Consider the following 57,671-nt stretch of genomic DNA (forward strand, 5'->3'; position numbering starts at 1 on the left):
ACCGTGGGTGAAGGTGCGCAGGAATGACCCGATCGTTGACGGGGCGTACACGCTGGTGAACAGCGACGGCATCCCGCCGTGCCGGGCGATGTCGAGGTCGTCGATGCTGTCCGCGCCGGCCAGCATCCCGGCCACGATCGTGGCCACCTTGCCTGCCGGGTTCGCGCCCTTGTCGGTCGGCAGCCGAACCCGGTCGGTGACCGCGTCGTGCAGACCCACCTGCTGGGCCAGGCGCATCACCGGCACCAGCCCGGCACACGACACCAGATTCGGATCATCAAAGGTTGCGCGGACCACCGGCGCGTCATGGCGTAATCTCACCTGCGAGGTGCCCTCTCGAGCGGCGGAATAGAAGCCTGAAGAACTCCTATCCTTCCAGCTCAGAGGGCATCTTCTATCTCCGGCTCGCCACCCATCCGACATTCATCGGTGGATCCAGGCTCAGAGGCGATCCGTGCTGGGGCGAGCTGGCCATGGTGCTGCAGCCGCTCATACTCACGTCACTCACCGTCGCACTGGCCTGGCTGACCTGGCCGCTCAGGCCAGATCTGATTTCCGCCGGAGCGAGCTCGAAGAACCAGTAGGCGGAGGTGCGACTCGCAGCTCCGGCGACAACCGGCCGCCGCGTGCACCGCGCCGGCCGGCCGCCTCGTCCTGCTGCGGCCGGCCGGCCTGGTCTATCTGGAGGTCCGCTGGTCGCTAGGGGTGCCACCGCCAGGCTTGCTCATTCGGGACGTTGTTGTCGACGTTGGCGGCGACGTGTAGGGACGTGGGGGTGGGGTATCTGGGGTCGCACCAGTCCACGACGAGGGGGTAGGCCGAACGTCCCGGCACCCAGGTTTCGTCAGGCCGCAGGCACATGTAGGTGGTGTCAGCGAGACCGACGAATTTCACCCAGCCGTTCTTGCCGTTCGCATACCAGCTGGTCCCCGCCTCGCCGCAGCGACCCAGGATGACATTCCTCGTCGACAGGACCCTGAGGCATTTGCCGGAGACCTTGTGTTTCACAAACATCCAGCCCGAGTCCCCGACGGTCCACAACTGGAAGTCAGTTTGTCCATGACCGCACTGGTGGAGGTAGGCCTCGGTATTGCTCCCGATCCCGTCGCCGTCCAGGCACCAGCCCGGATTCCCCACGTTCTCGTAGTGCACGTCTCCGGCAGCTGACGCCGGCGTGGCGCCCAGCATGAGACTGGCGACCGCGACGATCATCGCGATGCCGAGTGTGCCGAATCGTCTGAGTGCCTTCATGAAAACTCCTGTCCCCTGGAGACCTGCGCCAGTGCTCGTTGTCGAGATTTCTGTGTAGCGGGGCGAGAGTTGTCTGGCCCCTGCTCGGGTGGTCAGACAAACAACTCTGGACAACGCCGCGACAATGGATCAGCACCGGATCGAAGCGCCGTCGCGCGGCGCCGCACGAACGGGCGGTGGAGATCTGACGTAGATCGGGAACGGAGCCGCCGCTGTCGCTCGCCCTCTCAGTTCGGCGGCGTGCCGATGCTCTCGATCAGCGCGGCCGGCACCAGCAGGTCGGCGCGGTCCCGGGTGGCCGCGATGATCGCGGCGTTGCTCTCGTCGGTGCCGGTGGCCCACGCCACCGCGGCCCGCTCGTCCTTGCCGAAGCGCACGTGCCGGTCGATCAGCCGGCGCAGCCGGGACCCCTGGTCCAGGTCGGCGTACCAGACCTCGTCGACCAGCGGCCGGATCCGTTGCCAGCCGCCGGCGGACAGCAGCAGGTAGTTGCCCTCCGAGACGATCAGCCGGGCCGCGCGGGGCACCCCGATGGCGCCGGCGATCGGTTGCTCGATGACCCGCTCGAAGCCCGGCGCGTAGATCATGTCGTCGGTGTCCTCGCGCAGCCGGCGCAGCAGCGCCGCGTAACCCAGCGGGTCGAAGGTGTCCGGTGCGCCCTTGCGGTCGCGGCTGCCCAGCCGTTCGAGCTCCACGTCGGCGAGGTGGAAGCCGTCCATCGGCACGTGCGCGACCCAGTCCGCGGGGCCGGACTTCGCCAGCGCCGCCACCAGCTCCTCGGCCAGCGTGGTCTTGCCCGCCGCGGGCGCGCCGGCGATGCCCAGGATCGCCCGCCCGCCGACCGGCACCAGCGCCCGGGCCCGGGCGACGAGCCCTTCGAAAGTGACGGTCATGACCCGTACGGTACGTGCCCACCGCCGTCCACCGGCCGCCGCCGGGCCGCTGGTGAGCCCGGTCGCTGCCGCGGACCGGCGCCGGCATCGGTCCACGGGGGACCCCCGGGACGGGCACGGGATCGATAGGGTGCAGTGACCGCCTGTCGATGTTCGTGCCGGCGTCCCAGGGAGGTGTTCGGCGATTCTCGAGGTGCTTGATCTGGTGGTGGCGGTGCCCGGCGAGGCCCGGGCCGCGGTCTCCTTCTCCGCCGGCGAGGCCGGTCCCACGGTGGTGATCGCCGGTGCCGGCCCCGCGACGGCACTGGCCAGAGTGGTGGCCGGGCTGGCGCCGCCGGTCTCGGGACGGGTCCTGGTCGGGGACCGGGACGTCACCGCGCTGCCGCCGGGCGCCCGGCAGATCGGGTACGTGCCGCGCGGCGGCGCGCTGCTGCCACACCTCACCGTCCGGCAGAACATCGAGTATCTGGTCTGGCGGCAGGAGTCGGTGCACGAGATCGTCCGGGGCTGGGCCGCCACCCTGATCTACCAGCTCGAGCTCGGGCCCGTCCTGGAGCAGCGTCCCCATGAGATCACCGAGCAGCAGCGGATGCGCGGCGCGCTGGCCCGGGCGGTGGTGTCCATGCCCGAGGCGCTGGTTCTCGAAAGGCCCGATCCCGCCGCCTGCGGCCCGCTGGGCGACCTGCTGACCCGGATCGAGTCGCCGGTCTCCGCCGCACCGGCCACGGTGATCTTCGGCGATCGGCAGGCGGCCCCGGAGGGCGCCAGGACGGTGGCGGTGACGCGGTGACGAGCCGGCGGGCCGTGCTGGGTGGGGCTCTCGGCGCTGTCGTCGCCGGGGCGGCCGGCTGCGGCGGCACCGAACGGCCGGTGCAGGTCGCCGTGGTCTGGAGCGGCGGCGAGCTGATCCGGTTCCGCGAGGTCGTCCGGCGGTATCCGCGGCCGGTCGACGTGGTCAGCACCCGCACCGACGTCGACGCGTTCCTCAGCGCCCGCTACCGGGCGGGCAACCAGCCGGACGTCGCGATCGTGCCGCAGATCAGCCTGATCGCCGACTACGCGCGCCGGGGCTGGCTGCAGCCGGTGCCGGCGGAGGTCACCCAGCGGTTCGCCGACAGGTGGCGGGCCATGCTCACCGTCGACGGCCGGCAGTACGGCGCCTGGGTGAAGGCCGCGCACAAGTCGCTGGTCTGGTATTCCCCCGACCGGTTGCCCGCGCCGCCGGCCACCTGGGCCGAGTTCGTGTCGCTGGTCGCCGAGCTCGCCGCCGCCGGCCGGCCCGCGCCCCTGGCGATCGGTGCGGCGGACGGCTGGGTGCTCACCGACTGGCTGGAGAATCTGCTCATCGGCTTCGCCGCCGACGGCGAATACCAGGGTCTGGTGGACGGCGGCGAGCCCTGGGACGGCCCGCTGGTGCGGACCGCGCTCACCGAGCTCGCCGCCGTCTGGGCGATCCCCGGCGCGTTCCCGGACGGGATCGCCCGGGCGCTGATCACCCAGCACGAGGAGTCGGTCATCCAGGTCGCCGAGGGCCGCGCCGCGATGGTGATCGAGGGTGACTTCGTCGCCGGCGTCGCGGACAGGTTCCGGCCGGCCGGGGCGGCTCCGCTGGCGGCCGCGCGCTTCCCGGCCGGGCCGAAGGCCGAGCCGCTGCTGGTGGCCGGCGACGCCGCGATGGTGTTCGCCGGGTCGCGCGCCGGCGGCGAGCTGGTGGAGTGGCTGACCCGGCGGGCATCGTTCCAGCCGTGGATCGCCGCCGGGGGCTACCTGTCGCCGAACACCCTCATCACGCCGGAGGCGTACGGGCCCGCGGCGGCCCGGGCGGCCGAGCTGACCGATGCCGAGGGAGCGCCCCAGTTCGACCTCTCCGACCAGCTGCCCGGCTCGCTCGGCGGGCCGGACGGGCTGGGCAGCTGGAAGATCCTGCAGGACTTCCTCGCCGAGGTGACCCGGCCCGACGCCGTCGACCGCGCCTGCCGGCGGCTGGTCCGGGCGGCCGCGCAGGCCCGGCGGGAGGTGGGCTCGTGACGGAGCCGGCCCGGACGCGGCCGGCCCCGGCCCGGCTGCTCGGGGAGACCGTGGTCATCGACGACGTCGGCCCGGGCCGGCGCAGCCGGGCATACCCGAGCGGCGGGTTCGCGTCGTTGCTGCTCACCCCGATCGCGCTGCTGCTGGGCGGCATCCTGCTCTGGCCGGTGTCGCGCACCGTGCAGGCGAGCCTGACCGGAGCGGACGGCCAGTGGGTGGGCCTGGCGAACTTCCGCACCGCGCTCGCCGCGGAGGGGACCTGGGAGGTGCTGGGCCGGACCGTGCTGTGGGCCGCAGTCGTCCCCGTGGTCGTGATCGCGCTGGGCTACCTGCTGGCGGCGTCGCGCCGCACCGGGACGCTGCTGCTGCTCGCGCCGATGGCGTTGCCGCTGGTGGCGACGGGCGTGATGTTCCGGCTGTTCTACGATCCCGACCCGGCTCGCGGCACCGGCACGGCGATCCTCACGGCGCTGGCCGGGCTGTTCGGAGTGCCCGCCGACGCGGCGCCGGCCTGGCTGGGCCCCGACATGATCACGGTCGCGCTGATGTCGGCGTTCGTGTGGGCCTGGATCGGCCTGCCGGTGGTGGTCTTCCGGGCGGCGCTGGACGCGCTGCCGCCCGACCTCGCCGACGCGGTCCGGGCCAGCGGGGGCCGCCGGCTCGACGTGTTCCGGGACGCGCTGTGGCGGCCGCTGCTGCGGCGCACCGCCGCCATCGTCTTCGCGCTGGTGGCGCTCGGCACGGCCCGGGCGTTCGACCTGATCCTGGTGATGGCGCCGGGCTCCAGCCTGGACGAGGCGGCCAACCTCGCGGTCCGGGTGTGGCAGACCTCGGGCAGCGTCACCACCGGGCCGGCCGCCGCCCTCAACACCCTGTGGCTGGTGGCGCTCGGTGTCGGCGTGGTGGCCGCGGCGGTGGGGGGCCGCCAGGCGTGGCCACCGCCCGCCCTGGAGCACGTGCCGGCCCGTCCGGCGGCCGAGCGCACCCGGTGGCCGGTCCGGCGGGCGCTGCCGATCCTCATCGCGCTGCTCTGGGCCGTACCGGTGCTTGCCCTGGTGGCCACCTCGCTGCACTCGCCGCGGGAGGCCGCGACCCGCGGGTGGACCGCGGCGTCGTTGCGGCTCAGCTCCTTCCGCGACATCCTCGCCCAGGACGAGCTGATCCGGTCGTTCTGGTACACCGCCGTGCTCGCCCTGTCGGTCACCGTGCTGGTGATCATCGTGGCGCTGCCGGCCGGTTACGCCCTGGCCCGGCTGCGCCCGCCGGGCACGTCCGCCGCCGGGGCCCTGCTGGTCGCCGCGTCGGCCGTGCCGGTGCAGGTGGTGGCCGGCCCGATCAACGAGGTGCTGTCCCGGGTCGGGCTGGCGGGCACCAGCGTCGGGCTGGGCCTGGTCCACGTGGCGCTCGGTGCGCCGTTCGCCGTGCTGGTGCTGCGCAACGCGCTCGCCGACGTGCCCGGGGCCCGGATCCGCGCGGCGCGCATCGCCGGCCGGCGCGAATGGGGCGTGCTGTGGCGGACGGTGCCCGCCGCGGTGCCGGCCATCATCGCGGTGGCCGTGCTCGAGTTCGTCCAGGTGTGGAACGATTTCGTGGTCGGCCTGCTGTTCGGCGGCTCGGGCACGCCGCTCGGGCTGATGTTGTTCGGGCAGACCCGGCAGTTCGTCTCCAACAGCGGCACCCTCGCCGCTTTCGCGCTGCTCGCTTCGGTGCCGCCGCTGCTGGTCATCGTGCTCGCCCGCCGCCAGGTGATCGCCGGCCTGGTCTCCGGGGCCGTGCGATGAGCCCCCGGCGGGACCACCGGCCCGCGCGGCCACAGCGCTGGCAGTGGGTGCTGACCGCGTCGATCGCCGTCGGTTCGGTGGTCGGCGGCATCGCCAGCAACATCCTGGCCGACCTGATCGACCCCAACCTGGGCGCCATCACCTGGATCATCGCCGCGGCCGGGGTCGTGATCGCCGGAGTGCTCGCCACGCTCGAGGTGCGCAGCCGCCGCGCCCTGGGTGCCGGCCCGACGGTCGAGCCCGTGCCCGCGGTGCCGGTGCAGGAAGCCGGGGTGCCCACCGACCTGCCCGACACCGTCGGCGTCGTGGGCCGCCGGGCGGTGGTGGAGTGGCTGGCCGGCGCCGTCCGCACCGAGCACGCCGTGGCGCTGTTCGGCCGGCGGGCGGTCGGCACCTCCACCTGCGTCGTGCAGGCAGCCAACGCGGTGCGCAACCACTACCCGGACGGCCAGCTGTATCTGGATCTGCGCAAGACCGATCGGAGCGGCACGGCACGTGCCCTGCGGCCCCGGGAGGTGGTCGACGCCCTGTGCCGCAAGGCCGGCATCGACGAGGCCGCGCTGAGCCAGGCCGCCGACCTCGAGGCGGCAGCGTCGCTGTTGCGCGCCGAGCTCGGCGATCGCCGGATCCTGCTGGTGCTGGACAACGTCGACTCGCCGGAGCAGGTGCGGCCGCTGTTGCCGCCGGCCCGGCGGTGCCGGCTGCTGCTGGCCGGCGGGCCCGAGCTGTCCGGTCTCAAGGGAGTCCGGGTCCGGCGATTGACCGAGCCGTCCAGCGACGACGCGGTGGAGCTCTTCGCGGCGGCCGCGCGCGACGCCGGGTCCGTGCGCCGCGGCCTGCCGGCGGATCCGAGCGTACGGCACATCGTGGAGCTGGCCGGCCGGCAACCGCACGCGGTCCGGGTGCTCGGCTCGTGGCTGGCCGCCCAGGGCTGGTCGGCGTCCGACCTGCTGACCGCGCTGCGGCACGGGCTGGAGCACGGCCGCGTCGACGCGACGCTGACGCTGCTGGCGAGCCGGGACAGGGCGTACGCCGGACTCGCCGCCGACACCCGGCGGCTGGTCCGGCTGCTCGCGCTCGTGCCGCAGCCGCTGAGCCGCAACGCCGTCGCCGCGCTGACGGGCACCAACCGCGGGCACACCGACCGGATGCTCGACCAGGCGGCCGGCCGCGACTTCGTCACGGTGACCCCGGACGGCCGATACCGGCTGCGGCCCCTGATCGTCCAGTACGCCCGGATCCATCTGCTGTGCGACGAGCCGCCCGGGCGGCGGGTGGCCGCCCAGGCCCGGCTGGTGCGATACCTGGCCCGGCAGGCCGAACGCTACGCCGACACCGTGCTGCCGGACCAGCCGTCAGGCAATGAGCCCGGCGGCGACTGGTTCGCCCGGCACGAGGCGTTGCTGCGGACGCTCGCCTGCGAAGCGTGGGGCGGGCCGGGCGCGCTGCCGGTCAGCCCGCCGCGCCGGATGCGCCGCTGGTGGCTGCGGCTCGCGGTCGCCCTGTGCACCTGGTACGCGTCCGCCGGCCGGCTCGACGACTGGGCCGCGGTGTGCCGAGCGGTGCTGAAGAGCCCGGTGGCCCGCCACACGGCCGCGGTCGCGGGCTGGGCCCACAACGAACTGGGCGCGGTGCACCGGTGGCAGGGCGACCCGCATCAGGCCGCCGTGGAACTGACCGCGGCGGTGCGGCTGCGGCACCGCCGGGGAGCCGCCCAGTCCCGGACCAACCTGGGCCTCGCGCTGCTCGACCAGGGCGACGTCGACGGCGCGCTCGACCAGCTCCAGCGGGCCCGCCAGCAACGGTCACCGAGCGACCGGGCCGGCCAGGCGCTCACCGAGCTGGGCCTGGGCGTGGCGTTCCTGGCCCGCGACGAGCCGCGGTTCGCCGGCCGGCACCTGATCCGCGCGGCGAACCAGTTCGAGGCGGTCGGCGACCGGCGGGGCTATGCCGCCGCCCTGACCAATCTCGCGCTGGCCCAGTGGTGGCTCGGTGAACGGCTGGATGCCGCGCAGGCCTGGAGCGCCGCGCTGGCCTGCCACCCGGCTGTCAACGATCGCCAGGGACATGCGGCGGCGCTGCTCAACGCCGGGGCCATCGTGGCCGCCGGGGCGGCCGCCGCCGGCCCGGCGGAGCACGGCCGCCGCCGGGCCGCGCAAGCGCAGGATCTGCTGGAGCACAGCCTGCGACTGCGCCAGGCCGAGGGCCGGCCGGTCGGCCGCACGCTGCTCTATCTCGGCGATGTCGCGCGGGCCCTCGACGACCCGGACGAGGCGCGCCGGCAGTGGGAGGCGGCCGCCGAGGCGTGCGAGAAGGCCGGCGACGCGGACGGTACGGCGGCCGCGCAGGCTCGCCTGCAGCCCTGACAGAGCGGGCCCCGACAGAGCGGGCCCCGACAGAGCAGGCCCCGACAGAGCAGGCCCCGACAGAGCAGGCCCCGACAGAGCAGGCCCCGACAGAGCAGGCCCCGACAGAGCAGGCCCCGACAGAGCAGGCCCGGCAGCGCAGGCCCGGCAGAGCAGGTGCGGCCGATCCGTCACATGCCGAGGCGCAGCGCGGTGACGCCCGCCGGGGACAGCGGCCGCCGGGTGGCCCGCACCAGGTCCTCGTGGACGACGCCGGGCAGTTGGGTGCCGAGCGCGCACAGCGCCGGATAGTGGTCCAGCACCTCGCGGTGGCTGAGCGCGCCGACCCCGATCAGCAGGCCGTTGACCGCGGACGGCGTCCGGGACAGCTCCGCGCAGAGCTCCATCCGCCAGACCGGGTCGTCGACGTGCGTGGCGAACTCCCGGGCGATCCGGTTGCTGGCCGAATACGCCTCGTCGGGCGCGGCGTGGCGTCCGGAAGGGGCCAGCACCGGTGCCATCCGGACGACGACGCCCAGGTGCAGCGCCAGCTCCGGCAGGGTGAGGACCTCGAGGCCGAACGAGCAGGTGTCGCAGAGCCGCTGGAACGTCTCGGCGTGCACGACCACCGCGGTCCGCGGGCAGTAGGCGGTCGGACTGCAGACCGTGTCCATGATGATCTCGGCGAGCCGGCCCTCGGCGTCGAAGCGGCCGATGCCGAAGTACGCCGCCGGGGTCTCCCGGTACCGGGCCAGGGCGGCGTGTTCGCTGCCGTAGCCGTCGGGGTCGATCCCGATGCGGGGTTCGCCGTGCTGTGCGCGGAGTTGGATGAGCCGGAACATCCTGTTCACTCCCGGGGGTCGTGAGGACGGTGCATCCGGGGGTACGCGTCAGGATGTCCGACGGTTCACTCCTTACGCTGGGTATAAGAAAACTGGCTCCTGGCCCGGTGATTCGTCAGGAGGAAGCAGTCAAATGTCACGGCGTGTAGTGCGTACGTCGCGGCGGTGAGCGCCAGCAGCATCCCGGCCAGCACGGCCAGCAACTGGGCGTCGAGCACCCGCCAGGCGGTGGGGAGCGCGACCATGCCGAGCACGAGCCCGGCCTCCAGGGTCGCCTCGGCGAGGCGTCGCGCGCGGTCTGGTTTCATGGGCATCACCCTGGCCGCCCGGAGGCACGCCGCGCTTCCCTCCGCAGCCGGATTGCGGCTATGACTTTTGGTAGAGGCGGCGACTTCTCGCCAACCCCGAAGCTTGCCGGGCCGGCGACCGATAATGGTCATGTCCGGCAGCTGTGGGAGGAACGAGCGGTGACCGTTGCGGCGCCGCCGGCGTGGGAGTCCATGCCGGCGCTGATGTACCACTCCGTGTCCGCCGTCGGCGGTCCGCTGGGCGATCTCGCCGTGCCCCGCGACCGCCTCGCCGAGCAACTCGGCGCCCTCGCCGCCGCCGGCTACCGCCTCGTCGGCCTCTCCGACGCGCTGGACCGGCTCGAGCGGGGCAGCACCGAGAAGCTGCTCGCGGTGACCTTCGACGACGGCTACCGCGACTTCCTCACCGAGGCCGTGCCCGTGCTGGCCGAGGCGGGCGCCGGCGCCACCCTGTACGCCTCCGTCGGGCACCTCGGCGAGCGGGCCGGCTGGCTGGGCCGCTGGGCGCCCGACTTCGGCCGGCTGCTCACCTGGGCGGAGCTCGCCGAGGTCGCCGCCGCCGGCATCGAGATCGGCAACCACAGCCTGCTGCACCACCCGCTCGACGTGCTGCCGCCCGCCGACCTGCGCGAGGAGACCCTGCGCAGCAAGGAGGAGCTGGAGCAACGGCTGCAGCGCCGGGTGCGCAGCTTCGCGTACCCGCACGGATACAACGGCGCCCGGGTCCGCGCCGCGGTGCTGGCCGCCGGGCACGACAACGCCACCGAGGTCGGCCGGCGGCTGCACCGGCCGGCCGAGCGGCGGTTCGCCGTACCCCGGTTGCAGCCCACCCCCGCGATGACCGGCGCCGACCTCGTCGCCCTGGTCGCCGGCGGCGGACCGCCGCTGGTCCCGCGGCTCAAGCGGCTCGCCCAGCCCGGCTGGCGGGCCGTGCGCCGGCTCGCCCGCGCGACCGGCCGGAACCTCACATGACGACCTCGCACCGCGCCCCGCGGCAGCTCACCCGCCGGCACGTCGTCGGCGGGCTGGCCGCGCTCGCCGCGGTCCCGGCCACCGTGCTCGCCATCCGCGCGATCGGCCGCGACGAGGCCGCGGCCGAGGCCACCACCTCGCCGGGCCGGGCCGGCGCGTCCGCCCGGCGCGCCCGGCGCGAGCGCCGCGGCGACGGTGGTCACCAAGGGCGGCGGCCCGGTGCCGTTCCAGCCGGGCAAGGTCATGCTCGGCGCCTACCTGGGCCTGGACGGCAAGTCGCTGACCCAGAGCCTCGCCCTGCGCCGGAGCCAGCTCGGCCGCGACGAGCGCATCGTGCACCTCTTCTACGACTTCGACGACACCCTGCCGTACGCCGTCGAGGGCCTGCCGGCCAAGGCCACCCCGATGGTGTCGTGGCGCGGCTGCCCGCTCACCGACATCACCTCCGGCGCGAGCGACGCCCTGATCGTCCGCGCCGCCCGCCAGCTCAAGCGGCTGGGCCGGCCGGTGCTGCTGCGCTGGGGCTGGGAGATGAACGGCGACTGGTACAAGTGGAGCGCCGCCCGCAACGACAAGGACGGCAAGGCGTACGTCGCCGCCTGGCAGCGCCTGCACCGCGTCTTCGCCGCGGAGAAGGCCACCAACGTGTCCTGGGTGTGGAGCCCGAACTGGAACTCCGCCCCGGTCGCCGACTGGAACACCTTCGCGGCGCTCTACCCCGGCGACGCGTACGTCGACTGGGTCGGCGTCTCGGGCTACAACCTGCACCGCGAGACGCCGGAAACCCTGTTCGGCGGCATCTACCGGGCGTACGCCGCCCGCAAGCCCATCATGATCACCGAGGTGGGCTCGATGGACCGCGGCGGGCGGACCAAGGCGGACTGGATCACGCTCTTCGCCAGGTGGGTCGAGGCGCACCCGGCGGTGGGCGCGGTCACCTGGTTCGACACCGACACCCACCCCGGATACGCCGAGAAGTGGCGCATCGACACCGACGCCGAGTCACTGGCCGCCTACCGGGCGATGGCGACCAGCGCCCGCTTCAGCGGCTAGCCGCCCGCGGCGGCGGGCGGCTAGCCGGCCGTTTCAGTGGCTAGCCGCTCGCCGGGGCGGGTGTGCCGACCGTTTTCGCTGCGGCTCGCCGCCCGGCGCGGCGGGTCTCCGGGCGGGTTTCCGCTCAGCGGCTGGCCACCCCGGCCCGGCCTGCTCGGTCGGCCGGCCGACCGGTTTCCGCCGTTGCTCAGCGGCTGGCTTTCTCGGCCGCCTCGATCGCGTTGCGGAACAGCATGGCCACGGTGGTCGGGCCCACGCCGCCGACCCGCGGCGTGATCGCCCCGGCCACCCGCGAGACCTCCTCGGCCACGTCCGGCAGCAGCCGCCGGCCCTCGTATCGCACGCCGGCGCCGACGACCGTCGCGCCCGGCTTGACGTGCTCGGGCTGAATGATCCCGGGCACGCCGACCGCGGAGATCAGGATCTCGGCCCGCCGGGTGTAGCGCTGCCAGTCCGGCACGCCGGTGTGCACGACCGTCACGGCGGCGTTCGCGGTCGGGCGCTTCTGCGACAGCAGCATCGCCAGCGGGCGACCGATGGTCGCGCCCCGGCCGAGGATGACCACCTCGCGGCCGGCGACCGGCACCTCGTGGTACGCCAGCAGCGCCTCGATGCCGGCCGGGGTGCACGGCCGCGCCCCGGGCAGGCCCACCGAGAGCCGCCCCAGGTTGAGCGGGTGCATGCCGTCGACGTCCTTGTCCGGGTCGACGGTCAGCAGCGCCGCGTCGTAGTCGATGTGCGCCGGCGGCGGATACTGGATCAGCAGGGCGTGCACGGTCGGGTCTGCGTTCAGCCCGTCGATCGCCCGCAGCAGATCGTCCTGCGTCGCTTCCGCGCCCAGGTGCACGTGCGGCGAGACGAAGCCCAGCTCGGCGGCCTGCCGCTGCTTGATCCGGATGTATCCGGCGCTGGCGTCGTCGTCGCCGACCAGGACGGTCGCCAGCGACGGCTGCACCCCGCCCTCACGCAGCTTCGCCGCGCGCTGCGCGACGTCGGCCAGGACCTCGTCGGCCACCGGCTTGCCGGGCAGCAGCCTTGCTTCATGCTGTTCGGACATAGCTTCCACTCCGGCGTGGGCACCCAGGCGGACGGCCCCCACGGCGAGCTCCCCGATGGTGGTCCCCATCCTCGATGCCGCCAGTCGCGTGTCCGCGTCAGTCTACGGCGCTGACGTAGAGGGTGCGGTAGGCGGTGGTGTCCCATGACCGGTAGAGGCTCACGGTCATCCGCTGCGCGCCGGGCAGGCTCAGCGTCTCGCTCCAGGTGCCGTCCCCGGTCACCGCGACGGTGCGCTTGACCGTCGCGGTCCCGGTCGGGCCGGTCACGCTGACCGTGTACGGCCCGTCGCTGGCCAGCAGGCCGGTGGCCGAGACCCGGACCGTGCGGTTCCCGGCCGCGTCGACCGGGCCCGGCGGCGTCGCCGACAGCGCGGTGACGACGGTGTCGTGAATCGCCCGCGACGTGTCGAACGACAGCCAGCTCGCCCCGGCGAGCACCCCGGCGACCATGACCAGCGGCAGGAACTGCCGGAGCAGCCGCCGGCGCCGGGCCTTCTCCCGGGCCGTGGGCCCCCGCTCGTCCTCCTCCACCAGCACCGCCGGCACGATTGACATCACCACCGTGTGGGCCTCCGCCAGACCGTGCACCGGCAGCGCGGCGGCGTTGTCGCCGGCCGGCAGCGGCCGTGCCCTGGTCTCTCCGGCCAGCCGCGCGCCGGTCTCTCCGGCTGGCCGCGTGCCGGTCTCTCTGGCCGGTCGCGCGCCGGTCTCTCCGGCTGGCCGCGTGCCGGTCTCTCTGGCCGGTCGTGCGCCGGCGCCGGGCCGCCGGCGCCGCATCAGGCGCGCGGTGGTCACGGCCGCCAGGGTCACCCCGACCGTGGCCACGGTCCAGGCGAGCCGGTCGATCCGCAGGCCCGCCAGGTGGATCACCAGCCCGGCGACGATCAGCACCCCCATGCTCAGCGCGGGGGTGAGCACGGCGCGCTCGACCGCGGTCAGCGCCCGCCCCCGGAACAGCACCCCCAGCAGGGCCATCCCGGGCAGCACGAACCCGAGCAGCAGCCCGCCGGCGATGGCCGGCGCCTGCGGGGCGAACAGGACGGCCGCACCGGCGGCGAGCGCCAGGCCGGCCACGGCGCGCGACAGCGGAGCGTTCACTGGACCCCCGTCCGGTAGATGCGCACAGTGCCGTTGTCGTAGAGCCGGTCGAACCCGGCCAGCGTGTCGAACTTGCCGAGCTGCCCGACCGTCAGCGGCGAGGTGATCTGCCCGGAGCGCGGGTCGCTCTCGAAGTACGCGCCGCTCTCCGGCAACTGGGTGCTCAGCCGCCGGTCCACCACCAGGTACGCCACGTGCACCCGCTGCACGAGATCGTCCTGGTCCAGGCCCCAGGTGTCGGCGTAGTACAGCGGGCCGACCTCGCGGACCGGGTCCTGCCGGCCGTACGTGGAGGCGAGCGACACCGAGGTCGCGTCGCCGCCCACCCGGTTGCCCGGGCCCAGCGTGGTGCGCTGCCAGTCGGCGGACGCCACCCCGTACGCGTCGACCGAGCGCTCGTACCCGCCGGCCAGGTACGGCCCGGGCAGGATCGACGCGATCGGCGGCCACCCGCCGGCCCGCGCCCCGATCATCAGCAGGGTGATCATCGCCGCGCCGGCCGCGACCCGGCTGTACAGGTTCCAGCTGCCCGGCATCATCACGTCGATGGCCGGGGCGGCGGCCCGCCACCGGTGCCCGTCGGCGTCCCGGGCCGGGATCAGCTGCACCCCGCGGACCAGCCCGATCGCGGCCAGGATGGAGATCGGGATGTAGGTGAAGGTGGACAGCCGGCCGGCGATCTCCGGGCCGTTCTGGCCCAGGAACCGCACCCCGTTGCCGGCGAAGAACACCAGCCCGCCGGCGACCGCCGCCCACCGCCACCAGTCCCGGTCCCGCCGGTGCACCATGTCCCGGGTCACCGCGAGATAGAGGACCAGCAGCCCGAGCAGGCCGGCGCCCTGCACCGCGAGCTGGCCCAGCGAGACGGGCGCGGTCGCCGAGGCCGCGTCGCTCCGGCCGGAGAAGAGCTGCGATACGGTACGCCGGACCTGGTCGACCGGCTCCTCGAGGTAGCCGAGCACGTCGGTGGCGACCAGCAGGATCCACCCGGCCACCACCACGGCGGCGGTCGCGGGCATGACCAGCGCCGACCACCGGCGCGGCCGGTCGACGACCAGCTCAGCGATCGCCAGCAGCAGCAGGGTCGCGACCAGCGCCAGCGCGGTCACGTGGTGGCTGACGGTGGTCAGCGCCATCGCCGCCACGGCCAGCACCATGAGCGCGCGGCCGCCCTCGGCCCGCCACCGGCGCACCGCCCAGATCGTCAGCATGAAGAACGGCAGGGCGGCGGTCTGGTACAGGAACATCGAGTTGAAGAAGAGGTAGTGCAGCGCGGTCGCGTAGGTGACACAGGCGACGCCGGCGACGGCGGGGGAGTTGCTGGCCCGCAGCACCACCGCGAAGAGCACGCCCACGAAGACGAGGTGTGCGACCCCGGCGACGATGACCCCGGCGGCCGTCACGGGCAGCCCGGTCATCTCCGCGACGGCGGCCCCCAGCTCGGCCAGGCCGGGGAAGTGCTCGGCCGGTGGCAGCGCCGGGTTGGGCCGGAACAGCTCCCCGGACTGCACGATGACGGTCGTGGCCAGCCAGTGCTGTAACTCGTCGGGGAACCGGAACTGGTCCGGGCTGTACATCCACTTCAGCAGATACTGGTGCAGGGCGAGCCCCATGACCAGCACGAACGACTCGGCGACCCCGGCCATCCGGCGGCTGAGCAACCGCACGACGACGGGCGTGAAGACCACGACCTGCCCCACCCAGTACGCGAACTGGGCGTTGCCGGTGCTCACCCGCCCGCCGGCGTAGGCCAGCGCGACCATGAGCACGCCCAGGGCGGAGATCGCCAGCACCGAGGGCGCATGGCCCAGATCGAGTGGCTCACGGCGGGCGCGGGCCGGCTTGGGCCTGCGAGCCGGATCGGACGGGGCGGCGGCGTGGGTCAGCTGACCGTCCCGCAGGCCGGGCACGACAGGAATGACGGCGGTGGCGACCTCGGTGGGCGGCGCCACGGTGGCGGCCGTGATCACGGGGATCACCACGGTGTCGTCGTGCGCCCGGGCCAGGATCACGACGGTGTCCTCGGCGGAATCCGGTGCCGCGGCCCGCGCTGCCGGGACCTCCCGCTCGGCGGGCTCCGCCGCGGTCGTCTCGGGAAGGACCAGAACGACCGTGTCCTCGGCCGCCGGCTCGACGCGCAGGACGACCGTGTCGTCGAGGCCCGGACCGTCGTCCGCCGCTGCGGAGCCGGTCTCACCCTCGGCTTCAGGTTGAGTTTCGCGCTCGGCGGCGGGCTCAACCTCAACGTCAGCTTGAGACTCTTGGTCGGGCCCGGTGTCGGCGCTATCGCCCCCGACCTGCTCGATGTCCGTTTCCCGGACGATCCCGTCGCCGGTCGCGGTCGCTACCGTGAGCTCGTCCTCCGGCCCCGCGTCAAGGGCGACCGTGGCCTCGGAACGGGCATCCTCGTCTGCCTCCGCCTTTGGCGTGGCTTCCGCTCCGGGCTCCGCGTCGGGCTCCGCTTCGGGCTTGGGCTCGGGCTCGACGGTCGCCTCGGGCTTGCTCGCCCGCTTGGTCTCGGGCTCGATCGCGGCTTCGGCTGTCTGCATGGTCGCCGTTCCGGCGGCCGCCTCGGCTTCCGGCCCGGCTCCTGCCCCCGCGTCCGTCTCGGCTTTTGCCCCGGCTTCCGGCCTGGCGTCTGCCCCAGCGTCTCTCTCGGCTTCCGGCCCGGCTCCTAGCCCAGCGTCTGTCTCGGCTTCTGCCGTGGCGTCCGGCTCGGTCTCTGCGTTGGCGTTCGCCACGGTGAGACCGTCGTTGGTGCTGTCGGTTTGGCCTGGGATCGTCTCGGCGGAGGCGTTTGTGGGTTGTTTCGGGTCGTTCGGGTCGTTGGCTCCGGGTTTCTCGACAGACTCGGCTGCTGCGCTTGTCTCTGCGTTGGCGTTCGCCACGGTGAGACCGTCGGTGGTGCTGTCGGTCTGGGCTGGGATCGTCTCGGCGGAGGCGTCCGTGGGTTGTTCCGGGTCGTCCGGGTCGTTGGCTCCGGGCTCCTCGACAGCCTCGGCTTCCGGTTCGTCGGCCGGTTCGTCGGCCGGGCCGTCGGTGCTCGCCGTCTCCGGGACCGCGTCGTCGTCGGTGCCGGGCGGCCCACTCTCGGCTGGAGCCGGCGCTGGTACAGCGACCGGGATCACGACCTTGGGCACACCCGACGTGGTCTGGATGTCCACGGCTGCCGGTCCGGACGCGCCGGCCCCGAGCGGCGCTGCCGGGCGTACCCGATCCGGCCCGCGTGGTGGCCGCGTCTCCCCGCCTTGCCGGTCCCGCCGGTCCGGAGCCGCCCGGTCCTGGGTCGGCCGGTCCTGGGTCGGCAGGTCTTGGGTCGGCCGGTCCTGGGCGGGCCGGTTGGTCATCCGGGCCGGCTCGGGCGAGCGCTGGTCGGCTGCGCGCTGGTCCGCCATGACGTGGGCCTCCGCGGCGTCGGGGGACTCGGACTGCTGGATCGAGGTCATCGGTGCGGCCCGGCGCAGCACCGGCCCGCCGCCCGGTTTGTCGGGCTCGGGGGAGGGACGCGAGGTCAGCATGCGACGGCCACCCCGGTCGGTCGAGCCGGGGTGGCGCGCGCGTTTCCGGCCGGTCGCCACATCCGCTTCCTCCTGAGGCGAGAATGCCCGGTGCGGGGGGAAGTTTCCGGTGAACGGCCGAGTCGGCACGATCAGTGGCCGCTCCGGGCCCTATGCGATCGCTGAAAGGGGTCTGATCCTGATTGCGACTGATTTCATAGGATTCGTTCCGACGGCGTTACCCTCGGCCTTCGCCGACAAACCTCGGCCGAGGGCACCGCGTCGAGATCTTGACAGCCGGCGGCCCAACGCCTCTCCTGGAAGAGGTCACTTGGCCCGGGCTGCCCGCCGGCCCTTCAGGTACGCGAGCGGGCCCGCCAGCATGCCCCGGCGGTTCGCCGTCAGCAGGTCCCGGGGGAAGTCCTCGCGCAGCGTCGAGACCCGCAGGCTGTCCTTGCTGGTCAGGTCGCGCAGCGCGGCCGGCACCAGCTTGAGCAGGGGCCAGAGCAGGCCGGGCCGCTTCAGCAGCAGGCTGGTGTAGGCGGCGGTCAGCCCGGCGCCGTAGCCCACCATCTGCTTGTGCAGGCCCTCGAGGTCGCGCCGGTGGTAGTGGTGGGTGACCGCGGTGGGCTGGTAGACGATGGTGCCGCCGCCGATCAGGACCTGGGTGAACGCCAGGGTGTCCTCGGAGCCCATCGCCGGGGTGCCGGCGCCCAGCGCGGTGTCCCAGCCGCCGATGCGCTCGATGACGCCCGGCCGGAAGGTCATGTTCGCGCCCGTACCGAACGGCGGCAGCGGGTACAGCGGGCTCTGGATGTGCGCGGTCGCCGGGCTGAACACGTCCGGCCGGAAGCCGCGGCCCTTGCTGTGCCCGCCGAACTGCTCGAACCACAGCTGCGCCTGGGTCTCCAGCTCGGCCGGGACGATCACGCCGGAGACCACGTCGGCCTCCGGGTGCTCGGCCAGCGCGCGGGCCACCTCGGCCAGCCAGTGCACGTCGGCGTATTCGTCGTCGTCGATCCAGGCCAGGATCTCGCCCGGCGCCGCCGCCACCGCCGCGTTGCGGGCGAACGACAGCCCGGCGCGCGGCTCCCGCAGGTACTGGATCGGGCCGCGGCGGGCCGCGGCGCGGACCACCTCGGCGGTCGCGTCGGTGACCGGCGCGTTGTCGACGACCAGGATCCGGAAGTCCGGGTAGGCCTGCGCGAGCAGGCTGTCCAGGCACCGGGCCAGCGCGCCGGGCCGTTCCCGGGTGCAGATCACGACGGTGATCCGCGGCGCGTCGGCGAGCACCTCGCGGCGGCGGGCCAGGAACGCCGGCTCGGTCACCGGCGTGATGCCGTCGATCGGCAGCGCGGACAGCGCCAGCGCGGCGAGCCGGGGCGCCAGCGTGGTGCCGAGCTCGGCGCTGATCGCGGCCGCCAGCTCGGCGGGCCGCAGACCCTGCTCCGGTACGTCGGCCAGCACGGTGCCGAGGGGCTCGGTGAAGAGCCGGACCAGCACCCAGGCCTGCAGGACGCGGCGCCCGTCCGGGCCGACTCCGGCGACGGCCGGCAGCGGGTCGGACAGTTCCAGGTCGAGCACCGCGGCGGGCAGCACCTCGCCGCTGGGCGCGAACGCGGGCGCGGTGATCAGCTCGTCGGTGCGCTGGGCGGGCACCCAGACCTTGCCGTTCACGCCGGCGCCGTTCAATCCGGCGGTCATCGGGCCGCTCCGACCGTGACGGTGCGGCGCGCGGCCACCGTCTCGACGACCCCGCCGACCCCGGCGGCGGCGACGCCGGCGAGCACTCCGCCGGCCTTGAGCGCGTGGTGAGCGCCGCGGCCGCGGGTGGCGGCGGCGAGGTTGCGGAACACCGCCCTCGGCAGCGAGCGCAGGTAGTCACGCTCCGAGCCGAGGCTCGCCGGGCCGTCGAGCAGGCCGGCCATGGCGACCTTGCCGCGTCCCTCGGCGTAGCAGCGGCGCAGGAAGAAGCCGAAGGTGGCGCTGCTGGCCGGCACCTCGTGGCGGATCACCGCGCCGGGCACGTACATCCAGTGGCCGCCGGCCAGCGCGCTCATCCGCAGGCACAGCTCGGTGTCCTCGGGCCGGTTCTGCTTGCCGAGCTTGCCGAACCCGGTCCGGAAGCCGCCGACGGACAGGAAGGTGTGCCGCCGCACGATCATGCTGGCCGACCACACGTTGCGGATCGGCGCGGTGGTCGTCGGCATCCCGGCGTACGAGCCGCCGACCGCCCAGAGGAATTCCTCCGGCATCCAGTTCGGCTTCGCGCCCGCCCAGGCCGGGTTGATGCCGCCGCCGGCGCCGACCGCCGCCGGGTCCGCCACCAGCGGCTCGACCAGGTACTCCAGCCACTCGGGGCAGGCCACCGTGTCGTCGTCGAGGAACGCGATCAGCGAGGTGCTGGTGTGGAACGCGCCGGTGTTGCGGTTGCCCGACACACCCTGGGCGTACAGGTTCTCCAGGACGGTCACGCCGGGCAGGTCCCGCCGGGCCCGGCGGAACAGCGCCGGGTTGTGGTCGACGACGATGACGATCTCGGCGGGGGCGTAGGTCTGCGACCTGGCCGAGGCGACGGTCCGGACCAGGGCGTCCCAGCGCTGCTCGCTGTGGGTCGGGATGACGATGCTGACGGCGGGACGGGGGGTGGATTCCACGCGGATGCTCCTCGAACGGTGGGGGGACCGGGACTGCCGAGCGGGAGAGCTCAGTCCTCGCGGGTGGCACGGGCCGGCAGGGCCCCGACGTCTTCGGTACGGCGGCTGCCGCCGTCCTCGCGGCGCAGGCCGCCGCGGTTGAGCTGCGCGAGGTGCTGGCGGCGCTCGCCGGCGGGGGCGGCCGGCCGGTTGACGACCTTGTTCAGCGCGTGCACCTGCGGGGTGGCCGCCGGGGTGGCCGCGGGGCGCTGGTGCACGACGACACCGTTGGTGCGGCTGCCGCTGCGCCGCTGACGGCGCATCCGGCCGTACTCGCTGAAGATGGTGCGCAGCACCCGGAAGCCGTCCCGGAAGGTGTTGAGGTTGCTCTGGCCGTGGATCCGGGCGTGCTCGACGCTGCCGACCTCGCCGACCCTCATGCCGTCGGCCGCGGCCCGGATGTTGATCATCGTCTCGATCTCGAACCCGTCGCCCCAGAGCTTGCTGCCGTCGCTGGGCCGCGGCAGGGCCGGGTCCGGCAGGGCCAGGGTCGGTACGACCCGGCGCCAGAAGGCGTTGTAGCCGTAGCAGAGGTCGGTGAAGCGGGTCCCGAACAGGACGTTCACCACCAGGTTGAGGCCGTCGTTGCCGAGCTTGCGCAGCGGGGTGATGTCGTGGCTGTGCCCGCCCTTGTCGAAGCGCGAGCCCTTGACGAAGTCGGCGCCGGCGATGAGCTCGGCGACGAAGCTGGGGATCTCGGCCGGGTCGGTCGAGCCGTCCGCGTCGATCATCACGATGATGTCGCCGGTGCAGGCCGCGAAGCCGCAGGCCAGGGCGTTGCCCTTGCCGGTACGGGTCTGCTGCACGATCACCACGTCGGGGCGCAGTTCGCGGGCCACGGCGACGGTGCGGTCGCGGGATCCGCCGTCGACCACGATCACCTCGGTGATGCCGTCGGGCAGTTTGGCGAACACGTGCGGCAGGTTCCGCTCTTCGTTCAGGGTCGGAATCACGACGCTTACGGTCGGTGACAAATTCCCATTACCCGGCGTGTTGCCGGAGCCTGTGAAAAGCTGCATGTCGGTCCCTTCGGGGCGGGCACGTGCGACGAATTCGGCGGTTTCCGGGGCTAGAAACCCATGTCGCTCGCTTCTGGCGCCAAATCTACCAACACGCTACGTAGCGTCAACTCACCAAAAGGCCAGGGTGGCGATGCCCATGCGGTGTCCCCGGCAAGGCGAATGACCAGGGAATATTCACTCCGGCCCCAGGAGTGCTCACCGGCCTCAGCCGTTACACATAGTAACGGACAGCGAGGTGCCGCAGCCTAGATAAGGGCCTTCTGGGTCATTCCGGCCGATCGGGTGGGTGTCATGTAGCGAATGGGGCATAGTCCAAATGTCGGATAACTCCGAGTGACATGCATCACTCACAGTAGTGTCACTGAGCGTAATTCTTTGGTTGCGAGTGGGTTAGATCTGCCGCCGCGCCGCGCCCGGGGCCGTCGATGGCTAGGTTGTCACCGTGACCATTCCGCCGGCCCTGCGCCTGTCCGCGCGGTCGTCGACACCGTGGGTGAGCCCATGACGACGACCGAAGCGGTGTGTATCTGCGGCCATCAGCGCTCCGCCCACGAGCATCACCGGGCCGGCACCGAATGCACCTTCTGCGGACCCGCGGTCTGCCCCCGCTACCGCCGGCGCCGCTGGTGGCACCGGCGCGCCTGACCGCCCGGGTGGGTGTGGCGGCTGTCCAGCGTGTGGACACCGGGTCGCGAAAACCTACCGCGCCTGTAGGCTGACTTCTCTTTCGCTGGGCGCCGCGGTGGCGTCGCCGCACCGTACGAGGAGGTTGCCCGCATGCCGCTCCCGGACTTCCTGATCGCCGGCGTCCCGAAGGCGGGCACCACGGCCCTGCACGCCGCCCTGGTCCGGCACCCGCAGCTGTATCTGTCGAGGGTGAAGGAGCCGAAGTTCTTCCTCTCCGACGGCCCGCCACCCACCTCCGGCGGCCCCGGCGACGTGCAGACCTACCAGGAGCACGTGTGGCGCCGCGCCGACTACGAGGCGCTGTTCACCCCGGCGCCGCCCGGCGCGGTGCGGGGCGAGGCGACCCCCTTCTACCTGTACGACCTCGCCGCCCACGACCGCATCCACGCCCTGATCCCGGAGGCGAGACTGGTCGTGCTGCTGCGCGACCCGGTGGACCGGGCGCACTCCAACTGGACCCATCTGTGGAACGCGGGCCTGGAGCCCGAGGCCGACTTCCTCACCGCCTGCCTGGCCGAGGAGCAGCGCCGGGCGGACGGTTGGGCCGACTTCTGGCACTACGTCGGCCTCGGCCGCTACGGCCGCCAGGTGCAGCACCTCTACCAGGTCTTCCCCCGCGAGCAGGTGCTGCTGCTGCGCTATCGCGAGCTCAAGGACGCCCCCGCGGCCACCCTCGACCGGGTCTGCGACTTCCTCGGCGTGCGGGCCGGCGTGCTGCGCGAGATCCCCCGGGAGAACGTGAACCGGCACGTCGTGGAGGACAACGGCGTCAACCGGGTGCTGCGTGGGCTGCTGCGCGCCGGCGGGCAGTTCGGCCACCGGTTCCCCGTACCGTTGCGCCTGGCCGCCCGCGGCCCGATCCTGACCGCGCTGCACCGCAAGACCGGCGCCCGGCCGGTGACCACCCCGCGGGAGCGCGCCGCGCTGCTGCCGCTGTTCGCCGACGACATCGCGTTGCTGCAGGACGTGACGGGGGAGCGCTACGACGACTGGCTCTCGGTGGACCGACACGCCACTGCCGCGTGACTCACCGGTAATCCTCGTCTTCCCCTACTCTTCGCTGTGCCGCTGACGCCACGAAACGGAGCCGTCTTGTCCATCGGAACTCACGCACTCCCGTTGCCACGCTGGGAAGATGCCACGGTGGTGGTCGAGCCGCCCGGTGCCGAGCCGGGGGCGTGGGCGGGTGCGCCGTCCTCGATCGTGGCGGACGGCGAGGTCTACCTCGCCTACCGGTTGCGGCTGCCGATCGGCGCGGGCCGGGGCATCGCCAACGTCGTGGCCCGCTCGGCCGACGGCCTGCACTTCACCGTGGTGGCCGAGGTGGGCAAGGACGCCTTCGGCGCGGAGTCGCTGGAACGGCCGGCGCTGGTCCGCACGCCGCAGGGCCGCTGGCGGCTCTACGTCTCCGCCGCCACCCCGGGCACCAAGCACTGGCGCGTCGATCTGCTGGAGGCCGACACCCCCGAGGGGCTGGCCACCGCCAAGCCGCGCACCGTGCTCGCCGGCGACGACACCATCGGCGTCAAGGACCCGGTGCTGCACCACGACGAGCACGGCTGGCACCTCTGGGCGTCGGTGCACCCCCTCGAATCGTGGGACGACGCCGACCGGATGACCACCGAGTACGCGACCAGCCCCGACGGCGTGCACTGGAGCTGGCGCGGCACGGCGCTCGCCGGCCGGCCGGGCCGGTGGGACGCCCGCGGCGTGCGGGTCTCGTCGGTGGTGGTCGACGGCGACTCCATCGTGGCCGCCTACGACGGCCGGGCGACAGCGGGGGAGAACTGGGAGGAGCGCACCGGCACCGCCCGCGGTGTGCGCCTGCCGGACGGCAGCTTCGGCCCGCTGACCGCGGAGGACGGCGAGCCCGTCGGCAGCCCACACGCTCCGAACGGGCTGCGCTACCTGAGCATGGTCACCATGCCGGACGGCCGGCAGCGCCTCTACTACGAGGCCACCCGCTCGGACGGCGCCCACGACCTGCGCACGGAGCTCGCCTACTGAGCTCGCCTACTGAGCTCGCCTACTGAGCTCGCCTACTGAGCTCGCCTACTGAGCTCGCCTACTGAGCTCGCCTACTGAGCTCGCCTACTGAGCTCGCCTACTGAGCTCGCCTACTGAGCTCGCCTACTGAGCTCGCCTACTGAGCTCGCCTACTGAGCTCGCCTGCCGAGCGTGTGAGAGCGGCGTCACGATGGCCGGGCCCGGCTCGGCAGCCATGATCGACCTGCCCTAGCGTCGATCTTCATAACGCCCGGTCCTCGGGGCCCGCCACCATCAACGGCGGATCTGTACCGAGAGACCGTTCATGGCGGAGCCCGTCCCACGAGGATGCGCTCCGCCATGTCTGTCCCTACTCGCTGCCCGCGCCGCCGAGTTCCTCGAACACGGTGACCTGGAGGCCTCCCGGAGCGTCCAGACGGGAGTTGAGCGACCCCCACGGGGTGCGGGTGGGCGGGGCGAGCAGATCGGCCCCCGCTTCAACGAGGTGATCCGTGACCTGCTGGGCGTCGGTGACCTCGAAGGCCACCCGCAGCCTCGGGCTGACCCGCCGGCCCACCTCCACGCGGTCGATCATGTCCACCTGCTCCGGGCTGGAGATCTCCAGCGTCGCGCGGCCGACGTCGAGAATCGTGACGCGCTCATCGCCGTCCCCGTGGAGCTGAAATTCCTCGGCGGCGCCCAGGACGTCGCGGTAGAACCGCACCGCGTCCTCGTAGTCACCGGCCTCGACGACCAGACGCATCTGCAGGACGCGGCGGGAGGATGCCATGACAGTTCCCTTCTCGCTTCGAGGGTTCGGATAAAACCAGCCTGCGACACCAACAGCGATGCCTCCCCCGCAGGCTAAACTGGCGGCGGCTGCCAGGAAGCCACCGGTCCGCGGGAATGGGCTCAGCCCACCTGGGGTGTGCGGCATGGCCACCATCGTTCTCCTTTCGGCCTGACGGAGCGGACCGCAGGCAGACGAGAGGAGATCGTCGTGCCGACCCTGGACATGCCTGACCGTCCCGACCTCGACAGCTTCCGCCGGCAGGCCCGTTCCCTGCAGCGGGACATCCGGGCGGGCGACGCCGGCGCGGTGGCGCGGCTGGCCCACCACCATCCCGGTGGGGTGCCCGACGACCTCAGCGGCCTGCCGCTGGCCGCCGCGCAGTTGGTCGTCGCCCGCGAGTACGGGTTCGCGAGCTGGCCGCGGCTCCGGCGATACCTCGCAACGGTGGCCGAGCACGGCTGGGTAACCGGGCTCGGTGCGGTTTCGGCGGCCGACCCCGCGGACGAGTTCTGCCGCCTCGCCTGCCTGACGTACGGTCGCGAGGACGGGCCGGCGCGCTGGGCCGAGGCCCGGCGACTGATCGCCGAGCATCCCGAGCTGACCACGGAGCACATCTGGGCCGCCGCGGCGGCCGCCCGGCCGGACGATGTCGATCGGCTGCTCGCCGCGCGGCCGCGGCGGGCGGCCGAGCGAGGCGGCCCGTTCCGCTGGCGGCCCCTGTTCTACCTGGTCTACTCACGTCTCGACCCTGCCGTGCCGGCCGAGCGGGTGCTCGCGGTCGCCCAGCGACTGCTCGCCGCCGGCGCCGACGCGAACGAGGGCTACCTCTTCGATGCCCTGGCACCACCGTTCACCCTGCTGACCGGGGTGTTCGGCCTGGGCGAGCTGGGCCTGCGGCGCCAGCCCCGGCACCCGCACTGGCAGGCGCTGGGCCGGCTGCTGCTCGACGCCGGTGCCGATCCCAACGACGCACAGACCCTGTACAACAGGATGTTCACGCCGGATGACACGCATCTGGAGCTGCTCTTCGCATACGGTCTCGGCGCCGGCGACGGCGGCCCGTGGCAGGCCCGGATCCCCGGCCTGGACACCCCCGCGCGGATGCTGCGGACCCAGCTGCGTTGGGCGGTCGAGCACCACCAACCCGACCGGGTACGGCTGCTGGTGGAGCACGGCGTCGACTTCCGCTCACCGTTCGAGGGGCGCGGTCCCGCGTGGGCCGCCGGCGACGGCCGGACACCGGTCGAGCTGGCCCAGCTCACCGGCGACACCGAGATCGCCGGCTACCTCATCGCCGAGGGCGCCACACCGCCCGGTCCCGACCCGGTGCGGGAGCTGATCGCCGCGGCGTTCCGTGCCGACCGTGCCGCCCTGGACCGCATTCGCGCCGACCATCCCGGCGCCGTGGCGCAGGCCCGCCACACCCGCGCCGGGCTCATGGTGTGGGCCGCGACCCAGGCGCCGATCGAAACTGTCACGCTGCTGGCGGAGCTCGGCTTCGACGTCAACGCGTACGGACGCGGCGACGCGCCGGTCGAAGAGCCCTGGGAGACCGCGCTGCATCACAGCGCCGGGAACGGCAACCTCGCGCTGACCCGCCTGCTCCTCGACCTGGGCGCCGATCCCAACCTGTGCGACCAGCGCTTCGGCGCGACTCCGCTGGGCTGGGCCAGGCACCTCCACCAGATGGCGACCGCCGCGCTGCTCGAACCCGTCACGGCAAATCCGGCAAGCGACCACTGACCTGGTCGAACGCCGCCTCGACCGGAGCCGCCGGTCGACATCCCGGGCCCCTCGGCGAGCAGCCGGATCCGGCACAGCGATCTTGTAGCGCCAAGGCCGCCGGGCCGGCATGCTCGCCCCGCCCGCGCCCCCCATGCGCAGAGTCATCAGGGCTGCCCGCCGATGACAACGGGTCGCGATCCCCGCGCGCCCGGCGCGATATAACCGACCCGCACCCGAGAATGCACACAGCGTGACGACTTTGAAGGTGATTCACGCCACTGTGGCCGGGCGGGCGCGGGTGCCGGCTGCCCGTATCGGCCGGCCGGGGCCGCGGCGGCCGGGTTTCGGGCGTCCGTCCCGGGGTCGCCCGTCCCTGCTCTCGTGCCCGAAACCGCCGAGGCGCGAGGGGTCTGGAGCGGTGGGTGGGATTCGACCTCGCTTGATCGGGTGGGCCGGGGTGGCCGCTCGGTCATCGGCACCCTGGCTCGGTGGTCAGTTGACCCTCCGTAGCACTGGGCTACATTTATGGACAGAAGCCAACGAGTCCGGCGCATCTAATAAAAGCCACAAAAGCCTCTACTTGCTCCGCCTCGACCCGCTTACCGCGACCACAACCACCACGAGGCGTGACGATGTGAGATCACTCAGGGTGATAGCCCGCTAGCCCTAACCGCCCGGCCGGTCGCGGCCCCCGCACGGCTCCCGCTCCCGTTTCCCCGCTCCCGGAAGGCACCGACATGCTGGATTTCAAGGATCTCGCCCCGACCATCCACCGCCAGCGCATGGTGGTCGAGGGATACCCGACGTTCGTGATCACCGACGAGCACATCAAGGACTATCTGAAGAAGCTCTCCGACGTGACCGACATGATCACGATCATCGAGCCGGTCACCCACGTCAGCGACCTGTACGGCTGGGCCGGCTGGATCCACTGGGAGACCTCCGGCGCGCACTTCTACTCGTGGGAGCGCCCGATCTCGTTCTTCAGCGTCGACATCTACACCTGCAAGGCGTTCGACCCGAAGACGGTCCTCGACTTCACCAAGGAGTACTTCCGGACCACCGAGATCGTCGCCAAGGAGTTCTGAGCATGATCGCCGCAAGGACCGCGCGCTACGACCTCGAGCCCGCCGCCGTGCTCCGCAGCACCGCGGACTTCCTGGCCGCGCACCCCGGGGGCGGCCGGTTCGTCACGGCGGTGGTCGGGCCCGACAGCGCCCTGGCCGCGGTCGGCCGTGCTCTGGAACGGCAGGTGTTCGAGGCGGCGTTCGGCAACGACGCCGCGGTGATGGCCGCCGAGTACGGCCCGTACGAGGAACGCAGTTTGTTCTTCGTGGTGATCGACCGCAAGCGCGGCGTGCCGGCCGGGGTGGCCCGGATGATCGAGAGCCGGGGCGCGGGCGTCAAGACCGTCGACGACGCCCCGCCGCACATCGGCGCCGACGTCGCCACCATTCTGGCCGCGCACGGCATGACCGGCGAGAAGGTCTGGGACTGCGCGACCCTAGCGGTCCTGCCGCAGTACCGCGGCGGCCGGTCGTCGCTGCTGGTCAGCACCATGATCTACCGGACCTTCCTGGTCATGGGCCGGCGCCACGGCGTACGCCACGCGGTGTCGATGCTCGACCGGGGCGCCTACCGCAACCTCGGGCTGGTCGGGGTGCCGATGCGGACGCTGGCGGACTCCGGGCCGTTCGAATATCTCGGCTCGGCGGAGAACCGCGCCGTCCACATGGACTTCCCGGCCATCGAGGGCGCCGTGCGCGAGCAGGCCACCCGGATGCGCCGGGCCGCCCGGCCCGGCCTCGCCGCGCTCCGCCGCGACGGCCTGCGCAAACTGCTCACCCGCCGGGTCGCGGCCGAGGTCTCTCTGCGCATCGGTACGGGCAAGGACGTCGACGACCACATCGTCGTCGTGCCGGGCGAGCAGGGCATGTTCGACCTCGGCCCGACCGGCTGACGATCAGCGAACCCCTGGTAAGCGGGCCCCGATCAGCGGATCCCGATCGGTGGCGCCCGGACGGCGGGGGCGTTTGGCCGGGTCGCGGCGCGGGTAACTGGCCTGCGACCACGGCGGGGGTGACGTCGGGGCGTGGAACAGGGGGCGGCAATGCGGGTGCTGGGCGGGCGGTATCAGCTCGAGCAGCGCATCGGCGTCGGTGGCATGTCCGAGGTGTGGCGGGGTCACGACCGGGTGCTGGACCGGCCGGTCGCGGTGAAGATCATGGCGCCCGCGGTCGAGGGGACCCTGGGCGAGAGCGGCGTCGACCAGGTGCGGACGGAGGCACGGTCCGCCGCCCGGCTCGCGCATCCGAACGTCGCCGGGGTGCACGATTTCGGCACCTCGCCGTCGCCGGGGCGCGACGTGCCGTACATCGTGATGGAGCTCGTGGACGGGCGGACGCTGAGCGCGCACCTGGACGCCGGCCTCTTCGACTGGCGGATCGCCGTTCGGGTCTGCGCCGAGGTCGCGGCCGCCCTCGCCGCCGCGCACGCCGAGCAGGTCGTGCACCGCGACATCAAGCCGGCGAACATCATGCTGACCCCGGCCGGCGCCAAGGTCCTCGACTTCGGCATCGCCGCGGCGGTCGGCAGCCGTGACCCCGACCCCGACGGCCCGGTCATGGGCACGCCGGCCTACGTTGCCCCGGAACGCTTCGAGGGGCTGCCCGCGACCCCGGCCTCCGACATGTACTCCCTCGGCGTCCTGCTCTACCACTGCCTGTCGGGGCGGCTGCCGTGGCAGGCACCGAGCCACGCCGAGCTGGTGGCGGCCCAGCGCCACCAGGACCCCGAGCCGCTGCCGGCCATCGACGGCATGGCGCCGGAGGTGCTCGACCTCTGCTCGCGCTGCCTGCACCGCGATCCGGCCGAGCGGCCCACCGCCCTGGTCGCGGCCCTGCTCCTGGCCGAGGCCGTGGACGCCCGGGTGTACGTGCCGCTGGTGGACATGAGCGCGGTGTTGCCCCGGCCGTCGCGGGTGTCGGCCTGGGACGAGCGCGCCGCCGAGGCCCCGACGGACATGGCGCTGGCGGCCGCGCCGGAGCCGGACCTGAGCTACCTCGGGGACGCCCCCGGGCGTCACCGCGCCGGCTGAGCTAGCGTGCCGCCAGCCAGCGGGGATAGCTGAAGCGGGTGACAGTGAGCTCGGGGTGCGCCAGCACGTGCCGGGCGAAGCGGGCCCGGTCGTCGTCCAGCTCCGCGATCCGCTCGGCCGGCGCGACGTGCCGCAGCAGGCCGGCGTACATCCAGTCCTTGCACCGGTACGGCCGCCGCAGCGCCGCCACGATCAGGTCCGCGATGTCGGGCTCCTGCTCCGCCGGCACCCCGCGCCGGGTGAGGTCCCGCAGCACCGCCCCCTTGGTGGTCCACGGCGAGCAGAACCACGATGCCCTCAGCTCCGGCAGGAAGCGTTCCTCCCAGCGCAGGTAGAGCACCGCGTACGGCGCGTAGTGCGCCCGGACCACCGGATCCTCGGCCTGGCAGCAGGCGCTGACCAGCCCGGAAAGCGTCTGGTCGAGCCGGCGCTGGTAGGCGTTCTCGGCGGCCCGGTTCCAGCCCTCTCGGGACCAGATCTCGTTGGCCCGTCGCCGGGCCGCGGTCGCCTCGGCGCGCAGTGCCTCGTGCCGGGCCAGCGCGGCCGCGCGCCGGGCGTGGTCGGGCGACACCAGGTCGAAGACCCATGGCTGGTCGTCGGGGAGCGCGCGCACCGCCGCAGCATGCCAGGTGCGGACCCGTGCCGCCCAGCGGGAGCGCCCCGCTGGGCGGCACGGGAGATGCTCAGCCGCTGCGCGGGACCACCACCACGGGTCGCCGGGCCCGGCGCACCAGCCGGGCCGACACCCCGCCGAGCAGCACCCGCCGCGCCGGCCCGTACCCGCGCGAGCCGCAGAAGAGCACGTCGACGTCGTCCAGGTCGGCGAGCGACTCGACGACGTCGCCGATGCGGATCTCCCAGTCCGCGGCGACGCCACTGACCGATTCCACCGCCCGGCTCAGCGACAACTCGTAGGTCTCCCGGGCCGTGTCCAGGAACGCGTGCTCGGCGTCCGGGCCGACCAGGAACGGCAGGGAGGCGTCCGTCTCCGCGACGACGGTGTAGAGCCGCAGCGGGCTGCCCGTGCGCGCCGCCAGCCGGGCCGCCATCGCCAGCGCGGCCCGGCCGTCCGGGGTGTCCACGTACGCGACGCCGATGCGGCCCAGCGTGCCCGGCGGGGTCTCCATCGCGGCCGGGGCGACCGCCACCGGGCAGACGCTGCCGGCCAGCAGCCGCTCGGCGGTGCTGCCGGCGAACAGCCGGTGTTTGGGCCCGGCCCGGCCCGAGCCGACCACGATCGCCTCCGCCGCCGTCTCCTCGGCGAGGTCGTGCAGGCCGTGCGCGGCGGACGTCGACGCGACGATCCGGTAGCTGACGTCCTCGCCGTTGCCGGCGAGGATCGCCCGGGCCTGGTCCAGCACCGCCTCGGCGGCCCGGTGCCGGTCGGCCACCCACTCGGCGTCCACCCGGCCCGACCCGAGCGCGGACGGCGCCGGGTGCACCACGGCCACCACCAGCGGGGCGTCCAGCGTCATCGCCGCCCACCGGCCGAACACCAGGGCGTCCTCGGCGGACGGCCCGCCGTCCACGCCGACGATCACCGGGGCGTTCATCGGGGATCCCCGGGCGGCGTCTCCGGCGTGGTGTCGCGGGCCCAGCTCGGGGTGCCACCCTCGCCGGGGGTGCGCAGCCGGGAGTGGCGGTAGCCGTACAGGAAGTAGATGGCCAGGCCCAGGGCCAGCCAGGCCACGAACCGGATCCAGGTGCTCAGCGGCAGGTCCGACATCAGGTAGACGGCGAACAGCACGCCGAGGACCGGCAGCACCGGCGACCACGGCACCCGGTACGGCCGGGGCATCTCGGGCCGGGTCCGGCGCAGAATGATCACGCCGACGTTGACCAGCACGAACGCGAACAGCGTGCCGATGTTGACCAGCTTGACGATCTCGGAGAGCGGCACCAGCGCGGCGAGGACGGAGATGAGCACACCGAGGATGACGGTGAGCACGGCCGGGGTGCCGTACCGCTGGTTGACCACGGCCAGGCGCTGCGGCAGCAGGCCGTCGCGGCACATGGCGAAGAAGATGCGCGTCTGGCCGTACAGGATGACCAGCACGACGCTGGTGATGGCCACGACCGCGCCCAGCGCCAGGATGGACGCCGCCCAGCTGATGCCGGCACCCTCGTCGAGGGCCGCGGCCAGCGGCGCGTCGCTGGCCTTGAGCTGGTCCGGGCTGGCGATGCCGATCGCGCCGACCGCGGTCAGCACGTAGAAGATCGTGCAGATGACCAGCGACCCGATGATCGCCAGGGGCAGGTCCCGGGACGGGTTGCGGGCCTCCTCGCTGCCGGTGGAGACCGCGTCGAAGCCGATGTAGGCGAAGAAGATGATCGCCGCGGCGGCGGTCACCCCGTCGACGCCGCTGGGGGCGAACGGCTGGAAGTTGCCGGTGCCGAAGTTGACCATGGCCACCACGATGAAGAACAGCAGCACCGCCAGCTTGACCACGACCATCACCAGGTTGACCCGGGCGCTCTCGGTCACGCCGCGCACCAGCAGCGCGGTGATCGCCAGCACGATGAAGACGGCCGGCAGGTTGAACACGCCGCCGTCCTCGGGCGACTTCGAGATCGCGTCCGGCAGGGCCACCCCGAACGCCGAGTCCAGGAAGGCGTTGAGGTTGCCGCCCCAGCCGACCGCGATCGCGGCGACCGAGACCCCGTACTCCAGGATCAGGTCCCAGCCGATGATCCACGCCACGATCTCGCCGAGCGTGGCGTACGTGTAGGTGTAGGCGCTGCCGGAGACCGGGATGGACGAGGCCAGCTCGGCGTAGGACAACGCGGAGAACGCGCACGCCACGGCGGCGAGCACGAAGGAGAGGATGACCGCGGGGCCGGCCACTCCGGCGCCCTCGCCGATCACCACGAAGATGCCGGTGCCGATGATGGCACCGACGCCCATGGCGGTCAGCTGGGTGGCGCCGACGGACTTCTTGAGCCCGTGGCCTTCCTCGGTCGTCTCGGAGATCAGTGACCGGACATCGCGGATCGCGAAGATCCCCGGCCGTCGGTTCGGACCTGTGACCATGCTGGGGCCCACCCTCCACATGCCTCGGCGGCCGCGGGGGAGTCCGCTGTCGTGGACACCGACCCGGCCGCACCCTCAGGTGGTGGCCGGATACGCCCGGCGCATCGGTGGCCACCGTTGTCACCGTGGCCTCTCACCTGCGGAAACCGCAAGATGATCGGCAGGATCTGGCTATCTTGCCCCGGGCTATTGCCTTCGGTCCTGTCAAGGGGTGGCGGTGCGGCGGCGGGACGGGTCGCCGATCGCGTCCGGCGATGGGTGATGGTGCGGTCACGCGTCGCCGCACCGGGTGTCCGCCAAGGTCACGGAAAGGTCCGGCAGCCTGCGGGGTGAACGGCGCGCGTTGTAGCGTGGGCCCACGGGTTAACCGGGTGTGGAGGTCGGAACCATGGGCGAGGCCGTGATGACCACGCGGCGTCAGGCTGACGGCGCGATCGTGGTCGACGTGCGGGGTTCGCTGGACGCGGCGACCGTCGACACCCTGCGGCAGGCGCTGGTGAGCACGCTGCACGCCGAGCGCCCGGTCCTGATGATCGTCGACCTGACCTTCGTGACGTTCATGGATTCGCTGGGCGTGGGCGCGCTCGTCTCGGGTTTCAACGCCGCCCGCGAGACCGGCACCCGCTTCGTGCTGCGCAACCCCAGCGAGTTCGTGCACCGTCAGCTGCGGATCACCGGCCTGGCGGAGATGTTCGGGCTGCCCTCGGCGTCGCCGGGTCCGCAGACATACACCCCCTGAGACTGCTGCCGACCGGGCCGTCCGCCGGTTATGGTGCCGTCATGGAACCGGCGGTCGGGGCGTGGTGCGAGACCGCCGAGGTCTGCTTCCGGCTCCAAGATCATGAGCATCGGCTGGCCGCCGTCCGGCTGCGTTCCGGCGTCGCGAGCGGCGACTTCGGCTACGACGGCGAGACCCGCACCTGGCAGTTGCGGATACCCCGGCCACCCGTGCACCGCATCGAATACCAGCTCGAGCTCGGCTACCCCGACGGCCGCACCGAGACCGTCGCCGACCCGGACAACCCGCTGCGCAGCGGCGACGTCTCGACCCTGCGGTGCCCCGACTACCGCGAGCCCGGCTGGCCGCTGCTGCCGCAGGCGCCGGGCCAGTGGCGCGACGTCTATCTGCCGCTGCCGGCCGTGCGCGGCGAGATGGTCGCCCGCGTCTGGTCGCCGGACACCCCCGCCGACCGGGTGCTGGTCGCCCACGACGGGCCCGACTTCCACCGGTACGGCGAACTGGGGCGGTACACCGCGGCGATGATCGGTGCGGGCCGCGTCCGGCCGTACCATCTGGTTCTGCTGCCGCCCGGCGAGCGCTTCGAGTGGTATTCGGCGAGCCCGGCGTACGCCCGGGCGCTGGCCCGCGACGTGCTGCCCAAGCTGGCCGCCGAGCTCGGCACCGACCGGCCCGTGGTCGGCGCCGGCGCCAGCCTCGGCGCCCTGGCCATGCTGCACGCCCAGCGCCGCCACCCGGAGCGCTTCGCCGGCCTGTTCCTGCAATCCGGCAGCTTCTTCCAGCCCCGCCACGACCGGCAGGAGTCCGGCTTCCGGCGCTATCTGCGCATCGTCCGCTTCACCGGCCGGCTGCTGCGGGAGCCGTCCTTCGCGAGCCCGGTCCCCACGGCGATCACCTGTGGTGCGGTCGAGGAGAACCTGGCCAACAACCGGGACCTGGCCCGGGCGCTGACCCGGCAGGGCTATCCGGTCAGCTTCACCGAGGTGCCCGACGCGCACAACTGGACCGGCTGGCGCGACGCCCTCGACCCGCACCTGACCACGTTGCTGCAGACAGTGTTCCTTTAACGGGAGGCGCCAATGGCCGACGTCGAGCACACCATCGGACTGCTGCTGGGCACCGAGGACGACTGGCCACGGGCCTACGAGGCGCTGCTGCGCCGCGTCGGGGTGGTCACCGACGCGCAGGGCCGCACCCACCGCACCCGCAGCGTCCGGGTCACCATCGAGCCGTTCAACCTGCGCGACTCGCCGCGGCACGACCTGGTCATCGACCGGCTCGCCTACTGGTATTACCACCCGCGCGAGTGGCTCAAGAAGATCGCGCTGATGGACGACGTGTACCTGCTGAACAGCCCGTTCACCTTCCAGTCCATGGAGAAGCACGCCGCGTACTGCGCGATGCTGCGGCTCGGGCTCAAGGTGCCCGAGACGGTGCTGGTGCCGTTCAAGAACCCCCTGGACAACTCCCGGTACGCCTACACCTCGGCGCGGTACAACCAGCCGTTCGACCTGGAGGCGCTGGCCGCGACCGTGGGCTATCCGATGTACATGAAGCCGTACGACGGCGGGGCCTGGGTCGGCGTCTCCAAGATCCGCGATGTGGCCGAGCTGCACGCCGCCTACGACGCGTCGGGGGAGCGGCTCATGCACCTGCAGGCGGCGGTCGAGAACTACGACGTCTTCGCCCGCTCGCTGACCATCGGCCCGGAGACCATGGTGATGAAGTTCCGGCCCGAGCTGAGCATGCACGAGCGGTACGCGGTCGACCACAACTTCCTCAGCGCCGAGGTCGGCGACGAGGTCGTCACCATCTCCCGGCTGGTCAACGCGTTCTTCCGGTGGGAGTTCAACAGCTGCGAGTCGCTGGTCAAGGGCACCGAGGTGCACCCCATCGACTATGCGAACGCCTGCCCCGACGTAGCGGTCACGTCGCTGCACTACTACTTCCCGTGGGCGATGTCGGCGCTGCTGCGCTGGACGGTCTACTGCGTCGTCACCGGGCGCAAGCCGCGGCTGGACACCGACACCGCCGAATACTTCGCCATCGCCGACGACCCGTCGCTGAGCTATTCCGACAAGCTCGCCCGCTACCGCCGGCTCGCCGACGACTACTTCGAAACCGAACGGTACGAGGAGTTCTGCGCCAAGCACCTCGGCCACGTCGACGAGATGGTCGCCGAGTGGGTCGGCTCCGAGGAGTTCCGCTCCCTGCTGCGCGAGACGGTCCGGGCCATGTACCCGCCGCACGAGCACGAACGCTTCCTCGGCCACTTCAACGGCCTCATCGACGCCTGGCTGCGCGACCATGCCTGACCTGCGCCGCACCCTGACGTTCGCCGCCGGCCTCTACCGCAGCCGGCTCAGTTTCGCCTACCACGGCTATGTGCGGCGCGACCCGATGTCGCTGCTGCACCTGCGCCCCGGCCGCGACGACCCGTACGCGATCTACCGCGGCATGCCCCGCTTCGGGCCGACCCGGATCGGCAACTGGGTGACCACCAGCCACGACATCTGCGCCACCGTGCTGCGGGACCGGCGCTTCGGCGTGCGCGCCGCCGAGCTGACGGCCGCGCCGAGCGTCGCCGACGAGTTCGACATGTCCTTCCTCGACAAGGACCCGCCGGACCACACCCGGCTGCGGCGCCTCGCCCAGCCGGCGTTCAGCCCGAAACAGATGGCCGGCTACCGCCCGCGGGTCGAGCGCACCGTCGACGACCTGCTCGACCGGGCCGCGGCGGGCGGCGAGTTCGACCTGGTGTCCGCGTACGCGGCCCCGCTGCCGATCGCGGTGATCACCGACCTGCTCGGGGTGCCGGACGCGGACGCGGACCGCTTCGCCCGGTACGGCACGGTCATCGCCAGCGCCCTGGACGGCATCCACTCGCTGTCGCACGCGGCCCGCCTGCAGGCGGCGAACCGCGAGCTGCGTGAGCTCTTCGAGACCCTGTTCGAGCTGCGCCGCCGCGAACCGGCCGACGACCTGGTGAGCCGGATCGTGGCGGCCGAGGGCGACCGGATCCAGTCGCACGAGATGGTCCCGATGTGCAACCTGCTGCTGGTGGCCGGCTTCGAGACCACGGTCAACCTGATCGGCAACGCGGTCAACGCCCTGCTCAACCACCCCGAGCAGTGGGCGGCCCTGTGCGCGGACCCGGCCGGGCTGGCCGGGGCGGCGGTGGAGGAGACGCTGCGGTACGACCCGCCGGTGCAGCGCACGGCGCGCTGCGCCCTGCAGGACGTCGAGCTCGACGGGCACACCGTACGGCGCGGCCAGTTCGTGGTGACGCTGATCGGCGCGGCCAACCGCGACCCGTCGGTGTTCCCGGCGCCGGACACGTTCGACATCGGCCGGGCGCAGACCGCGGACCACCTGGCCTTCTCCAGCGGGATCCACTATTGCGTGGGGCAGCCGCTGGCCCGGCTGGAGGCGGAGATCGCCGTGCGGCGGCTGGCCGAACGCATGCCGGACCTGCGGCGGGCGGGGCCGCTGCGGCGGCGGGTGTCGAGCATCGTCCGCGGGCCGATCCGGCTGCCGGTGCGGGGCGGCTCGGGTGGGCCCGCACGCTCAGTGGCGGCGCCGGGTCGCCGCGTACAGGGTGATCAGCAGCAGTGACAGCACGACGAGGGACGGGCCGAGGGCCTGTTCGCCCACCCGGTCGATCAGGACGCCGACGCCGGCCGGGATGAGGGCGCCGCCGAGCCCGGACGCGCCGATCTGGAGCCCGATCGCGCGGTCGGCGTGCGCCGCGCCGACCCGGTCCTTGGTCGTGAGCGTGAGCAGCGGAAACACCGGCGCCGCCGCGAAGCCGATGACCATCAGCCCGGCCACCGCCAGCCAGCCCGGCCCGGGCACCGCCACCAGCGCCGAGCCGGTCAGCAGGCCGAGCATGCTGCCGACGAGGATGCGGGTGGTGCCGATGTGCTCCACGAGAAAGCCCTGCACGACCCGGCCGACGAACAGGCTCGCCCAGTACGCCGACACGCAGATGCCGGCGACCGCCGCGCTTATCCCGCGCCCGTCGGTGAGGAAGAGGAACGCCCACAGCCCGGCGGAGATCTCGAGGGCCACGTAGACCGCGAAGGCAGCGGCGCTGAGCCACACCGCGGGGATCGCGAGGGTCACGGCGATCCGGGTCTTCGCCGGGGCGCCGTCGGCCGCGTGGTGTGCGCCGGGTTCGGTCGCGGCCGCGTGGTGTGCGCCGGGTTCGGTCGCGGCGTCCTCGCCGGGTTCGGTTGTGGGCCGCGCGCCGGGTTCGGTTGTGGGCCGCGCGCCGGGTTCGGCTGTGGGACGGGCGCCGGGGCCGGGTGCGGCCTCCGGCTGTGGGGCGCCGTGCCGGGCCCAGGAACGGGCCGTGACGGCGAACGCCATCGCCAGCAGTGCCTGACCGGAGGCGACGATCCCGTACCCCCAGTGCCAGGAGAGCCCGCCGCTGAGCACCGCGGTCATGATCAGCGGTCCGATGGCGACGCCGAGGCCGAAGAAGGCGTGCAGCCAGTTCATGTGCTTCGGGCCGAACGCGCCGGCGGCGTAGGCGTTGAGTCCCGCGTCGATCGCCCCGCCGCCGAAGCCGGCGATCAGGGCGCAGGGCACCAGGAAGGCGAAGGCCGGCGACACCGCGTAGCCGGCCAGCGCCAGGCTGGCCAGCGCCGTGCTGCCGGCCAGCAGCCGGCCCACGCCCAGCCGCGCGATGCTGAATCCGGCGGCGACGCTGGACACCAGATATCCGGCCGTACCGGCGAACAGCAGCAAACCCACGGCGTCCGTGCCGACCCGGAACTCCGTGGCGATCGACGGCCAGCCGACGCCGAGCAGGCCGTCGGGCAGCCCGAGGCTGATGAACGCGAAATAGGCCAGCAGCAGCACCGACGTGCGGACGACCGGCGCTGGCACCGCCCGCCCGTCCGGGATCGGCCGGGGCGTGGCGGTGGCGTCGGGCGGCAGCGGATTCATCCGGTGATCGTGGCACGGGGATCACCGGCGTGCCCGCGGAGCAGGGGCATCGGGGCGCCCTGGTCAGTTCGTCACGTGGGTGGCCAGGAAGTCGCTGATCACCGGCCGGGCGATCTGGTTGGCGAAGCCGCCGAACAGGGCGTCGAACGAGTGTTCGCTGGCCGGCAGCATCAGCAGCACGGTGGGCACGCCGGCGGTGGTGAGCCGCGCGGCCAGGTCGGTCGCCTGCCCGGCGGGGACGACGCTGTCGCGCTCGCCGTGCAGGATCAGCGTGGGTGGCAGGCCGGGGCGCACGTAGGTGATCGGCGAGTTCCGCTCGTAGCGTGCCGGGACCGTGCCGGGCGTGCCACCGAGGTAGCTCTCCAGCATCCCGCGGGCGGTGCTGCTGTCGGTGTCGCGGTGGGCGGCGGCCAGGTCGGTCGGCGCGTAGAACTGGATCACGGCACGGACCGGGGTGTCGCCGCCGTACGCCACCAGCGAGGCCAGGTTCCCGCCGGCGGAGTTGCCGCTGAGCACGATGCGGTCCGGGTCGATGCCGTGCCGGGCGGCGTTGTCGCGCACCCAGCGGAGGGCGCGCCGCACATCGTCGGGGGCCTTCTCCCAGACGGGATCGCCGTCGGTGGCGAGGCGGTAGTCGACGGTGAAGACGGTCAGCCCCTGTGCGGTGAGCCACCGGAAGTAGGCCGGCATCTGGTTGCGTTCGCCGCTGACCCAGCCGCCGCCGAAGACGTAGATCATGGCGGCGCCGTTCGGCTTCGCGGGCCGCCAGATGTCCACTTCGAGCTTCGTTCCGTCGGTGACCGCGTAGGTCTCCGTCGTGGACGGCTGCGTCGTGCCGGCGCCCGGGCCGGCGAAGTAGCCGGGCAACGAGAGCGCTACGCCGTGGCGCCGGGCGCTTTCCGACAGCCGCCACGTCGGCACCGCCACCCCGGCGATGAGCAGGATCGTCAGCACGCTCAGCACGACGAGCCAGCCGACCTGCCCCTGCCGCCAGGCCCAGAGGCAGAGCCCGGCCCCGGCCAGGGCGGGGACCAGCAGGTAGAGGTTGAAGCTGTAGACGCTCACGGCGAGGCCCGCCAGCGCGGACCCGGGGACCTTCGGCAGCACCAGGCCGAGCAGCAGGAGCCCGGCGATGACAGTCCAGATGACAGCGGCGATTGACATTGATGTCCCTCATTTTCTCGTACAGTGTGCGAGTCGCGGCTCGCACACTGTACGACAAGACTCGTACAGTGTGCGAGAGTGATCTGGAACACTGTGCGAGAATCGGCCGCATGGCATCGGACAACCTGGACCGGGAGCTCATCACCCGCGCCGCCATCGAGCTGCTCGACGCCGACGGGCTCGACGGGCTCAGCATGCGCAGGCTCGGCAGCAAGCTGGGCGCGGGCGCCACGTCGATCTACTGGTACGTCAAGAACAAGGACGCCCTGTTCGCGCTCGCGGCCGACGAGGTCTTCGGCGCCATCGACCTGCCCGACCCGCACACCGTCGGCTGGCGGCAGGCGGCCGCGTCGATGGCGCACGGGCTACGGTCGGCGATCCTGGAGCACACCTGGCTGGGCCCGGTCTTCGGCACCCATCCGGTCTACGGCCCCAAGATGGCCCGCTGGGTCGACCACTGCCTCGGCATCTTCACGCTGGCGGGCTTCAGCGGCAGCCGGCTGGACTGGGCGGGCGACACGGTGTTGGCCTACGTGCTCGGCAAGACGCTCAGCGAGTCCGCCGTGAGCACCAGGAAGCCCGCGGAGATGGCCGATCTGATCAGCCGGGCACGACAGACGGCCGAGGCGTTCCCCCGGCTTCGCGAACGGTTCGACGCCCCCAGCGAGGGCGACGGATTCGACTTCGGACTCGACGTCGTCCTCGACGGCCTCGAGGCCGCCCTGCGACCCCGGACGCCGTGACGCCCCCGGCCCGCCGCCGAGCCGAATTGTCGGTGGGTCGGCCTAGAGTTCAGGACGTGCACATCCGGATCGAGGGCAGTGACCTGCCCGGGCGCCCAGGCGGCGCGCAGGCCGACGCCCTGCGGCTCGGCAACGTGCACGTCGGCGTGCAGCGCAAGGCCGAGGTCACCGCCCGGGTCGGCGCCGACGCGCCGGCCGCGACCTGGGAGTTCGAGGTCACCAGCCGGGAGGTCGACGGGCTGCTCGACGTCGGCGGGCCCTACGTGCACGGCCGGCCCGGCGCCCGCTTCCTCTACCTGAGCTGGGGCACGGTCGACGGTGCGACATTCGCCATGTTCCGGCGGGCCAAGCTGCTGTTCGGCGACATCCCCACCGCGCTGCTGCGCACGGCCCACGACGACGGCGGCGTGCTGGTGGCCCGGCTCGGCCTCACCGGCGCCGACGGCGGGCCGCGCTGCGCCCGGGTGCGCCCACCGGACATCACCTGGCAGCTCGCGTGACGGCTCCCGGCGCCGCGGTCATCGTTCTGCACGGCTTCATCGCCCGCGACGGCACGCTCTGCCTCTGGGCCGAGACCGACCACGCCGGCCCGCCCACCGAGCCGGTCCCGGCCAGGCGGCGGGGCGCCGTACCCGATCATGGTTTCGCGGTGCGGCCGGGCGGTCCCGGCCGGACTTCGGCGGCGGCCCCGCCGGATGGGTCTGGTCGGGGTGGGGCGGTGGTTGGGTCGGGTGGGTCTGGTCGGGAGTGGTGACGGTGGTTGGGTCGGGTGGGTCCGGCCCGGCTGCGACGCCGGTCCGGCCGAGTGAGCCCGGCCCGGCTGCGACGCTGGTCCCGTCAGCCGGGTCCGGCCGGGCGGCGACGCTGGTGCTGCCGTCCACGAGCACCGGTCCGCTGCCGTCGCCGCAGCTCGGGCTGCCGCCGCGCCGCGGCGAGCCGCGACTCCGGGCCTGGTCCGTGCCCGCGGTCACGGTGCCGTTCGTGACCGACGACCTCGCCGAGGAGTACGGCGGTCGTGCCGCGCCCTCGCTGATCTACCTCGCCGAGCTCTGCGCGTTCGCCGCCTCCCTGGTGGCCCGTGGCCGGGTGCTGCCCGGGGTGCTCGGCGACGGCCCGCGCCCCCGCGCGGTGTGGCGTCCCGTGCTGACCGGCGCCGACGCCGCCCACCACGCCGAGCTGGTGCGGCGCATGCCGGCCGCCTGCCGGGCCGAGCGCGCCCGCCCCGGCGACGTCGACGGGCTGCCCGCCGCCGACACGCTGCACGCCGCGCTGCACCGGCTCGTCGACGGCCTGGTCCGCACCCGGCTGGCCGAGGCCGGCGTCTCGCTCGACGGCGCCGCCTGGCTCAGCGCGCTGGCCGCCGAGCCGGAGTTCGAGGCGCGGCCGGGGGAGCTCGATCCACTCACCGACGCCCTCGACGCCTGGCATGCCGAGGCCACCGGCGGCGCCGCCGTCCGCGTCTGCTTCCGGCTCAGCAACCTGCACGAGCTCGAAGCCGACGAGCCCGATGCCACCGGCGCGTCCGAGCCGGCCGCCGCCGCCGACGCCTGGCTGCTGGAGTTTCTGCTGCAGCCGCTGGACGAGCCCAGCCTGCTGGTCACCGCCGCCGACGTCTGGCGCGATCGCAGCGCGCCGCTGCGCCGGTGGACCCATCATCCGCACGAGCGGCTGCTCGCCGGGCTGGGCCGCGCCGCCCGGCTCTTCGGCGACCTCGACGCGGCGCTGCGCGTCGCCCGGCCGGCCGAGCTGGTCCTCGACACCGAGGGCGCCCACCGTTTCCTGAGCCACGCCACCCTGCTCGAGCAGGCCGGCTACGGCGTCCTGTTGCCCGCCTGGTGGCGCGAGCCGCGGAGTCTGGGCCTGGCCCTGGAGGTGCGCCCCCGCGACGAGATCGCCCCGGTGTTGCGGGACGAGGCCGCCGACCTCGGCACCATCGTCGGCTACAACTGGGGCCTGGCCCTGGGCGGGCGCACGCTGACCGACGACGAACTCGCCGACCTGGCCCGGGTGAAGGTGCCGCTGGTCAAGCTGCGCGGCCGGTGGGTCTACCTGGATCCGGAGCGGCTGCGGGCCGGGCTCGAGTTCCTGCGGCGCGGCGGCGGCACGATGACCGCCGGGGACGCGCTGCGCATGATCCGGCTGCTCCCGCCCGAGGAGCTGCCCCTGCCGGTGACCGCTTTCGGTGGCTCCGGCTGGCTCGCCGACCTGCTCGGTGGGCGCCTCGGCGAGCGGCTGGAGCTGCTCGACCCGCCGTCGGGGCTGGCCGGGCAGCTGCGGCCGTACCAGCTCCGGGGTTTCTCCTGGCTCGCGTTCCTCGACGGCCTCGGCGTCGGCGCCTGCCTGGCCGACGACATGGGCCTGGGCAAGACCGTGCAGTTGCTCGCCCTGCTGCTGCACCGCCGCTCCGGGCCGACGCTGCTGATCTGCCCCCTGTCCGTGCTGGGCAACTGGCAACGCGAGGCGGCCCGGTTCGCGCCCGGCCTGCGGGTGCGGGTGCTGCACGGCGCCGACCGGCCCGAGCCGGCCGAGCTGCTCGACGGCGCGGACGTGGTGCTGACGACGTACGCGATCGCCACCCGCGACGCCACCGCCCTGGCCGCCGTGGCCTGGGACAGGGTGGTGCTCGACGAGGCTCAGCACATCAAGAACAGCGCGGCCGGCGTGGCCCGAGCGGTGCGCCGGCTGCCGGCCCGGCACCGCGTCGCCCTCACCGGCACCCCGGTGGAGAACAGGCTGGCCGAGCTCTGGTCCATCCTGGACTTCCTCAACCCCGGCCTGCTCGGCAGCGCCCACACGTTCCGCGCCCGCTACGCGGTCCCGATCGAGCGGTACGGCGACGAGGACGCCGCCGCCCGGCTGCGCCACGCCACCCGGCCGTTCATGCTGCGCCGGGTCAAGGCCGACCCGGCCGTCATCGACGACCTGCCCGACAAGCGGCACACCCGGCACCTGTGCGGGCTGACCGTCGAGCAGGCCACCCTCTATCAGGCCGTACTCAACGAGATGATCGACCGGCTCGCCGAGGAGACCGAGATCCGCACCAAGGGCATCGTGCTGTCCGCGATGACCAAGCTCAAGCAGGTCTGCAACCACCCGGCGCAGCTGCTCGGCGACGGCTCGCCGCTGCCGGGCCGATCGGGCAAGCTCGAACGCCTCGAGGAGATCCTCGACGCCGCGCTGGCCGAGGGGGAGAGCGTGCTGTGCTTCACCCAGTTCGCCCGCTTCGGCGCGATGCTGGTGCCACACCTGGCCGCCCGGTTCGCCGTGCCGGTGCGCTACCTGCACGGCGGCACGCCCCGCCGGGAGCGCGACGCGCTGGTCGCGGCGTTCCAGGCCGACCGGCGCCCGGGCATCTTCGTGCTGTCGCTGAAGGCGGGCGGCACCGGACTGAACCTGACCGCGGCCAACCACGTCGTGCACGTCGACCGCTGGTGGAATCCGGCCACGGAGACCCAGGCGACCGACCGCGCGTTCCGCATCGGCCAGCACCGCGACGTCCAGGTGCACACCCTGGTCTGCCTGGGCACGCTGGAGGAACGCATCGACCGGCTGATCATGGACAAGGGGGTGCTGGCCGAGCGGGTGGTCGGCAACGGCGAGGGCTGGCTCACCGGGCTGAGCACCGACGACCTGCGGTCCCTGCTGGCATTGTCCCCGGAGGCCGTCGGTGAGTGACCGTTTCTCGGCGCCGTTCATCGCCATGTTCGAGTCCCTGCGGATGGCGGCGACGTTCGCCCGCGGCCGCCGCGACGCCCGCGCCGGCCACGTCCGCCACCTGTCGATCTCCGGCAGCCTGGTCGCCGCCCAGGTGCGCGGCCCGGAGGACCCGACGGCGCACCGGTCCCGGATCGCCGTGCGCGCCTTCGGCGCCGCGGAGTGGTCGCGGGTCGAGGACGACCTGGCCGCCCAGGCCCGGTACGTCGCGGACCTGCTCGCGGGCCGGATGCCGGCGGAGATCGACACGGTGTTCGCCCGAGCCGGGCTGACCCTGCTGCCGCTGTCGCTGGACGAGGTGGCGATGGACTGCTCATGCGAGCGCTGGCCGATGCCGTGCGTACACCTGGCGGCGACCTGCTACGCGCTGGCGGAATCGTTCGAGACGGACCCGTTCGGAGCCTTCGCCTGGCGCGGCCGCGGCCGCGACGAACTGCTCACCCGGCTCAGCCAGCTGCGCGGCACCACGGCGCCCGCGACGCCGGCGGAGCCCGAGGCCGAAGACGCGGGCCTGGGCGAGATCGCGGATTTCTGGGGCGGCCGTACGCCCACAGCGACGCTCCCGCTCCCCGACGCGGGGCGGCCGGACCTGCTGCTGGACCAGCTCGACCCGCCGCCGCTGAGCCCGGGCGGGGTGCCACTGGTCGAGGCCCTGCGGCCGGCCTACCGGGCCTTGCCGCCGGAGCCGGCCGGCGCCTGATCCGCGCGGGGTTGGTCTGGTTGATCGCTGGGGGATGTTTGGGTGGGGTGTCGTTGGGTTGAGGCCTTGTGGCCGGTTGTCGGGCCGTGCCGCTGGAGCCGGCTGGCGTTTGGTTCGTGGGTTGGCCCGGCCGATCGCCGAAGGCCGCACGGACGTCGTCGGGTGACGCGGCCACCGCCTCCGGGTCGGGGTCGGCGGACCCGTTCGCCGACCTGGTCGGCTACCGCCAGGGCGTCCTCTGGCTTAGCGACGAGGAGGTCAGCGCTGCGGCCGGCGAGATCCAGGCGATCCTCGCGGCACGGGCGGGCAACCGCGCCGCACCCGGGCGCCGCCCCCGCCTGCTCAGCCTGACCCAGTTCCCGACGGAACCGCCGCCGGCGGCGGCGGCGACGGGCGGCCCGTGACCGGGCTGCTCAGCCGGCGGCAAGCGAACTGAACTGGACGGCCGCCAGCTTCCACCCGTCCGCCTGCTGGATCCACACGTGGCTGACCCGAACAGTCAACGCCATGGGGGTGCCCAACCAGGTGGCCCGGGTGTGCTGCACGCTGCGGACAATCGCGGTCCGGTCGTACCGGCGGACGTCGATCTCGGAGGTGTCCACGCTGATGAACCGGAAGTCAACATGCCGGGCGATCCACTGTCGCTTGTCGAGCACGTAACCCTGTTCACCGATGGAGAGGAAGTCGTCGGCAAGCAACGCGTCCAGCCGATCGGTGTCGGCCCGCAGCTCGGCGGTGTCGAAGGCGTGCTGCGCGGTCAGGACGTCGTCGGTCATGTGTTCCCTCATCCTGTCTGTCGCAGTTGGCCGTGCCAGGACGGCCGCCGCACGTGGGTGATGTCGATGCCGGGGTGGTGCGGTTGGCCAGCTTGGCGACGGCGAGGTTCGGTCGATCCTGCCGTCACGCTGAGCCCGCCACGGCGGGCGTCCACCGTGGAGATCATCGTTTCATGCCACCCAGCGAGGATGGCACCGTGTTCCCGGTGTCCCGGTGTCCCGGTGTCCCGGTGTCCCGGTGTCCCGGTGTCTCGGTGTCTCGGTGTCCCGGTGATCGCGGTGATCGCGGTGATCGCGGTGATCGCGGCGATCGCGGCGATCGCGGCGATCGTCCGCGGGCGCTTCGTCGCCACTTGCACGACGAAGGAGGCGGGCTGCTCCGGTGGAGCTGCGGCGGCGTGCGGAGCCGCGCGCAGCTCCGCACCCTGGACAGGTCCTGCTCCTCCTTCGAATTCATCGCGATGAGCAGGTCGGCTGCGGCGCGGGAGGTGGCGGTGCAGGTTGGTGGCGTTGCTGACCGCTGTCGTCTGTGCAGCGTCGACGTGGTCGTGCAGCGTCGGCACGTCTGTGCAGCGTCCGCATGGCGGTGCGGTCTCGGCATGGCCGTGCAGTGTCCGTATAGCCGTGCAGCGTCCGCATGGTCGTGCGGTTTCCGGATGCCGAGGGCGAGCCCTCCGGGTTACTGCTGTCAGGCCCTGGCCGAGATCGGCGTCTCACCTTGCGCGGCCCACCGCTGGTACGCGGCAGTCGCCGTGGGCCGTTGGACATCGTGGCGGATCGACGAGCGCCATGATGGCTGTGGCTCCCCGACCTCGGCCTGACACGGCCAGACATACGCACGACGTCCAACGGAGACCTCGCTGAACAGCGCACATTGGCGGTCCTGCCGGGCAGACATGACCTGCGGCCAGTGACTTGCCGTAGCGGATGGTCGGAGTGTCGTCGTCTGACGATGCACGGATTTTCCGACGAGAATGCTCCGTATCCGAGCGTCCGACGGTAGGGCAACGACGATTCATGGTGGGATCTGCTGACGATATCGTCGGGGATTCCGGCGAGGATTCAATACGTTCCTAGGAAGCGCCAGGATCGATTTTCTGTGGGGTGTCCTGGTCGTCGGATGTTTGGTGGCGGGGATTTGCAGCGTATCGGGATCGCTGCCGGCCTGGCCTGGTGTTCGCCCGCCCGATCGGGGCGGGGTGGCCTGGCGGTCGGGTGTGGGGTTGGTGACTCCGGCCCGTTCCGCGGTCGACGGGTAGGCGCTGCGAGATACCTGCGCCCAGGGAGGCCGGGGGTGGGTGCCGGGTGCCAACCGTGACTTGATTGTGGCGGGCACGGGTCGGGCGATGGCGGGCTGTCCGATCCGCAGCGGGACTCCACTACCGGCCCGTCCCGCTCGGCTGGCTCGGCTTGCTCGACTGGTCCGGCCTGCTCGGCCTGCTCGGCCTGCTCGACTTGTCCGGCTTGCTCGACTGTTCCGGCTTGCTCGACTTGTCCGGCCTGCTCGACTTGTCCGGCCTGCTCAGCCTTCTCGGCCTGCTCGACCGGTCGGGCCTGCGTTTCCTGATTGGTCTGTGGGTCGCGGCTGGGTGCCGGCTGGCGCACCGCACGACAAGGCGGCGCCGCGTGCACCAGTGTGGGATCTGGCGGGCCTGGCCGGCCGGTTTCGGCGCTGGTGGGCTTGATCTGGAGATCTTCCGGCCAGCAGCCGGCCTGCTGCTCGCGGACGTGTCGCAGCCGCTCGGCGTGACGACGCTGTAAACCCCACGCGCGGCGACGTTCATGATCGCGGCGAAACTCGTCACGAGTCGCAGAATAATTGCGGGCCTTCGTTCGGTCGCGCAGGCCCGCGAGCTCGGCCCGGGAAAACAATTGGAGTTGCCCCATGCCACCAATTATTCCGCACGCCAGCCAAGATCACAGGCCCCTATCAGCGACCGACCATACCAATTCCATGACCAGCGTCACACCAGGAAAATCGGCGGCGAAGGTGATCCAGAAAGGCGCACTTTCACGCCGCACGGCATGCTGGAGTCGACAGCGTAACTCGGTGTCGCATGCCCCTTGCCGGTGCGGCACTCGTGCGGTCCCGACAACAGGTGCTTCCCGGGGCGACCGAGGTCGAAAGGCCGAACTGGCGGCAGCACGAGGCGACTCACGGGGCAGTCGCACACGTGATGCGCGATCGGCGCCCTGAACCCGCCGCCACCAGACCCGGGTCATCCTGCCGCAGGTTGTGCGTGGAGCCCTCGGTGCCCGTCACCTACCGTGGCCACCCGCGAGGATCGCAGGCGTCCTATCCTCGTTCCTCCAACCCGGACGACTTCGCCGCGGTGTATGGGCCGGTCGGGTCGAACGGGCTGATCCGCGCGACCACTCTGCCGTCCGGTGGGCGCAGTGCGATAGCCCGATCCGGCGGCGAGAAGTGCGTTCGACGGCGCATGGCAACGGATACGGCCAGATCACCCGCCTGCCCAGCGCCGGTCCACCGGGATTCCACAATGGTGCTGCCCGACCGTCCATCACACCGCGCGGTCGGGCCAGCCGGTATCGACGTACATGTCTTATGCTCGCCGGGGCAGGCGCCGATTATCTGGGAAGTCCCATGCACGTGCTCGACGATCCTGACGGATTCTCGCCGCGAGCTCGCTCGTTCCTTCGCCGGGCTCAGGTCCGGCAGCCTGAGCGCTCCCGGGTGCCGACCGATTTCAGGTCCGTGCCCGATCGGACGGGGCGATTGATTCCCGCGCCCCTGGAACTGGTCGTGCGGCGGGAAGGATTCGCTGCTCGGTTCGGTGGTTTGCGCTACGACGTTCGCCGGAGCGTCCGTTTGGCCGACGAGCGCATTGTCAGCGTCCGTCGATGGCAGTTCGACCTGCTTGAGACGGTCCGAGCCGAGCACGCGGGATGGTCGTTCGCCTGGCACGGCGAGCATGTGTCGTCGCCCGTGTCGTATCTGGGCCACACTGACGGGCGGTTCGGGGTGAGTGCGGGCGGTCCGTTCCTGGAGGCTTGTCCGTCATTGAACCACCTCATCGAGGGTCACGCGCTCATGGATGAGCTTGCCGACTGGGAGCCCGTGGCACCCACCTCGCTGGAGGCGTGGACGCCGAACGGCGGCGTCAATGAACACCTCCGCGAATTGCTCGCCGGTCTTTCACCCGTCATTGAGGCATCGGGACCATGTGATCGATGGTGGCGGTCCGAGCTTCTCGCCATTCGTCTGTTCGACGGCTGGACCGACGCCCGGCCGCGGCCAACCGGTGTCATGATCTGGAGTCGGAGCGGTCGGATCTGATCTACGGCTGGAGCTGGGCGCGGATTTCGGCGAACATGCCGCGGCGGTCCTTCAGCGACAGGAACCGGATCGCACCGACGCTGCCCGGCTCCGCCCAATCGCAGAGAGTGAGCACCAATGGCGGGGCATAGTCGCGCGACACCCCGCAGGTCCCCACTCCTCCCGCCGTGCCGGGATCCGCCGGACGAACCTCCTTGAGGTCGATCGGCCGGGCCTGGGTGAGCTGACGTAGCGTCCCCGCCGGGTCGACCACCCGGCCGGCCGCGGCACTGAGCTCGATCGTCTCGAACTGGTCGGGGGCGACATACACCGCGGCCACGGAGCCGCCCGTCGGGCTGAGCACCTTGCCCTTGAGGAAGGTCTCCGCGCTCTTCGGTCTCTTGAGTGATTCATCGTCCGTCGCCTGGCGCAGCCCGCTCATCTTGGCCGGGACCGCGAACTGGACGACGGGCGCCACCGAGGCGCTCAGCTTGGTGGCCGGCGCCGCGGCCGGCGCCGCGGCCGGCGTGGCCGGCGAGCCGCAACCAGCCAGGATGAGCGCACCGCCGAGCATCGCCGCCAGGCCGGTCAGAGCGGCGACGGAACGGCGCGTGACAGAGGCGAGCATGTGTTCCCTTCGATCAGCGAGCGGTGCCCACCCTAGTGGACGTCATCGTCGCGATCGCGGTCAGCGGTGCGGTCAGGGATCGTGCGGTCAGGGATCATGCGGTCAGGGATCATGCGGTCAGGGATCATGCGGTCAGGGATTATGACAGCCCGGATCAGCCGAAAGCCCGGCTGGCGTAGTAGCAGTTGTCGTAGCGTGAACCGCCGGCCAGCTTCCACGAACCGGAGTACGGCCTCGGGCCGCTGCTCGTGGGTGTCCTGACCACCACCTGGTAGCTGCCGGGTTTCAACCGCAGGGTTCTCGAGGGCACGCCGGCACCGCCGCAGGTCGTGCCGCCGAAGTAGCGGTTCAGCAGGGACGGGGCACTGCGTACCGTGCAGGTGGCGCATTTCGGGATGGTGAGCTGGTCGGCGACCGGTCCGCTGTAGAGGATCTCCAGGGCGTACGGCGAATCGTTGACCACCTGCACCGTGGCGGTGCCGGACGGGCCGTTGCCGGTTCGCTCCAGCGGGGCCAGGTCGCCGGTCGCGCCGGCGCCGACCTTGGCCACCTCGGCGGCGATCCGCTTCTGCCGGGCCTTCGCGACCCGGGAATCGCGCGGGTAGTCGGTGATGAATGTGGTCAGGTGATCGATCGCCGAGCTGTAGTGGGTGGCGGCGAGCTCGGCCAGGCCGCAGTTGTACAGCGCGCTGGGCAGGGCGGCTCGTGCTCGGGCGACTCCTGCCTTGGCCGCTTCCAACGACACCGAGCCGAGGTAGGTCAGCACCGGGATCGCGGTGCACGGCTGGGTGCCGGCGCCGGCGAGCGCCGTGGCGTAGGTTTTGTCGAGGTCGGTCGGCACGGCGGTGGCCTGAGTGGTGCCCGGGTGGTCGGTGACGATCACCGTGTAGTCGGCTACGGCTCTGCGCTGCAGGTCCACTATTTCGGCGCCGTCGGTCTCCTTGGCTGCCTGGGCGAGGGACTGCTTGCCGCGCTGCAGGTACGCCTCGGCGCGACCGGTCCGGGCCCGTGCGAGCAGTAGCCCGTCGGGATACCTGCGCACCTGCGCGTCGAAGGTGCCGGGGGCGGAGCTGTAGTTCCTGCGGGCCAGGGCGGTCTCGGCCAGTAGCAGGTCTTGGCACTCGTGCCGGTCCACCCGGGCGGTCGCGGTGACCGAGGTGAGGGTGAGTTCGTAGCGGGCCTGGACACTCGCGTACCGGTCGAGCGCCGCCGGGCAGTCACCGGCCGCGTGGGCGGCATGGGCGTCGGCCAGCGCTGAGCGGCCGGCCACCTGATACCCGACGAAGCCGGCGACGATCAGCAGCAACAGCGCCACCGCGGCCGCCAGTGGACGCCGCGGCACCGGGCCCGCGGTGGCCATGGCGTGCGGTGGCCGGGCCAGCCGCCACGCGTCGTAGGCCGCGGCGGCTACGCCGAGCGCGATGACCGTGGACCACAGGGCGGGGCTCTTCGACGCGGTGTGGGCAGCCGCGAACCAGACGACGAGGACAGTCACCGCCAACGTCACCGCGGCCCGGGCCCACCGGCCGAGGTAGAGGTAACCGGCGGCGAGACCGCTCGCGTTCAGCAGCGCCGCGATCCGGGGGTCCCGATGGCGGCCGGACAGGTCGACCATCGGCCGCTGCGGGGCGGGGACCGTCAGGTCCGCCGGGTGGCCGTTCTCGCGTGCCAGCCGCTGCCACGCGCGGGCCTGCTCGACGTAGCCTCGATGCAGTGCGGCGACGGCTTCCCGGTGGGCTGCCTCCCCGAGCGCCGCGCTGCGGACGGCGTCGGCCTCGGCCGCCGGGTTCAAGCCGGCCAGCAGGGCAGCGAGTTGGGGCGGCACCGGGTGACCGGCGCGCAACACCGGATACAGCACGGTGATCCAGTCCAGGGTGGACTGAATGCGGTCGGCCGGGCTGCGGCCCGGCCGGGAGAGCCGGTCCCGGGTCGCGATCAGCATCTCGTCGAGCGAGCCGATGTCGACGCTGTGCCGGGCGAACGCGAATACCTGAATGACCAACCTGCCATCGGCCGCGCTGTCGCCCGTGGCGGGGCCAGCGCTGCTGCGTTCCACCGCCAGCACCATCTGGTGGGCTATCCCGGCCGCAACCGTCAGCTGCGCTGGTCCGTCGATCGGCGATTGCACAGGAACTCCTCGCTGGTGAGGGCGACGCGTCCGAAGTCCGGCGACGTAGCTACTTGCTGCACCACACCTGAACCTCGTAGTTGTTGAGCAGCCGAAGGAGGCCGATGTTGATGGCCGCACCCGAGATCGCCTGGAAGATCGCTCCGGTGAACAGCGACACCAGGGCGCCGATGATGTTCACCGAGCACAGCACGATGGCCAGGACCCGGGCCCACGATCGGCCCTGCCAGATGAACACGCCACTCATCGCCTGCGCCGCGGAGAGCGCGAACTGGGCGAAGACCAGGACGTACAGCACGGCCGGCACCGACTGGCCGTGGTCGCCGGAGTCGCTGACGATCGACATCAGCAGAAACGCGAACAGGAGGCCCAGCACGCCGAACACGACGAGGAGAATGGCCAGCGTCTTCACTTGACGCGGCCGTTCGGGCAGGGTGGGTTCGGGGTTGCTCTGGATGCCGGCTTCGTACAACGGGAACGCCTCCTTTGCTGGGCGGTCGACGGTTCCTATCGACGAGTGTGAGTCGCACGGTCGTGCCGGTCCATGCCGCACCTGTGCGGCATGGACCGAGGTCTGGCCGCGTGGGATGCTGCGGGCGTGGACAGCGAGCCGAACGGCGGGGTCGCCCTGCCGCTGGCGGTCGACCTGCACCAACGGATCCGGGCGATCACCACCGGGGTGATACTGCTGTCCCGGTTGGGCACGCTGGCCATGGTCGCCCTGAGCGTCGCGGCGCTGGCGCAGGCGGATGGATACACGAACAAGCCGCTCGCCGCGGCCACCTACCTCGCGGTCGCGGTGTGGAGCGCGGTGTTCGTGCCCGCCATCGCGACGCGCGACCCGATCCCGCGCTGGATGCTGGCCTCGGATGTCACAGTCACCTCAGCCGCCGTGGCGGTCCTGCCCTGGGCGCTCAGTGACGAGGCGTTCGCCACGGTGGCGGTGCCCGACTTCGAGCCGGTCGCCGTCTCGACCGCGGTCACCGTGGCACTGGCCACCGCGTCGTGGCGGGCCACCGCTGCCGGATGCCTGGCGCTGGCGGCGGCGTTCGCCCTGGCGCAGTTCGCGTCACTCGACAATGCCGATGTGGCGTCCACGTTGAACATCATCGGCTGGCAGGTGGTCACCGCCGCCTGCTGCTGCCTGTTCATCCGCCGCCTGCGGGCGGTCGCGGACGCGGTCTACGCCGCCACCGATCAGGTGATCGCCGCCCGGGAACGCCTCGCCGCCCGGCGCAGCCAGGCCGAGGAACGGATCCGCCACTTCCGTGAGCAGCTGCGCCGGCACCGGGCCTTGCACGACGGCCCCCTGCGGGTGCTGACCGCGATCGCCGGCCAGGGTCCGGCAGGGCATCCCGACCCTCGGGTACGGCGCCAGGCCGCGATCAGCGCCAACGTGCTGCGTGGCGCGACCCCCGACGACCCCGACGGTACGCTCACCGAGCTCTCGCTCGCCCTCATCGAGGCCGGCAACGACAGCGCTACGCAGGGACTACGGGTGGAATACCACTTCGCCAACCTTCCCGACACGCTGCCTTCCGAGGTCATGCACGCGTTTCGGCACGCGACCGGCGAGGCACTCGCGAATGTGGCGCGGCACGCCGGCAGCAGCCGCGTACGTCTGACCGCCTTGACCGACCGGCAGCCGACACCGACCGTCACGGTCGCCGTCGTCGACCAGGGCAAGGGCTTCGACCCGGACACGACACCGCTCGGCTACGGCATCCGGCACTCCATCACCGCGCGCATGCACGAGGTCGGTGGCACGGCCAGCGTGGACAGCCATCCCGGCCAGGGCACCCGGGTCGACCTGCGGTGGCCCGCATGATCCGGGTCGCGATCATCGACAACGACAAGCTGGTGCCCGCCGGCCTGCGCGCCCTGCTCGCCGGAACCGGCGACATCCGTCTCGTCCACACCGCCACCACCGTCAGCGAACACCTCGCCGCCGGACCCGACGCCGACGTCGTCCTGCTCGACCTGCGCCTCGAGGACGGCACCGAGGCGGCGACCAACGTGGCGAAGCTCCGTCGCCACGGCGCCCGGGTGCTGGTCTTCTCCGTGCACGGCGACCGCCGCCACGTGCGCGCCACCGTTCGCGCCGGTGCCAGCGGATACCTCGTCAAGGACGACGACGCCGTCAAGCTCGCCGACGCCATCCGCAGCGTCCACAGCGGACAGCCGGCCCTGACGGCCGAGCTGATGAGCATCATCAACGACGACCCGCCCGAACTGTCCCCGCAGGAAGCCCGCACCCTCTACCTGTACGGCACCGGCAGCACCCTGGCCGCCACCGCCCGCCGCATGAACGTGACGATCCCCACCGTCCGCTCCTACCTCACCCGCATCCGCGCCAAATGGGCAGCCATCGACGAACCCGTCGACGACGTCCGCACCCTGGTGAACGAATACCAGCCACACCCCGACCAGGCGGAGTGAGTCGCGAGATGACGCCGGACGGGCCCTGCGGGCCCGCCAGAGCAGCCAGGTCGCGGTCAGCGGGAAGCCCCGCACGGCGGGGAGCGAGAAGCCCCCGGCCTCGATCAGCCGCCCGATCTCGCCGAGCGCGTAGCGCGCACGGCGGGACGCGCCACTGCTGAACCGCACTCCGAGCCGGATGCCGCCTGCGAGCCGGTCGCGCGCGCGACCATCGCGCACCAGCTTCTCGGTGTCGGCGAGACGAGGAGCGTCGAGTCCTCCTCCCGGATGTCAGAAGTGTGCCACGTTCGTCGTGCCCCCTTGGGCGGTGGCAGAACTTTGACATCGTCATTCCATGAACTTCCGGGTATTTCCGGGCCTCGCGCACCTCAACCGGGCGGCGGTTACAGAGTTGGAACGTTCGAGAAATGTCAGAGTAATGACGCGGGATCACTCTGCTCTCACCTGCAGCAGCCGGTTGCATCTCGTCGGCGACACCGGGCGGGGCGCTCGGGACGCCGGCGGTTCGGCCTGGCACATGAACATCCGCACCATCCGCTGTGCCGCGACCCCGGCGTCACGCCTCCTTCACCAGGAACGGAGTTCCCACATATGTCCACCACCAGCAAGCGGCTGCGCACGCTTGTGGCCACGGGCGCCATCGCGACGACCGTCGCCCTCGTGCTCGCCGGCTGTGGCGCCCGCGCCGGCGACGACACGCCCGGCGAGTCGGCCGCACCCAGCTGCGTCGACACCTCCGGCGACACCATCAAGCTCGGCTTCCTCAACTCCCTCACCGGCGGCATGGCGATCTCTGAGAAGACCGTCTCCAACGTGCTGCACATGGCCGCCGACGAGATCAACGCCGGCGGCGGCATTCTCGGAAAGAAGATCAAGTACGTCCAGGAGGACGGCGCCACCGACTGGCCCACCTTCGCGGAGAAGACCGAGAAGCTGCTCACCCAGGACTGCGTCGGCGCGATCTTCGGCGGCTGGACCTCGTCTTCCCGCAAGGCCGTCAAGCCGGTCGTCGAGAAGCACAACGGCCTGTTCTTCTACCCGGTGCAGTACGAGGGCCTTGAGGCTTCGCCGAACATCTACTACACCGGTGCGACCACCAACCAGCAGATCATCCCGGCGATGGACTTCCTCGCCTCCAAGGGGGTGAAGAGGCTGTTCCTCGCCGGCAGCGACTACGTCTTCCCGCGCACCGCGAACGCGATCATCAAGCTCTACGCGGCCAAGCTCGGCATCGAGATCGTCGGCGAGGAGTACGTGCCCCTCGACAAGGACGACTGGACCACCCAGGTGGCGAAAATCGTGGCGGCCAAGCCCGACTTCATCTTCAACACCATCAACGGCTCGTCGAACGTCGGCTTCGTCAAGGCCTACTACGACGCCGGCCTCAAAGCGGCGACGACGCCGATCATCTCGGTGTCCATCGCCGAGGAGGAGGCGCCGGCCATGGGTCACGAGGTCACCGGCCACTACGCGTCCTGGAACTACTTCCAGTCGCTCAAGACCGACACCAACCCGAAGTTCATCCAGAGCTGGAAGGCCTACCCCAACAGCAGCGGCGTCACCTCAGACCCGATGGAGGCCGCCTACATCTCGCTGTACCTGTACAAGGCCCTCGTCGAGGCGGCCGGCTCGTTCGACGTCGACAAGGTGAACGCCGCGGCCAAGGCGAAGCCCATCACGTTCGACGCACCGGAGGGCAAGGTCACGCTCAACGGCGAAAACCACCACATCTCGAAGCCGGGCCACATCGGCCAGATCAACGCTCAGAAACAGTTCGACATCGTCTGGTCCTCCGACAAGTTCATCGACCCCGACCCGTTCCTCAACGGCTACGACTGGTTCCCGGCGACCACCCGCGACCAGCTCGTGAAATCCGCGGGCTGACCGCCCCACTCCCCACCCGGACGCGGGGTTGCGTGTCGCCTGCGACAGGCAACCCCGCGTACCGGACCCGATTCGGCGAAGCTCGCGAGCCGAACATCAGGCAAGCCCCCTCACCGCCCGCCCCCGCACAGAGAGCGAGAGCACATGGACGCTCTGGTTCCGCCGTTGCTGAACGGCACCGCACAGGGTGCACTGCTCCTACTCGCCGCGCTCGGCCTCTCGCTCACCTTCGGGCAGATGGGCGTGATCAACATGGCCCACGGCGAGTTCCTCATGATCGGCGCCTTCACCGCCTACCTCGTCCAGCAGGTCATCCACTCGAGCGGCCTGTCGATCCCGGTCGCTCTGCCGGTCGCGTTCGTCGTCGCCGGCCTACTCGGCCTCCTGCTGGAGGTCAGCATCATCCAATGGATGTACCGCAGGCCACTCGACACCCTGCTCGTCACGGTCGGTGTCAGCCTGATCCTGCAGCAGGCGGCACTGCAGATCTTCCCGTCCCAGGGTGTCCCGGTGGAGAAGCCCGACTGGCTCGACGGGCAGGTGAACATCCTCGGCTACGACTGGCCGCTGCGGCAGTTGTTCACCATCCTGCTGGCGACCGCCTGCGTCGCCATACTGGCGGCCTGGCTCAAGTACACCTCGTTCGGCCGCCGCATCCGGGCGACCGTGCAGAACCGGGACCTCGCCGAGACCGCGGGGATCTCCACACGCACCGTCGACCGCCTGACCTTCTTCGTCGGGTCGGGTCTGGCCGGGGTCGCGGGAGTGGCCGCGTCGCTCATCGGCGGCACGAATTCCCAGATGGGCGCGCAGTACATCATCCCGGCTTTTCTCGTGGTCGCCGCCGGCGGCATCGGCCAGCTCAAGGGCACCGTGATCGCCGCGTGGGGGGTGGGCGTCGTCCTCTCGTGCTTCGCCTCCTGGACGACCGGCAGCCTCGCGCAGGTGCTCGCCCTCATCCTCGTGATCGTCTTCCTGCAGCTGCGCCCGCAGGGCATGTTCACGGTGCGAACCAGGAGTCTGGTATGACGAAGTTGAAGCCACGGCTGTCCCTGCTCGGCATCGGGGTGTTCGCCGTCCTGCTCCTCGTGGTCGCTCCCCTCGTGCTCACCGATCACTGGCTCAGCAACCTCGGCAAGTACTGCTGCTGGGCGATCGCCGCCGTCGGCATCGGATTGGCGTGGGGCCGAGGCGGGATGCTCGTGATGGGGCAGGGGGTGTTCTTCGCCCTCGGTGCCTACTCGATGGCCATGCACCTCACGCTGGAGTCCGCCGGTGACGGAGTCCCGGGGTTCATGGTGCTCTACGACCCGCTCGCGCCGCTCCCGGCGTTCTGGGAGCCGTTCCGCAGCTCAGCGTTCACCCTGCTGGCGATCGTGCTGCTCCCGGTGATCGTGGCCGGCATCCTCGGCTACGCGCTGTTCAAGCGCCGTGTGAAGGGCGCGTACTTCGCGATCCTGACGCAGGCGCTCGCCGTCGCGCTCGCCACTCTGATCAGTTCCACAATCCGCGAGACCGGCGGCGACACCGGGCTCAGCGACTTCAAGTACTTCTTCGGTTTCGTACTGAACGACCCGGCGAACAGGAACATGGTGTACCTCATCGCGGCCGGGCTGCTCGTCGGGTGCCTACTCGTGGTGTGGCAGCTCTATCGCAGCCGCTTCGGTGAGCTCCTCGTCGCCACGCGGGACGCCGAGGAGCGCGTGCGCTTCCTCGGCTACGACCCGGCCAACATCAAGCTCGTCGCCTTCGTCGTCTCAGCGCTGATGGCAAGCATCGGCGGAGCGATGTTCGTGCCCATCGTCGGCATCATCACCCCGGCCGAGATCGGCGCCGCCGCCTCGATCCTCATGATCGCGGGCGTTGCCCTCGGCGGCCGCGCCTCGCTCTTCGGCCCCGCGCTCGGCGCGATGGCGGTCGGATGGGGGCAGTCGAGCCTCGGCTCGGTCTGGCCCGACGGCTGGACCTACCTCCTCGGCCTGCTGTTCATCGTCGTCATCCTCTTCCTGCCGAAAGGGCTGTCGTCGGTGCTCGCCAGGTTCACGGCAGCGCGCCGGAGCCCTGGCGAACAGCCCATCGCGGCGATCGCCGCCCCGCAGCTCGAGGAGGCGAAGTCATGACCGAAGCTTCTCTCGTCGTCACCGACCTCCACGTCGAGTTCTCGGGCTTCGTCGCGGTCGGCGGCGTCTCCTTCGACGCGCACCCCGGCGAGGTCCGGTTCCTCATCGGCCCGAACGGCGCCGGCAAGACGACCTGCATCGACGCCATCACGGGGCTCTCGAAGGCCACCGGCTCGGCGAGGCTCGGCCAGCAGGAGTTGCTCGGCAGGCCGGTGCACAAGATCGTCCGACTCGGGGTCGGCC

50 protein-coding genes and 1 pseudogene (1 of these 51 running past the window's edge) are annotated in these 57,671 nt (G+C 72.3%); 29 read left to right on the top strand and 22 right to left on the bottom strand.

What is annotated here, in order from left to right; genetic code table 11:
• The 3 genes and pseudogenes from DMB66_RS31850 to DMB66_RS31860 form a co-directional block, all read right to left on the bottom strand.
• Positions 1-321: pseudogene (locus DMB66_RS31850) on the bottom strand (IS1380 family transposase); the annotation flags it as partial.
• A 378-nt stretch (positions 322-699) separates the two neighbouring features.
• The gene (locus DMB66_RS31855) at positions 700-1,251 is read right to left on the bottom strand and encodes an RICIN domain-containing protein (RefSeq protein ID WP_125807824.1); all 552 of its coding nucleotides are present in this window, start codon (positions 1,249-1,251) and stop codon (positions 700-702) included.
• A gap of 227 nt (positions 1,252-1,478) precedes the next feature.
• Positions 1,479-2,144: a nucleoside/nucleotide kinase family protein gene (locus DMB66_RS31860; RefSeq protein ID WP_125807825.1), complete on the bottom strand. Its 666-nt coding sequence runs from the start codon at positions 2,142-2,144 to the stop codon at positions 1,479-1,481.
• A gap of 193 nt (positions 2,145-2,337) precedes the next feature.
• On the opposite strand from DMB66_RS31860, the gene DMB66_RS31865 reads away from it, so the two are divergent.
• The 4 genes from DMB66_RS31865 to DMB66_RS31880 are packed head-to-tail and all read left to right on the top strand — an operon-like array spanning position 2,338 to position 8,319.
• Complete coding sequence (locus tag DMB66_RS31865; RefSeq protein ID WP_158647437.1) at positions 2,338-2,934, top strand: ATP-binding cassette domain-containing protein; 597 nt, start codon at positions 2,338-2,340, stop codon at positions 2,932-2,934.
• Positions 2,931-4,172 (top strand): ABC transporter substrate-binding protein, encoded by a 1,242-nt coding sequence (locus DMB66_RS31870; RefSeq protein WP_158647438.1) that lies wholly within the window; start codon positions 2,931-2,933, stop codon positions 4,170-4,172. The genes DMB66_RS31865 and DMB66_RS31870 overlap by 4 nt, the downstream gene beginning before the upstream one ends.
• The gene (locus DMB66_RS31875; RefSeq protein ID WP_125807828.1) at positions 4,169-5,953 is read left to right on the top strand and encodes an ABC transporter permease subunit; all 1,785 of its coding nucleotides are present in this window, start codon (positions 4,169-4,171) and stop codon (positions 5,951-5,953) included. The genes DMB66_RS31870 and DMB66_RS31875 overlap by 4 nt, the downstream gene beginning before the upstream one ends.
• A complete protein-coding gene (locus tag DMB66_RS31880; RefSeq protein ID WP_125807829.1) occupies positions 5,950-8,319 on the top strand; it encodes a tetratricopeptide repeat protein in 2,370 nt (789 codons plus the stop codon). The genes DMB66_RS31875 and DMB66_RS31880 overlap by 4 nt, the downstream gene beginning before the upstream one ends.
• 170 nt (positions 8,320-8,489) lie before the next feature.
• On the opposite strand, the gene DMB66_RS31885 is transcribed toward DMB66_RS31880, so the two are convergent.
• Together DMB66_RS31885 and DMB66_RS31890 are read right to left on the bottom strand one after the other, a co-directional pair.
• Positions 8,490-9,140, bottom strand: a complete 651-nt coding sequence (locus DMB66_RS31885; RefSeq protein WP_125807830.1) for a hypothetical protein — start codon at positions 9,138-9,140, stop codon at positions 8,490-8,492.
• 65 nt (positions 9,141-9,205) lie between these two features.
• The gene (locus DMB66_RS31890) at positions 9,206-9,448 is read right to left on the bottom strand and encodes a hypothetical protein (protein ID WP_125807831.1); all 243 of its coding nucleotides are present in this window, start codon (positions 9,446-9,448) and stop codon (positions 9,206-9,208) included.
• Positions 9,449-9,607: 159 nt separating this feature from the next.
• Here DMB66_RS31890 and DMB66_RS31895 point away from each other — a divergent pair, with 159 nt between their 5' ends.
• The gene (locus tag DMB66_RS31895; RefSeq protein WP_125807832.1) at positions 9,608-10,420 is read left to right on the top strand and encodes a polysaccharide deacetylase family protein; all 813 of its coding nucleotides are present in this window, start codon (positions 9,608-9,610) and stop codon (positions 10,418-10,420) included.
• Positions 10,421-10,615: 195 nt separating this feature from the next.
• Positions 10,616-11,473: a glycoside hydrolase family 26 protein gene (locus tag DMB66_RS31900; RefSeq protein ID WP_125807833.1), complete on the top strand. Its 858-nt coding sequence runs from the start codon at positions 10,616-10,618 to the stop codon at positions 11,471-11,473.
• A gap of 187 nt (positions 11,474-11,660) precedes the next feature.
• Here the strand turns inward: DMB66_RS31900 and DMB66_RS31905 are convergent, their stop codons facing one another.
• From DMB66_RS31905 to DMB66_RS31925, 6 genes are all read right to left on the bottom strand, one after another.
• Entirely contained in the window at positions 11,661-12,530 is an 870-nt protein-coding gene (locus DMB66_RS31905) for a bifunctional 5,10-methylenetetrahydrofolate dehydrogenase/5,10-methenyltetrahydrofolate cyclohydrolase (RefSeq protein ID WP_125807834.1), read from the bottom strand.
• A 97-nt stretch (positions 12,531-12,627) separates the two neighbouring features.
• Complete coding sequence (locus tag DMB66_RS61525) at positions 12,628-13,629, bottom strand: hypothetical protein (RefSeq protein ID WP_158647439.1); 1,002 nt, start codon at positions 13,627-13,629, stop codon at positions 12,628-12,630.
• Positions 13,626-17,147, bottom strand: a complete 3,522-nt coding sequence (locus DMB66_RS61530) for a hypothetical protein (protein WP_158647440.1) — start codon at positions 17,145-17,147, stop codon at positions 13,626-13,628. Before DMB66_RS61530 ends, DMB66_RS61525 begins: the two co-directional genes overlap by 4 nt.
• Positions 17,148-17,453: 306 nt before the next feature.
• On the bottom strand, positions 17,454-18,830 hold the full coding sequence (locus tag DMB66_RS31915; protein WP_125807835.1) for a glycosyltransferase family 2 protein: 1,377 nt from the start codon (positions 18,828-18,830) through the stop codon (positions 17,454-17,456).
• Entirely contained in the window at positions 18,827-19,783 is a 957-nt protein-coding gene (locus DMB66_RS31920) for a glycosyltransferase family 2 protein (RefSeq protein WP_158647441.1), read from the bottom strand. The genes DMB66_RS31915 and DMB66_RS31920 overlap by 4 nt, the downstream gene beginning before the upstream one ends.
• Positions 19,784-19,833: 50 nt before the next feature.
• Positions 19,834-20,775 (bottom strand): glycosyltransferase family 2 protein, encoded by a 942-nt coding sequence (locus DMB66_RS31925; protein ID WP_233624985.1) that lies wholly within the window; start codon positions 20,773-20,775, stop codon positions 19,834-19,836.
• An 846-nt stretch (positions 20,776-21,621) separates the two neighbouring features.
• Between DMB66_RS31925 and DMB66_RS31930 the strand changes: the two genes are divergently transcribed.
• Both DMB66_RS31930 and DMB66_RS31935 read left to right on the top strand, forming a co-directional pair.
• Positions 21,622-22,557 carry a sulfotransferase gene (locus DMB66_RS31930; protein ID WP_125807838.1) on the top strand — a complete coding sequence of 312 codons (936 nt, stop codon included), beginning with the start codon at positions 21,622-21,624 and terminating at the stop codon, positions 22,555-22,557.
• A gap of 66 nt (positions 22,558-22,623) precedes the next feature.
• Complete coding sequence (locus DMB66_RS31935; protein WP_125807839.1) at positions 22,624-23,538, top strand: hypothetical protein; 915 nt, start codon at positions 22,624-22,626, stop codon at positions 23,536-23,538.
• Between the two features lie 349 nt (positions 23,539-23,887).
• Here DMB66_RS31935 and DMB66_RS31940 read toward each other — a convergent pair whose 3' ends face one another.
• On the bottom strand, positions 23,888-24,307 hold the full coding sequence (locus DMB66_RS31940; RefSeq protein WP_233624986.1) for a VOC family protein: 420 nt from the start codon (positions 24,305-24,307) through the stop codon (positions 23,888-23,890).
• Between the two features lie 210 nt (positions 24,308-24,517).
• On the opposite strand from DMB66_RS31940, the gene DMB66_RS31945 reads away from it, so the two are divergent.
• The 4 genes from DMB66_RS31945 (at position 24,518) to DMB66_RS31960 (ending at position 29,132) form a co-directional block, all read left to right on the top strand.
• Positions 24,518-26,053, top strand: a complete 1,536-nt coding sequence (locus tag DMB66_RS31945) for an ankyrin repeat domain-containing protein (protein WP_125807840.1) — start codon at positions 24,518-24,520, stop codon at positions 26,051-26,053.
• A 719-nt stretch (positions 26,054-26,772) separates the two neighbouring features.
• Entirely contained in the window at positions 26,773-27,123 is a 351-nt protein-coding gene (locus tag DMB66_RS31950; protein ID WP_125807841.1) for an S-adenosylmethionine decarboxylase, read from the top strand.
• Between the two features lie 2 nt (positions 27,124-27,125).
• The gene (locus DMB66_RS31955; protein ID WP_125807842.1) at positions 27,126-27,995 is read left to right on the top strand and encodes a hypothetical protein; all 870 of its coding nucleotides are present in this window, start codon (positions 27,126-27,128) and stop codon (positions 27,993-27,995) included.
• 150 nt (positions 27,996-28,145) lie between these two features.
• On the top strand, positions 28,146-29,132 hold the full coding sequence (locus tag DMB66_RS31960) for a serine/threonine-protein kinase (protein WP_125807881.1): 987 nt from the start codon (positions 28,146-28,148) through the stop codon (positions 29,130-29,132).
• Between the two features lies 1 nt (position 29,133).
• Here DMB66_RS31960 and DMB66_RS31965 read toward each other — a convergent pair whose 3' ends face one another.
• From DMB66_RS31965 to DMB66_RS31975, 3 genes are all read right to left on the bottom strand, one after another.
• The gene (locus DMB66_RS31965; RefSeq protein ID WP_125807843.1) at positions 29,134-29,745 is read right to left on the bottom strand and encodes a hypothetical protein; all 612 of its coding nucleotides are present in this window, start codon (positions 29,743-29,745) and stop codon (positions 29,134-29,136) included.
• Between the two features lie 70 nt (positions 29,746-29,815).
• Complete coding sequence (locus tag DMB66_RS31970) at positions 29,816-30,685, bottom strand: universal stress protein (RefSeq protein WP_125807844.1); 870 nt, start codon at positions 30,683-30,685, stop codon at positions 29,816-29,818.
• Positions 30,682-32,163 (bottom strand): amino acid permease, encoded by a 1,482-nt coding sequence (locus DMB66_RS31975; RefSeq protein ID WP_125807845.1) that lies wholly within the window; start codon positions 32,161-32,163, stop codon positions 30,682-30,684. The genes DMB66_RS31970 and DMB66_RS31975 overlap by 4 nt, the downstream gene beginning before the upstream one ends.
• A gap of 388 nt (positions 32,164-32,551) precedes the next feature.
• On the opposite strand from DMB66_RS31975, the gene DMB66_RS31980 reads away from it, so the two are divergent.
• The 4 genes from DMB66_RS31980 to DMB66_RS31995 are packed head-to-tail and all read left to right on the top strand — an operon-like array spanning position 32,552 to position 36,517.
• Positions 32,552-32,902: an STAS domain-containing protein gene (locus DMB66_RS31980; protein WP_125807846.1), complete on the top strand. Its 351-nt coding sequence runs from the start codon at positions 32,552-32,554 to the stop codon at positions 32,900-32,902.
• Between the two features lie 41 nt (positions 32,903-32,943).
• Positions 32,944-33,969 (top strand): esterase family protein, encoded by a 1,026-nt coding sequence (locus tag DMB66_RS31985; protein ID WP_125807847.1) that lies wholly within the window; start codon positions 32,944-32,946, stop codon positions 33,967-33,969.
• A gap of 12 nt (positions 33,970-33,981) precedes the next feature.
• On the top strand, positions 33,982-35,217 hold the full coding sequence (locus DMB66_RS31990; RefSeq protein ID WP_125807848.1) for a RimK family alpha-L-glutamate ligase: 1,236 nt from the start codon (positions 33,982-33,984) through the stop codon (positions 35,215-35,217).
• Positions 35,210-36,517 (top strand): cytochrome P450, encoded by a 1,308-nt coding sequence (locus DMB66_RS31995; RefSeq protein WP_125807849.1) that lies wholly within the window; start codon positions 35,210-35,212, stop codon positions 36,515-36,517. The genes DMB66_RS31990 and DMB66_RS31995 overlap by 8 nt, the downstream gene beginning before the upstream one ends.
• Here DMB66_RS31995 and DMB66_RS32000 read toward each other — a convergent pair.
• Together DMB66_RS32000 and DMB66_RS32005 are read right to left on the bottom strand one after the other, a co-directional pair.
• Positions 36,470-37,855 carry a sugar MFS transporter gene (locus DMB66_RS32000; protein ID WP_125807850.1) on the bottom strand — a complete coding sequence of 462 codons (1,386 nt, stop codon included), beginning with the start codon at positions 37,853-37,855 and terminating at the stop codon, positions 36,470-36,472. The genes DMB66_RS31995 and DMB66_RS32000 overlap by 48 nt on opposite strands.
• Before the next feature lie 63 nt (positions 37,856-37,918).
• Positions 37,919-39,019 carry an alpha/beta hydrolase gene (locus tag DMB66_RS32005; protein WP_125807851.1) on the bottom strand — a complete coding sequence of 367 codons (1,101 nt, stop codon included), beginning with the start codon at positions 39,017-39,019 and terminating at the stop codon, positions 37,919-37,921.
• A 110-nt stretch (positions 39,020-39,129) separates the two neighbouring features.
• On the opposite strand from DMB66_RS32005, the gene DMB66_RS32010 reads away from it, so the two are divergent.
• The 5 genes from DMB66_RS32010 (at position 39,130) to DMB66_RS32030 (ending at position 44,580) form a co-directional block, all read left to right on the top strand.
• Complete coding sequence (locus DMB66_RS32010; protein WP_158647442.1) at positions 39,130-39,762, top strand: TetR/AcrR family transcriptional regulator C-terminal domain-containing protein; 633 nt, start codon at positions 39,130-39,132, stop codon at positions 39,760-39,762.
• A gap of 56 nt (positions 39,763-39,818) precedes the next feature.
• Positions 39,819-40,262, top strand: coding sequence for a DUF5990 family protein (locus tag DMB66_RS32015; RefSeq protein WP_125807853.1), 444 nt, complete (start codon positions 39,819-39,821; stop codon positions 40,260-40,262).
• A gap of 367 nt (positions 40,263-40,629) precedes the next feature.
• A complete protein-coding gene (locus tag DMB66_RS32020) occupies positions 40,630-43,437 on the top strand; it encodes a DEAD/DEAH box helicase (RefSeq protein WP_233624987.1) in 2,808 nt (935 codons plus the stop codon).
• Entirely contained in the window at positions 43,430-44,176 is a 747-nt protein-coding gene (locus DMB66_RS32025) for a hypothetical protein (RefSeq protein ID WP_125807855.1), read from the top strand. Before DMB66_RS32020 ends, DMB66_RS32025 begins: the two co-directional genes overlap by 8 nt.
• Positions 44,177-44,292: 116 nt before the next feature.
• A complete protein-coding gene (locus DMB66_RS32030) occupies positions 44,293-44,580 on the top strand; it encodes a hypothetical protein (protein WP_125807856.1) in 288 nt (95 codons plus the stop codon).
• Between the two features lie 9 nt (positions 44,581-44,589).
• On the opposite strand, the gene DMB66_RS32035 is transcribed toward DMB66_RS32030, so the two are convergent.
• The gene (locus DMB66_RS32035) at positions 44,590-44,952 is read right to left on the bottom strand and encodes a nuclear transport factor 2 family protein (RefSeq protein ID WP_125807857.1); all 363 of its coding nucleotides are present in this window, start codon (positions 44,950-44,952) and stop codon (positions 44,590-44,592) included.
• Between the two features lie 8 nt (positions 44,953-44,960).
• Positions 44,961-45,515, bottom strand: a complete 555-nt coding sequence (locus DMB66_RS61535; RefSeq protein WP_158647443.1) for a hypothetical protein — start codon at positions 45,513-45,515, stop codon at positions 44,961-44,963.
• An 847-nt stretch (positions 45,516-46,362) separates the two neighbouring features.
• Here DMB66_RS61535 and DMB66_RS61540 point away from each other — a divergent pair.
• Together DMB66_RS61540 and DMB66_RS32050 are read left to right on the top strand one after the other, a co-directional pair.
• Positions 46,363-46,713, top strand: a complete 351-nt coding sequence (locus DMB66_RS61540) for a hypothetical protein (RefSeq protein WP_158647444.1) — start codon at positions 46,363-46,365, stop codon at positions 46,711-46,713.
• A gap of 844 nt (positions 46,714-47,557) precedes the next feature.
• Complete coding sequence (locus DMB66_RS32050; RefSeq protein ID WP_125807859.1) at positions 47,558-48,250, top strand: hypothetical protein; 693 nt, start codon at positions 47,558-47,560, stop codon at positions 48,248-48,250.
• 1 nt (position 48,251) lies between these two features.
• Here DMB66_RS32050 and DMB66_RS32055 read toward each other — a convergent pair whose 3' ends face one another.
• The 3 genes from DMB66_RS32055 to DMB66_RS32065 form a co-directional block, all read right to left on the bottom strand.
• The gene (locus DMB66_RS32055; RefSeq protein WP_125807860.1) at positions 48,252-48,857 is read right to left on the bottom strand and encodes a hypothetical protein; all 606 of its coding nucleotides are present in this window, start codon (positions 48,855-48,857) and stop codon (positions 48,252-48,254) included.
• Positions 48,858-49,011: 154 nt separating this feature from the next.
• On the bottom strand, positions 49,012-50,985 hold the full coding sequence (locus DMB66_RS32060) for a hypothetical protein (protein WP_125807861.1): 1,974 nt from the start codon (positions 50,983-50,985) through the stop codon (positions 49,012-49,014).
• A 49-nt stretch (positions 50,986-51,034) separates the two neighbouring features.
• Positions 51,035-51,457 carry a hypothetical protein gene (locus DMB66_RS32065; protein WP_125807862.1) on the bottom strand — a complete coding sequence of 141 codons (423 nt, stop codon included), beginning with the start codon at positions 51,455-51,457 and terminating at the stop codon, positions 51,035-51,037.
• 126 nt (positions 51,458-51,583) lie between these two features.
• Between DMB66_RS32065 and DMB66_RS32070 the strand changes: the two genes are divergently transcribed.
• The 6 genes from DMB66_RS32070 to urtD form a co-directional block, all read left to right on the top strand.
• A complete protein-coding gene (locus DMB66_RS32070; protein ID WP_125807863.1) occupies positions 51,584-52,813 on the top strand; it encodes a sensor histidine kinase in 1,230 nt (409 codons plus the stop codon).
• Positions 52,810-53,424 (top strand): response regulator transcription factor, encoded by a 615-nt coding sequence (locus DMB66_RS32075; RefSeq protein ID WP_125807864.1) that lies wholly within the window; start codon positions 52,810-52,812, stop codon positions 53,422-53,424. Before DMB66_RS32070 ends, DMB66_RS32075 begins: the two co-directional genes overlap by 4 nt.
• Before the next feature lie 591 nt (positions 53,425-54,015).
• Positions 54,016-55,308 (top strand): urea ABC transporter substrate-binding protein, encoded by a 1,293-nt coding sequence (gene urtA / locus DMB66_RS32080; protein ID WP_125807865.1) that lies wholly within the window; start codon positions 54,016-54,018, stop codon positions 55,306-55,308.
• 144 nt (positions 55,309-55,452) lie between these two features.
• A complete protein-coding gene (gene urtB / locus DMB66_RS32085; RefSeq protein WP_125807866.1) occupies positions 55,453-56,337 on the top strand; it encodes an urea ABC transporter permease subunit UrtB in 885 nt (294 codons plus the stop codon).
• Positions 56,334-57,428, top strand: a complete 1,095-nt coding sequence (gene urtC / locus DMB66_RS32090) for an urea ABC transporter permease subunit UrtC (RefSeq protein ID WP_125807867.1) — start codon at positions 56,334-56,336, stop codon at positions 57,426-57,428. Before urtB ends, urtC begins: the two co-directional genes overlap by 4 nt.
• Positions 57,425-57,671: the beginning of an urea ABC transporter ATP-binding protein UrtD gene (gene urtD, locus DMB66_RS32095; protein WP_125807868.1), read on the top strand. It continues 599 nt past the right edge of the window; 247 of the gene's 846 nt are visible here — the first part of the coding sequence; it begins with the start codon at positions 57,425-57,427; the stop codon falls past the right edge of the window. Before urtC ends, urtD begins: the two co-directional genes overlap by 4 nt.

The sequence above is a fragment of the Actinoplanes sp. ATCC 53533 genome (assembly GCF_003947245.1).

Excerpts from the sequence above, each read along its gene's own strand:
- DMB66_RS32005 (WP_125807851.1), bottom strand. The coding sequence starts at position 39,019 with ATGTCAATCGCCGCTGTCATCTGGACTGTCATCGCCGGGCTCCTGCTG.
- DMB66_RS61530 (WP_158647440.1), bottom strand. The coding sequence starts at position 17,147 with ATGCTGACCTCGCGTCCCTCCCCCGAGCCCGACAAACCGGGCGGCGGG.
- DMB66_RS32075 (WP_125807864.1), top strand. The coding sequence starts at position 52,810 with ATGATCCGGGTCGCGATCATCGACAACGACAAGCTGGTGCCCGCCGGC.
- DMB66_RS32050 (WP_125807859.1), top strand. The coding sequence starts at position 47,558 with ATGCACGTGCTCGACGATCCTGACGGATTCTCGCCGCGAGCTCGCTCG.
- DMB66_RS32055 (WP_125807860.1), bottom strand. The coding sequence starts at position 48,857 with ATGCTCGCCTCTGTCACGCGCCGTTCCGTCGCCGCTCTGACCGGCCTG.
- DMB66_RS32010 (WP_158647442.1), top strand. The coding sequence starts at position 39,130 with ATGGCATCGGACAACCTGGACCGGGAGCTCATCACCCGCGCCGCCATC.
- urtC (WP_125807867.1), top strand. The coding sequence starts at position 56,334 with ATGACGAAGTTGAAGCCACGGCTGTCCCTGCTCGGCATCGGGGTGTTC.
- DMB66_RS31970 (WP_125807844.1), bottom strand. The coding sequence starts at position 30,685 with ATGAACGCCCCGGTGATCGTCGGCGTGGACGGCGGGCCGTCCGCCGAG.
- DMB66_RS31985 (WP_125807847.1), top strand. The coding sequence starts at position 32,944 with ATGGAACCGGCGGTCGGGGCGTGGTGCGAGACCGCCGAGGTCTGCTTC.
- DMB66_RS31995 (WP_125807849.1), top strand. The coding sequence starts at position 35,210 with ATGCCTGACCTGCGCCGCACCCTGACGTTCGCCGCCGGCCTCTACCGC.
- DMB66_RS31950 (WP_125807841.1), top strand. The coding sequence starts at position 26,773 with ATGCTGGATTTCAAGGATCTCGCCCCGACCATCCACCGCCAGCGCATG.
- DMB66_RS31990 (WP_125807848.1), top strand. The coding sequence starts at position 33,982 with ATGGCCGACGTCGAGCACACCATCGGACTGCTGCTGGGCACCGAGGAC.
- DMB66_RS31890 (WP_125807831.1), bottom strand. The coding sequence starts at position 9,448 with ATGAAACCAGACCGCGCGCGACGCCTCGCCGAGGCGACCCTGGAGGCC.
- urtB (WP_125807866.1), top strand. The coding sequence starts at position 55,453 with ATGGACGCTCTGGTTCCGCCGTTGCTGAACGGCACCGCACAGGGTGCA.
- DMB66_RS31980 (WP_125807846.1), top strand. The coding sequence starts at position 32,552 with ATGGGCGAGGCCGTGATGACCACGCGGCGTCAGGCTGACGGCGCGATC.
- DMB66_RS31860 (WP_125807825.1), bottom strand. The coding sequence starts at position 2,144 with ATGACCGTCACTTTCGAAGGGCTCGTCGCCCGGGCCCGGGCGCTGGTG.
- DMB66_RS31905 (WP_125807834.1), bottom strand. The coding sequence starts at position 12,530 with ATGTCCGAACAGCATGAAGCAAGGCTGCTGCCCGGCAAGCCGGTGGCC.
- DMB66_RS31955 (WP_125807842.1), top strand. The coding sequence starts at position 27,126 with ATGATCGCCGCAAGGACCGCGCGCTACGACCTCGAGCCCGCCGCCGTG.
- DMB66_RS31930 (WP_125807838.1), top strand. The coding sequence starts at position 21,622 with ATGCCGCTCCCGGACTTCCTGATCGCCGGCGTCCCGAAGGCGGGCACC.
- DMB66_RS31880 (WP_125807829.1), top strand. The coding sequence starts at position 5,950 with ATGAGCCCCCGGCGGGACCACCGGCCCGCGCGGCCACAGCGCTGGCAG.
- DMB66_RS32000 (WP_125807850.1), bottom strand. The coding sequence starts at position 37,855 with ATGAATCCGCTGCCGCCCGACGCCACCGCCACGCCCCGGCCGATCCCG.
- DMB66_RS31885 (WP_125807830.1), bottom strand. The coding sequence starts at position 9,140 with ATGTTCCGGCTCATCCAACTCCGCGCACAGCACGGCGAACCCCGCATC.
- DMB66_RS31855 (WP_125807824.1), bottom strand. The coding sequence starts at position 1,251 with ATGAAGGCACTCAGACGATTCGGCACACTCGGCATCGCGATGATCGTC.
- DMB66_RS31940 (WP_233624986.1), bottom strand. The coding sequence starts at position 24,307 with ATGGCATCCTCCCGCCGCGTCCTGCAGATGCGTCTGGTCGTCGAGGCC.
- DMB66_RS31915 (WP_125807835.1), bottom strand. The coding sequence starts at position 18,830 with ATGACCGCCGGATTGAACGGCGCCGGCGTGAACGGCAAGGTCTGGGTG.
- urtA (WP_125807865.1), top strand. The coding sequence starts at position 54,016 with ATGTCCACCACCAGCAAGCGGCTGCGCACGCTTGTGGCCACGGGCGCC.
- DMB66_RS31975 (WP_125807845.1), bottom strand. The coding sequence starts at position 32,163 with ATGGTCACAGGTCCGAACCGACGGCCGGGGATCTTCGCGATCCGCGAT.
- DMB66_RS32035 (WP_125807857.1), bottom strand. The coding sequence starts at position 44,952 with ATGACCGACGACGTCCTGACCGCGCAGCACGCCTTCGACACCGCCGAG.
- DMB66_RS31960 (WP_125807881.1), top strand. The coding sequence starts at position 28,146 with ATGCGGGTGCTGGGCGGGCGGTATCAGCTCGAGCAGCGCATCGGCGTC.